Origin of the sequence: Pseudomonas sp. Irchel s3a12 (assembly GCF_900187485.1) — a bacterium.
Classification (GTDB): Bacteria; Pseudomonadota; Gammaproteobacteria; order Pseudomonadales; family Pseudomonadaceae; genus Aquipseudomonas; species Aquipseudomonas neuropathica.
The window spans coordinates 57672-112254 of sequence record NZ_FYDN01000001.1; the positions used below are offsets into that span (position 1 = coordinate 57672).

Here is a 54583-nt window from a genome sequence, read left to right on the forward strand (position 1 = left end):
GCTGGTCGAGCCGGGCAAAACTGCCGAGCTGACCTGGACCTTCAGCAAAGCGACGATCCTGGAATTTGCCTGCAATATTCCCGGGCATTATCAGGCGGGCATGGTCGGCAAACTGACGGTCAGTCAGTAAGCACTCAAAGGCGCGGGCAAAGACTGGTAGAATCCGCTGATTCTTCAGTCAGGTTTCCGCCATGCATCCCGCAGCCGAACATTCGCCGCTGGGCAAATCCAGCGAATACATCGCCACATACACGCCGTCCCTGCTGTTCCCGATTCCGCGCACCGCGAAATGGGCCGAACTGGGCCTGACCGCCGAAACCCTGCCGTATAAAGGTGTGGATTTCTGGAACTGCTTCGAGCTGTCGTGGCTGCTGCCGTCGGGCAAGCCGGTGGTGGCGATCGGCGAGTTCAGCATTCCGGCGGATTCGCCGAATATCATCGAATCGAAGTCGTTCAAGTTGTATTTGAACTCGCTGAACCAGACCGCGTTTGCCGACGTTGCGAGCCTGGAGGCGACACTGATCAAGGATTTGTCCGCCGCCGCCGGCAAACCGGTAGGGGTGCGGGTTCGCAGCCTGAAAGACGTTGAAGCGGAAGGCGTCGTGGCGTTGCCGGGCGTGTGCATCGACGATCTGGATATCAGTGTCAGCAACTATGAGCATCCGCGCCCGGAACTGCTACGTTGCGATGATTCGCGGATTGTGGAAGAGAGCGTGCACAGCCATCTGCTCAAATCCAATTGCCCAGTGACCAGTCAGCCGGACTGGGGCAGTGTGGTGGTGGAATATCGCGGCTCGGCGCTGGATCATGCGAGTTTGCTGGAATACATCGTCAGCTTCCGTCAGCATTCGGACTTCCATGAGCAGTGTGTGGAGCGGATTTTCCTCGATCTGCAGCGCTTGTTGAAACCCGAGAAATTAACGGTATTTGCACGTTACGTGCGTCGCGGCGGTCTGGATATCAACCCGTATCGCAGCACCGAAAGCGTACAGCTGCCGAACCACCGGCTCGTGCGTCAATAAAGATCCGGAATGCGCGATATCCAATGTGGGAGCGAGCCTGCTCGCGAATGCGTAGTGTCAGTCGACATCATCGTTGAATGATCCACCGTATTCGCGAGCAGGCTCGCTCCCACTAGGGACTGTATTTCAAGTCCGGAAATGAAAAAGCCCTGCCAGTGATGGCAGGGCTTTTTGCGTTACGGGGGAATCAGATCCCCATGCTACCCAGCGCATTGACTATATTGCGCAGGGTGCCGGCAATGGTCGGGTGTTCGACTTCGAAACGCTCCACTGCCAGATTCACACCATCGACGATGCTGGCGTCTTGAGTAGCCGCTTCCAGTTGGATTTCCGATTCAATCTGCGCCATCAACGCATGTAAGTCTTCACGCTCAACTTCCGTCAGCGGCGGATTCTGCTCCAGCTGCTCGCGCAGGGTCTCGAGCTGTTTTTGCAGTTCTTGGGCGGGCATGGTGTTTTCCTTTTATCAATAGGCACTGGCATTGACCGCAGCCGCGCGCCAAAGGTCTATGGCTGACCTTTAGATTAATCCACTCCCGGCAAACCTGCATGATCCCGATCAGGGCTTTTCGCCTTTGAGGCGGCGCAGGCTGATGTCTGCCAAACAAGTGTCGAGTTCGCCCAAATGATCGATCACCGAATGCACGCCCAGCCCGAATAACTGCACGGTCGCCTTGCCGCGCAAGTGTTCGCGTTCTTTCTGGCTCAAGGCTTGCCATTCGTGGGGTGCCAGGCCACACAGCGAGCCGCAGGAGGCGAGGCCGATGGTCCATAGCCCGGCGTTCAGGCCGGCCTGCAACAGGCGCGGCTCACCGCTGACCAATACGCAGCCGTCCAGACTGGCGACGTTCAAGTCCATCAAGGCTTGCCAGCAGGCGTTCGGCGCAGGCCACGGATTGATTGTTGCCGAATGTTGCGCAGGTTTGATTGACGCCGGGAGTAAGGCCGACAACGATTGGGCGAGCGCAGGGGGCAGTTCATCCAGCCAGGCGCAGGGAATCTGCTGGCGCTGCAAATTGTGCAGGCTGTCGAGCGCGCCCGGTGTTGCCTCGGCATGCTCGGGCAGGGCGATCGTCTGTTGCCGGGCACGAGCACCGAAATCCACCAGACAGCCGCTGAGTCCGAACAGTACGGCTGTCAGGCCCGGCGCGGCGAGGGGCAAGGTTTCGGCATGTGACATGGCAACGTCCCTGAAATAGCGATAAGGCTAGTCATTCCAGGTGACAGTTGCGTGACGGCTATGTGAAGCGCGACGTGGGAAGCGTCCTACAACTTTGCACAATTGGCCGACTGTCCAAACCGGCGTTTACGCTTATACTAGCGACCTTAATGCCCGGACTCCGATGTCCGCGACAGTACAAATCCAAGGAGTTTTTCTATGCGCTGGAGCTATCCGCTCGCTCAGCTAAGTGTATGTGCCGGCCTGTTGCTGGCGCCGTTCGCCACTCAGGCGGCAACGGAAGAAGACCCTTGGGAAAGCGTCAACCGCCCGATTTTCCAGTTCAACGACTTCGTTGACACTTACGCGCTGAAGCCATTGGCCCAGGGCTATGAGTTTGTCACGCCGCAGTTCCTTGAAGACGGCATCCACAACATGTTCCGCAACGTCGGTGACGTCACCAACCTTGCCAACAACATCCTGCAGGCCAAACCGGCTGCCGCTGGCGTCGACACGGCGCGCTTGATCTTCAACACCACGTTCGGTCTGCTCGGCTTCTTCGATGTCGGCACCAAAATGGGCCTGAACCGCAGCGACGAAGACTTCGGCCAGACCCTCGGTTACTGGGGCGTAGGTAGCGGTCCATACGTGATGCTGCCGCTGATGGGGCCGAGCACGTTGCGTGATGCGCCTTCCAAGTACGTCGACAGCTACACCGGTATGTACCGCTACATCGACCACGTGCCTACGCGTAACTCGATCTTCGGCCTGAACATCGTCGACACCCGCGCCAGCCTGCTGTCGAGCGAGAAGCTGATCAGCGGCGACAAGTACACCTTCATCCGCAACGCTTACTTGCAGAACCGCGAGTTCAAAGTGAAGGATGGCCAGGTCGAAGACGATTTTTAATCTCGACCGGTAAAAAGAAAGGCGACCTCAGGGTCGCCTTTTTTGTGTGTAGCTATTTCATTTTCAGAATGGTCAGGCCGAGCTTCTGGCCGCCGCCGTCCTGTGGCCTGATCCACACCACTTCGGTCTCGGCTTCAAGCCCACTTAACGCTGCGTGTTCAGAGTCGATCCGCACGCTCAAACGGTCACCGACCGCGAACTGGCGCGGCGCTTCGACCTGCATGCCACTGCTGGAGAGGTCGATGCACACCCCTGAAACTTCATCACCTTCATGAATCAACAAGACATCGGCATCGACCCGCATGCGGATGAAATCGCGCTTTTCGCTGTAGTCCCGACTGGTTTGACTCATAGGTTCGTCCTTCCATTGGGTTACGGTTTGAGCTGTTCTTATAACTCTCGGTGATTTGACAAGTAAAGTCGTCAAGCGACCATCGGCGCATGCTTGAAACGCTCTGCGGATGGGAGTACCGTCTGCGCCTTAGAAGGGCACCTCTGGTGCAACCGCGTTTGCAGTCAATGCTCGAAAGCGGTGCAGCAGAGAGGCTAGAAAGCGAATCCAGTAGTCTGCGCAGGGCCAGATGCCCCGCCAACTACGCCAACCTAATTCTGGCGCCGTTTGCCCACATGCCAAAAACCAGTGCCACGCTGCTGATAATCGATGATGACGAAGTAGTGCGCGCGAGCCTCGCGGCCTATTTGGAAGACAGTGGTTTCAGCGTCCTGCAGGCCAGCAACGGCCAACAGGGTCTTCAGGTATTCGAGCAAGACACGCCCGACCTGGTCATCTGCGATCTGCGCATGCCGCAGATGGGCGGTCTCGAACTGATCCGTCAGGTCACCGAGCGATCGCCGCAAACGCCGGTGATCGTGGTGTCGGGTGCCGGCGTGATGAACGACGCGGTCGAGGCCCTGCGCTTGGGCGCGGCGGATTACCTGATCAAGCCTCTCGAAGATCTGGCTGTGCTCGAGCACTCTGTGCGCCGGGCCCTCGATCGTGCGCGCCTGCTGGTGGAAAACCAGCGCTACCGCGAGAAGCTGGAAAAGGCCAACCGCGAGCTTGAAGCCAGCCTGAACCTGCTCCAGGAAGATCAGAACGCCGGTCGCCAGGTGCAGATGAACATGCTGCCGGAAAGCCCGTGGAGCATCGACGAGTTCAAGTTCGCGCACCAGATCATCCCGTCGTTGTACCTGTCGGGTGATTTTGTCGACTACTTCCGGGTCGACGAGCGCCGGGTCGCATTTTACCTGGCCGATGTATCCGGGCATGGCGCTTCTTCAGCCTTCGTCACCGTGCTGCTGAAGTTCATGACCACGCGCTTGCTGTTCGAATCCAAGCGCAACGGCACCTTGCCGGAATTCAAGCCTTCGGAAGTCCTTGGTCATATCAACCGGGGGCTGATCAGTTGTAAGCTGGGTAAACACGTCACAATGGTCGGTGGAGTCATCGACGAGGAGACCGGTTTGTTGACCTATAGCATCGGCGGCCATCTGCCGTTGCCTGTGTTGTACACGCCTGACAGTGTTCGTTATCTCGAAGGGCGTGGTCTGCCAGTGGGGCTTTTCAATGAAGCCACTTACGAAGATCACGTGCTTGAGCTGCCGCCGACGTTCAGCCTGACGCTGATGTCCGATGGCATTCTGGATCTTTTGCCAGAACCTACGCTCAAAGAAAAAGAAGCCGCTTTGCCTCAACGGGTGAAGTCGGCGGGCGGCAGCCTGGATGGTCTGCGGCAAGTGTTTGGATTGGCCACGCTAGGGGAGATGCCGGATGATATCGCCCTGTTGGTGTTGAGCAGGAATCTTTAATGAGTACCGGTAGAATCCAGTTCGCCGAGCAGGACGGCACCTTTGTCCTGAAGTTCGTCGGTGAAGTTCGCCTGACCCTGTGTTCGGCGTTGGATGCGACTATTGAGAAAATCTTCACCGCGCTGAATTTCAACGCGATCGTGATCGATTTGACCGAAACCCGCAGCATCGACAGCACAACGTTGGGCCTGCTGGCCAAACTGTCGATCCTGTCGCGGCAGAAGGTCGGCCTGCTGCCGACCGTCGTCACCACCCACGAAGACATCACCCGTCTGCTGCAATCGATGGGTTTCGAGCAGGTGTTCAACATCGTCAACCACCCGGTGCCATGTCCCGAGTGTCTGGACGACCTGCCTGATCAGGACCAGTCGGAAGAAGTGGTGCGGATCAAGGTGCTCGAAGCGCACAAGATCCTCATGGGCCTGAACGATTCCAACCGGGAAGCGTTTCATGACCTGGTGAATGCCCTCGAGCGGCATTAAGTGATGCCGACCGGAGGGGCCTCTTCGCGAGCAGGCTCGCTCCCACACTGACGTAGCGTCGATCACAAATCCCCCTGTGGGAGCGAGCCTGCTCGCGAAAGCGCCCGTAAGAACACCTACAATTTCCGGCAGCAACAAAAAAGGGCAAACCCTCACAGGTTCGCCCTTTTTGCATTTCGCTAACTCAAATCACAGCTTGGCCTGCAACAGCGCCTCAAGCTTCTCCTGGTCGCGAGCGAACTGACGGATGCCCTCAGCCAGTTTCTCGGTGGCCATTGCGTCCTCGTTGGACAACCAGCGGAATTGCGCTTCGTTGAGGCTCAGACGGGCTTCACCGGCGTTGCCCGGCGCCAGTTTGCGCTCCAGCTTGCCGGTATCGGCCGCCAGCTTGTCGATCAGGTCCGGGCTGATGGTCAGGCGGTCGCAGCCGGCCAGTTGCTCGATCTGATTGAGGTTGCGGAAGCTCGCGCCCATGACCACGGTCTTGTAGTCATTGGCCTTGTAGTAGTTGTAGATGCGGGTCACCGACTGTACGCCCGGATCATCAGCACCGGTGTAGTCGTTGCCGTTGGCCTTCTTGTACCAGTCGTAGATGCGGCCCACGAATGGCGAAATCAGGAACACACCCGCGTCGGCGCAAGCGGCGGCCTGGGCGAAGGAGAACAGCAGGGTCAGGTTGGTCTGGATGCCTTCCTTCTCCAGCACTTCGGCGGCGCGGATGCCTTCCCAGGTCGAGGCGATCTTGATCAATACGCGATCACGGCCAATGCCGGCCTTGTCGTACAGTTCGATCAGGCGATGTGCGCGCTTCAGTACCGCATCTTTATCAAACGACAGGCGCGCATCCACTTCGGTGGAAATACGGCCCGGGATCACTTTGAGAATTTCCTGACCCACCGCGACGCCGAAACGGTCGCTGGCCAGGCCGACATCGCCCTTGCAGTCGCTGACGCAGGCGTTCAGCAGCTCGGCGTAGGCCGGAATGGCCGCCGCTTTGAGCAGCAGGGAAGGGTTGGTGGTGGCGTCGACCGGTTTGACTCGGGCGATCGCTTCGAAGTCGCCGGTGTCGGCAACAACGGTGGTGAATTGTTTGAGTTGTTCCAGCTTGGAAGTCATGGGCGTGCTCTGTCCTATGGGTCTGATGACATTACCCGAGCGCTGACGGCCACTCAAGGGTAGGTGCGTGTATCGATGGCCCCTGCAGCAACAACCTGAAAACGATTGTTTGAAAGGCGGGACGCGGTATCGATGAATACGATGCCAAAACAGCCAACAGGTTCAAAGCAACCGACCTGCGTACAGGCCGGTTGTGCATGCGCTACTGGGCGTTCAACAGGGCTTCGACGGACATACGTGCCGGTTTCGGCTGACCGTCAGAGGTCAGCAGGCCAAAGTTCTTCTCGCGATCGTTGCTGCCCGAATCACTGTTCTTCCATTCATAAATGGACGTCAGCGAAATATTGAGTTTTTTAACATCGCCAATAAACGTGTTGATCTTGCTTGCTTGTCCTTCAGGCCCACCATTGGAGGCGAGTGCCGAGATCCCCCATTCACTGATGACTCCCGGCAGATGGAAGTTTTGCTGAATGAAGTTTTGCGCGTTGCTGATCTGCGTGGCGGTCATGCCGTAGGGGTGGTAGGACACGGCGCTCAGGCATTTGGGGTATTCGCTGACGATGCGGTTCAGCGCCACGGTTGCAGCCGAGCCTGCGCTAGGCGGGCGGGCGAAGCCGTAACCGATCACGGGTGTCGATAGCGGTTGCTCCTGCAGAGCCTTGCACACGCCGCTCATGAACGGCACAAACGTGGTGTCGAAATTGCGCGTCGGCCAGTAGGTTTCCAGGTCCGGCTCATTCCATAACTCGATCGCCACCAGTTGCGCGCTGTACGACTGTTGCAGCCCCGTCACGGCTTTGGCGAAGCCTTCACCGGCAGTGGTCACCTCGGCGCTCGAGGTGGCGGGCAACGCCTTGATCGCGCGGACCGTCAGCAACACCGGCAAGCCCGCAGACTGGGCTGCGGCAAAGGCATCGCTGACCTGTTTCTGATAAGCCTTGGCTGTCAGGCTGTCGCTCCACACACCGAAGCGGACAAAACCGAAGCCTGCCGATTTGATCTGCGCGGCGTCGGTGGCCGTGAAGTTCTGGATCTTCACCTGCACGCCGATGTTCTTGGCTGGAAGGTTGGGAAATAGGGCGCTGGCGTGAACCTGAGTCGTAGCCCCTGCCACCATCAACGCCAACGCGCCGAGTTTTTTGAGATGTGTTGGTTTCATGTCTGCTCTCCCGAAGAGAAGTGACAACTGCGAATAAATGATCTCGTTTCTCAATTTTCGAGTGAGGTGATGGCACTTAGTGCGCGAATGTTAGTTTTTGTCGGGAAACAATCATCTGAAAATCACAGTTATTTTTAGTCCGTTAATAGTGGTTGGGGAGCTTTTAAACGCTGTGGTACTTAATGCTTCGGTACTAACAGGGCGAATCTATTTCTGAGTGCAGGAAGATCTTGAGGGTTCATTCAATTGCTCTCGGATGTTGGCCGTTTGACATTACACAGGAAAGTAAAACCTTGTTCAGCAAGATCCTTGTCGTTTGCGTGGGCAATATATGCCGTAGTCCGACGGCAGAGCTGATGTTGCGTAACGCGCTGGCCCCCTCAGCGATCACCGTTTCCTCCGCAGGCCTGTCGGCGCGGGTGGGCGAGGGTGTAGAAGCGTCCGCGCGGCAAGTGCTCGAAGACCATGGCCATAACGCCGAAGGCTTCATGGCACGGCAACTGACCGCAGACATCGTCAATGAATCAGACCTGATTCTGGTCATGGAAAAACAGCATGTTAATCAAGTACTGAAGATTGCCTCTCATGCGAGGGGTAAAGTATTTCTGCTCGGCAAGTGGCAGAGCGAGCGTGAAATACAAGATCCGTATCGTCAAGGCAAGGCCGCTTTTATTCATGCCCATGCATTGATTGAAGATGCTGTTAGCTCATGGGCACAACGTCTCGCGCGTTGATGAATATTCTTCAGATCAATGAATGGTAAGAACAGACTTATGCAGTTACCGTCCGTCATCGGCACCCGCGACAATGATCAAGACAGTATTGATCTTCTCGGCATATTCGGCAGTTTGATCGACCAGAAATGGTTGATCGGCGCGCTCACCGGCGCCTTCATGGTCACCGGTGTCGCGTACGCGGTTTTGGCCACGCCCGTGTACCTGGCCAATGCGCTGGTGCAGGTCGAGCCGAAGAAGAACGACATGCTCGGGTTTTCCGACCTCAACAGCATGCTCGGTGGGCAATCGCCGTCGGTGACCGAAATCGGCATCATCAAATCCCGCGCGGTGATCGGCAAAACCGTCGACGACCTGCGGCTGGACATCGATGTCACCCCCAACACCTTCCCGATGATTGGCGGCTTTCTCGCCCGGCGTTATCGCGGCGAAACTGAAACCAGTGTCGCGGCGCCGCGTTTCGGTCTGAACAGTTACGCCTGGGGTGGTGAGCGTCTGGAGTTCGCCCGGCTCAATCTGCCGAAAGAACTGTTGGGCAAGAAACTTACCCTGATCGCCGGGGAACAGAAGCACTTCCAGTTACTCGATGACAACGACAACCTGCTGGTCGAAGGCGTCGCCGGTGAAGCCTTCGCGCAGGATGGCGTAGAAGGGCAAATCACCCAGTTGTTGGCGAATCCCGGTACGCGTTTCGAAGTGGTGCGCAATCCGCGAATCGTGACCATTCAGGGCTATCAGGACGCACTGGATATCTCCGAACAGGGCAAGGAATCGGGGATTATCAAACTGGCGCTGGCCAGCAGCGACGCCGCCGAAGCGGTGAAGATCCTCAACAAGATCGCCGCGCTGTACGTCGATCAGAACGTGCGCCGCACCTCGGCGGAAGCAGCGCAGAGTCTGGCTTTTCTGCAAAGCCAGTTGCCGCAGGTCAAGCGTGATCTGGCCAAGGCCAGCGATGCGCTGAACGCCTATCAGACCCACGGCAAGACCGTGAACATCTCGCTGGAAACCCAGTCGGTGCTCGGTCAGTCGGTAGCGCTGGAAACGCGGATCTCCGAGCTGAAAATGCAGCAGGCGGAGATGGATCGCAAGTTCACCAAACAGCACCCGGCCTATCGCGCGTTGATGAGCCAGATCGGCGAACTGACCCAGCAACAGAAGTCGCTGGAAGGCAAGGTTGGTGATCTGCCTGCCACGCAACAAGAGCTGCTCAACCTGACCCGCGATGTCGAAGTGGCCTCGCAGATCTACACGCAGTTGCTGAACAAATCCCAAGAGCTGGACATCGTCCGCGCCGGTGCCGTGGGTAACGTGCGTCTGGTCGACGCAGCGGATGTCGACCTGACCAGTCCGGTCAAACCGAAAAAAGCCCTGATCGTGCTGATCGCCACCTTCCTCGGCGCTTTTGTCGGCGTGGCGCTGGTGCTGCTGCGCAAATCCCTGAGCCGTGGTCTGGAAGGCCCGGAAGCCATCGAGCAACTCGGTTTGCCGGTGTACGCGTCGATTCCGTACAGCGCCTTGCAGGATGAAGAAGACAACAAAAAAGGCCGCGCCCGCGACGGTGTCGACAAACCGGCGTACCTGCTGGCCCTGCGTAATCCCACGGATCTGTCGATTGAATCGATCCGCAGCCTGCGCACCTGCCTACACTTTGCCGGGCTCGATTCGACCAACAACCGCATCATGATTTCCGGGCCGAGCCCACAGGTCGGCAAGACCTTCGTCTCGTCCAACCTCGCAGCGGTCATGGCGTTGAGCGGTCAGCGCGTGGTGCTGATCGATGCCGACATGCGCAAAGGTCACCTGCACAAAACCCTCAACACGCCGATCACCAACGGCTTGTCCGATCTGCTGGTCAAGCGCTGCAGCATCGATCAGGCAATCAACAAGGTCGAAATCGACAACCTGCACTTCATCAGCCGTGGCCAGGTGCCGCCGAATCCTTCCGAGCTGTTGATGCACGCCAACTTCCGCGAGCTGTTGGCGGAACTGAGCGAGCGCTACGATCTGGTGATCATCGATACGCCGCCGCTGCTGGCGGTGACCGATGCGGCCATCGTCGGCCGTGAAGCCGGGATCAGCCTGATCGTCACGCGCTTCGGGGTGAACCCGGCCAAAGAGATCGAACTGACCATTCGCCGCTTCGCGCAGAACGGCATCGAGTTGAAAGGCGCGGTGTTCAACGGCGTCGAGAAGCGTGCGGCCAGCTACTACGGCAATGGCGGTTACGGCTATTACAACTACGAATACGCGTCCGACAAATCCTGACTGTCAGCGACTGTTTTTTCCTGTTTGAAGTGGGTGATTTGTGAAGAAAATACTGCACGTGGCAGAGACGATCAAAGGTGGCGTCGCGACGGTGATCCGGACGATTTCGGCTTCGCCTGAAGGCGATGCGGCGAACTACGAGCTGGTGTATCTGGTCCCGGATGATCAGGCCAAAGAGTTGCACGGTATCGGCGCGCAGCAGATCCGCACCTTTCCCCGCACCGGGCGCAACGTGCCGTCGTTGCTGCGTTTCGCCTGGCGCCTGACCCAGGTAATGCTCAAGGAAAAACCCGATGTGGTGCATTTGCACAGCACCTTTTCCGGGGTGATCGGCCGGTGCGTATGTGTGCTGCTGCGACCGTGGCGCAAGCCGAAAATCGTCTACTGCCCGCACGCGTTTTCATTCTTGATGGAAAGCTCGCCGACCAAGCAGAAAGTCTATGCGTGGATCGAGCGGGTGCTGCAGAAAGTCACCGACGTGATCATTTGCGTCAGCCAGTACGAACTCGACAAAGCCGCGCGTTTCGGCATCGAGCGCAAGCGCATGAAGCTGATCTACAACGGCATTCACCGCAAGGATGACGCGCCAAAAGCGGCGAGTCCCGAGCCGATTCATCTGCTCTTCGTCGGTCGCCTCGATTATCAGAAAGGCTTCGACGTGCTGCTCAAGGCCTTCGCCAACGTGCAGCGCAAAGACTTGAAGCTGACCGTGGTCGGCAGTGCGGTGAACGAGGACGCGGTGGAGTGCCCGCCGATGGACTCTGTTGAATACCTGCCATGGGTCACGCCGAGCGAAGTGCAGGCGCTGTATCAGAAAGCCGATGCGCTGATTGTGCCGAGTCGCTGGGAAGGTTTCGCCATGGTGCCGCTGGAGGGCATGGCCATGGGTTTGCCGGTAATCGCCAGCAACTGCACCTCGCTACCGGAACTGGTCACCAATGAAGTCTCCGGTTATGTCTTCCCGTCCGGTGATCACCAGGCATTGGCCGACGTGCTGACGATTATCCAGAAGCCACGCTTGCTCGACCTCGGCAACGAAGGACGGAGCATTGTCCGCGAGCGTTTCAGCGCCGCGTTGATGATTCGCCAGACCTACGACCTGTATCGCGCTCCCACTTTTTAAGTAGAACTCAAGCATATGAACGTAACGATTTTGCATGGCTACAGTGCGTCCAACTCCGGTGACGGCTTGCTCGTCGATCTGGCCATTGCCCTGGTGCAGCGCAACTTTGGCGAAGACACCGCGATCAGTGTCGTGGCTTCCGATCCGGATTCTTTCAGCTATTTGCCGCACCCGCGTTTCGACGCGCCGGTGATGGCGGCCAAGGGTTTGGGCCGGGTCAAGCAAGCGGTGTTCCTCAACCAGTCCTACGCCGGGCTGGCGGATCTGTTGAAGAAAACCGACCTGATCGTCGGCGTCGGCGGCGGCTACATGCGCTCGAAAAGTGCTTTCGAACATATCAAGCTGAAACTCGGCCACGCCAAGCAACTGGAAACCGCGATCCTCAGCAAAGTGCCGTCGGTGTACCTGCCGCAAAGCATCGGCCCGTTCCATGGCGAAAGCAGCAAGATCGTCGAGCATTACGCCAGCGCCGACGCGGTATTCGTCCGTGACAACCGCTCTTCGGCCATTTTCGATGCCTGCGCAAACGTCTACCGCGCGCCGGATCTGGCCGTGCAATCGCTGGCGAGCAAAATCCTTCAGCAAGCAAAATTCACCCGCTGCGCGTCGTCGCCAGCCACAGTCTGCGTGGTGCTGCGCAAGCCGCCGGAGTGGAGCAAGGAAAAGAAAGTCGCTTACGTCGCCAATCTGAAGTTGCTGCTGCAGCGCCTGAAGAACAAAAGCAAAGTGGTCTGCGCCGTACAGAGCGCGGTACGCGGCAACGATGACGGCGCGTTCTATCGCGAGTTGGGCATCAGCGAAGACCTGTTGTCGTTGAAAGCAACGATTGCCAAATACCAGCCGGACCTGGTGATTTCCGTGCGCCTGCACGGCGCCATCGAGTCGCTGCTCTCCGGCGTGCCGGCGTACCACATCAGCTACGAACGCAAAGGCTTCGGCGCCTATCAGGACATGGGCGTGGAAGACTGGGTGATCAACGGCGGCGACATCAACGTCGACACCATCATCGACACGGTTTACGCGCCGAATGCGCTGTCTAACTTCGGCAAACGCCTGACAGATACCTGCCGTGAGATCGAGGCAAAAACCGTGGCCATGGACGAGATCATCAAAGGTGTCGTTCGATGATATTTCGGCTACTGCTTCGTGGCGGTGCATTGGGCGCGAAGTTTTTGCTGGTGTTGGCGATCACCCATTACCTCGGGTATGAAGCGCTGGGTTTTTACGGTGTGGTGGTCGCGGCGTCGCTGATTGCGTCGAAGTTCTACAGCGTCGGTTTCAGTTCCGAGATCAATCGGTTGATCAGCGTCGGCGGCAGTTCGCGCCGCGTGGTCGACAAGGTTCTGCTGCTGTATCTAGCGGTGGGGCTGGTGCTGTCGGTGGTGACGGTGCTGATTTATTCACTGTTCCAGACAGTTGAAGCGAGCGCCGCGCTGATTCTCTGCGTGACGCTGGTGTTGCTCACTGAGCACCTGTCGTTCGAGATCAACTCGTTCGTGTTTTCCGCGCAGAAAGCCACGGCCGGTGCGCTGTTGTTTTTCATCAAGACCGGCCTATGGGCGGTGTTGGCCGTTGGCGGGATGATGCTCGGTTGGGTCTCGGGAATCGCCAGTGTGTTGTGGCTGTGGGTGGTCGCCAACGTGCTGGTGATCATCGCCGGTTACCTGATCGTGGTGAACGTTCATCACGGCCGAGAAGCCGGGACGCTGGCCACTGCTACTGTGTGGAAAGCGGGATTACCGTTTTACCTCGGCACCGGGTTGATCGCGTTGAGTCAGTACGCCGAGCGGTTTCTGATCGCCGACCTCGAACCGTACGCCAAACTGGGTCAATACGTGTACGCGTGGTCAGCGGCCAACACCTTGCAGGCGCTGTCGTATGCGGTGGTGGCGGTGGTCGGCATTCCGGTGTTGGCCAAGCGTTTTCAGGCTGATCAGCAGGCATTCACGGTCAAGCAACTGTTCATCAACAAGTGGGTCATGCGCTCGCTTGTCGTGTCGGCTGCGGTGGCAGTGGCGATCTATGTGTTTTTCAACGTGGTGCTCGATTACGTCGCCACCAGCGTGCCGCGTCCGGACAATGCGATCCTCGGCGTGCTGATTTTTTCCTTCGCTTTGCGCGCGATTGGCGACATCGTCTGGGGCGGTCTGATTGCTTCGAAAAACAGCCGGGTGTCACTGGCCAGCGCTGCCATTTGTTTGTTGATTTCGGTGCCGGTCAGCTATGTGTTGATCAAGCACTATTCGATCTACGGCGCGGCGTGGGGCAACGTCTTCGCGATCATCGTACAACTGCTGGTGATTGCCGTGCTGACCCGCGCAACGGCCGGGAAAAAGGCTGCGTTGTCATGGGCCTGAAGCTGCCGTGCATCGAGTTTCGTGGCAAGCGACTCGATTCGTCGATCTCATTCCTGATCCTCTTCACCGGGCTGTTTCTCTCGGTGGCGATGCCGCTGTTGATCCCACGTGATCCTGGGCCGGATGCGATGACCTTGTGGTCGTCCTACGCGCGTGCCGACAACTGCAATTTCTGGAACCCGTTCTCGCCCGATCGCTCGTCCTACGAGTGTTCGGCATTCCTGCTGCGGCCCACCGGGATCAACCTGACCAATGCCTGGGCCTACGGCATGTTCTGCAATTTTTTCCTCACGGCGATTCCGGTGGTGGTGTTTCGGCGCATGCCGTTGGCGATCTTTGGCACCCTGTGTCTGTGGGGCATTGTGCGTTCGTTTTTCCTGGAGAACCTGACCAAGGAAATCATTGTGTCGGTGGCGGTGTTGAGCATTTTGCTCAGCTCGCTGACGCGAAAATATCGCGGCGGATTTTTCCTCTCGGCGGTGATCTACGGCGTGCTGATCCGGCCTTACTGGATTCTGTTTTCGCTGTCGTGGGTCGGCGTCTGTGTGATGAAAAAGTACGTGTCGCGCACGACGTTCTTCCTGATGCTGTTCTTGTTTTATCTGGCGGTGGCGATGTCGATCCAGCTCGCCCTGGGCTTTCCGGTGTCGTCGATCCGCGCCAGTAACAACGAGTTACGCACGGCGGGCGAGGAGGGCTCGAAATCGTTGATCGTGTCGTGGCTCAGCGGCAGCGACTTCGTTTCGCAGGCGCTGGACTCGATGATCATTTTCTTCCGCTTGTCATTCCCGGTGGAGCTGATTCTGCTGTCCGGCCCGGGTCAGGTGATCTTCGTCGCGTTGATGATCATGACCGCGTTGCTGTTGTTCAAAGTCATCACCTCGACCGACTACAAGGGCGCGCCGATCCAGACCAAACCCAAGGAACTGATCGCCATTCCGCTGGCGTTTCTGCTGGTGCAAGGCCTGTTCGAGCCGGACTTCGGCTCCTTCGCCCGGCACTTCTCGATGGTGGTGCCGGTGTTGTTCGTGGGGCTGGGCTTGATGCTGCGGGCGAACAAACCGGTGCAGGTTGAATCAAGAATTCTGAATTGAGGCAGGTGCTTTATGTCGAGCAAGAAAAAGTCCCTGGAGATCGAAACCCTGCGCGGCCTGGCGTGCCTGTTGCTGGTGCTCTATCACGTCATCGGCCCGCTGGGTGGCGGGTTGAAGATCGATATCGGCTCGCCGTTCCGGGTGCTCGCCGATTCGATGGTGTACGTGCGCATGCCGTTGTTCACCTTCATCTCCGGGTACATCTATTCGATCTACAAAATCCGCGGCAATGACTTTTCCGCGTTCTTCAGCGGCAAGGTGCGCCGCTTGATCGTGCCGCTGTTTTGCGTCGGTGTGCCGTTCTCGGTGTTGCAAGCGGTGGGGCCGGGGGTGAACAAGGATGTCGGTGTGATCGACGCGTTGTTGTCGTTCTGGGTGCCGATCAACCACTTCTGGTTCCTGCAGGCGGTGTTCATCATTTTCATGTTCGTCGGGCTGCTGGAGTGGCGCGGGATGTTGCGTTCGGCGACGCGCTTGTATGGGCTGTTTGCGTTTGCGGCAGTGTTGTTTCTGCTGCCGCCGTTCAAGTTCGATGCGTTCGGGATCAACGGTGCGATTTATCTGCTGCCGTTTTTTGTCGCGGGGATGATTGGCCAGGAAAATGTCGACGTGTTGAAGCAGCGCTTCAAGGTGATCGGGCCGCTGGTGTTTGTGCTGATCTCGCTGACGCTGTTGTATGTCGCGGCGATTGATCGTGAGTTGATTGTCGATCGTCGCAGTCTGATTGGTTTGACCGTGGGTTGCGTGTCTTGCATCGCCTTGCTGTCGAGTGATGTGCGGTCGAAGGCGCTGACGTGGCTCGGTGGTTATTCGTATGCGATTTTCTTGTTTCATGTGTTGTTTGCGGCGACGTCGCGGTTTGTGCTGGGACGGTTGGGAGTAAAGGATGAAAGCCTGCTGGTACTCGGTGGCTTGAGCTGTGGCTTGCTCGGGCCGGTGGTGTTGTCGATGGTTTTCAGTCGGTTCAATTTCACTTCGGTGCTGTTCCTTGGGGAGCGGGCGGCGAAGAAGAAATCTTTGACGCCCATCACTCCAGTGGTGCAAACCCACAGCAGCTAAGAGCTTCGCGAGCAGCGGATCTTTGTCGAACACAATCCCTGTAGGAGTGAGCCTGCTCGCGATTGCGGTCTGTCAGTCAGCATTTCATTACCTGACCCACCGCTATCGCGAGCAGGCTCACTCCTACAGTTGATCTGTGTACATCCCGGCATTCAGTGGGCCATTTCAGACTGAAGGAAATTTTGCATGTTGGCAGTAGATGACGCTCAACCCGTCGCGGCGTCGGTGGTTCAGGTCGGCGATGCCCGCGAGCGTTTTGCGCAGTGGCGTGAAGGCAAGGCTGGCGCGGTGTTGTCGGTCTCGGTGATCGGCGACAGCTACAGCGCCGGACAGGATTTTTACCTGAACAAACTGGTGCAGCGCGTGGCCGGGGAAGTGGGTTTTGCCGGGCCGGGTTACGTCGGTTTCAACCACGGCGCGGCGCTGGGCGGCACCCATTTCAAATACACCCGCAGCAGTGACAAGTACTTCGGCGGCGACTGGAAGGTTTCAGACCTGGGCCAGGCGAGTCCGGACAGTCGCACGGTGACAGGCCGTCCCGGTGCATGGTTGCAAGTGGATGCGAGTCCGACGCCGCGCATCGATACCGCTGTCACGCAGGCGAAACTGCTTTATCTGGGCAACGGCGAATCCAGCGAGATCCGCTACCGCTGGTCTCCCGCGCAAGACTGGCAACCCCTGAAGCTTGAAGGTTCGGGCGTGCAGGAAGTACCGCTGACAGGCCTCTCGGCAGCGAAAGACTGGTCCTTCAAACTGGAAGTGGTGAAAGGCGCGCCGACGTTGTTCGGCCTGTGGATGAGCAACGATCAGAATGGCGTGCGGGTCTCGAAGCTCGCGGCATCGGGTGCGGCTTCTGCGGATTTCTATCACCAGGATCCGCAGTGGCAGGTGCAGTGGAAAGCTGCCGTGTCGAAGATCCCCGCGGATGTTTACCTGATCATGCTCGGCGGCAATGACCAGGGTTTCGGCGTGAAGCCTGCGCAGTATCTGCAGAACGTTCAGGGGCTGGTGGGCATGCTGCGCGAGATTCAACCGCAGGCGAGCATCAACCTGATCATGCGTCAGGACACCACGCGCTCCAGCGCTTACCCGATGTCGGCGTATGCGCAGGTGCTTGAGCCGTGGGCGCGAGAGCAACGTCTGGGCTACGCCAATCTGCAATGCGCGTTCGGCCCCGACGTCAAGCGCTACGCGGCGGCGATGATTGGCCCGGACAAGATTCATCCGGTGCCGGCCACAGGCGGGAAGGTCATTGCCGATTATTTTTATGGCTGGATCACTGGCACCCAAAGCGGTTGCGAAGCTTCGCCACACTGATCGTTCCCACGCTCCGCGTGGGAATGCCGCCCGGGACGCTCCGCGTCCCTTCGCTGGGTGACGCAGAGCGTCACTGGATGCATTCCCACGCAGAGCGTGGGAACGATCAGGTGAGGGGAGTTATTCGAAGGCGTCTACTTGCTCGAGCAACTCCGCAATCTTCTGCGGCATCAACCGCGTATCGCACCGAGTCTCAACGTTGATGATGATCGCCGGGTCGTTGCAGCAAATTCGCACGCGAAAACGCCAGTCACCGAAGATCACCTTCAGCCCATCACGGTCATCCATTTCCAGCGCCTGCTCGCCATACAGCTTTTTCAGATGAGCAAGCAGGGGATAGGGATCACGCAGCGGCCGGCGGATATCACCGGACGCCGGAAACACGCCAATCCGCTCCACCAGCAGAATCGTGCCTAGCCAGGACTCGTTGGCGCTGGGCAACGGCTGATGGCGGGACAGCCAGCTCATCACCCCGAGGTTACCCACCTCGCGTTCAATCTCTACGGAATGTTGTGCAATGTTCATGGTGGCCTCGTTGGGTGAAGGGAGCCGTCTCAGCGGCCCTTGAGATAGACGTTTTCGTAGCAGAAATTGGTCGCCTGCAAGTAACCCTCGGCGTCACCGCAGTCAAAGCGCAGGCCTTTGAATTGGTAGGCCAGCACGCAACCGTTCTGCGCCTGTTTCATCAGTGCGTCGGTGATCTGGATTTCACCGCCCTTGCCCGGTTGGGTGTCGGCGATCAGATCGAAAATGTCCGGGGTTAGGATGTAGCGGCCAATGATTGCCAGGTTCGACGGCGCGTCTTGCGGGGCCGGTTTTTCCACCATGTTGTTGACGCGGTAGATGCCGTCGGACATCAGCTCGCCGGCGATCACCCCGTACTTGTGGGTCTGGTCGGCCGGGACTTCCTGGATGGCGACGATCGAGCAGCGGAATTTCTTGTACAGCTCAATCATCTGCGTAAGCACGCCGTCACCTTCGAGGTTCAGGCACAGGTCATCGGCCAGCACCACGGCAAACGGCTCATCGCCGATCAGCGGACGACCGCTGAGAATCGCGTGGCCCAGACCTTTCATTTCCACCTGACGGGTGTAGGAGAAGGTGCAGGTGTCGATCAGCTCGCGGGTGCCGGCGAGGAATTTCTCTTTCTCGGTGCCGCGAATCTGGTGTTCAAGTTCGTAGCTGATGTCGAAATGGTCTTCCAGCGCACGCTTGCCGCGACCGGTGACGATGGCCATGTGTTGCAGGCCGGCGTCCCGCGCTTCTTCAACGGCGTACTCGATCAACGGCTTGTTGACGATCGGCAGCATCTCTTTCGGCATGGCTTTGGTAGCCGGCAGGAAACGCGTGCCATAGCCGGCAGCGGGGAACAAACATTTACGAATCATAAAAGTATCCTGGACAGTCATGGAACACAGGCGACGGATGCGAGCCATAAACAATGGCTGCAAGTTTCAATATTGATTGAAGGCCTACTTTAATACCTGAGTCAGGTTGTTAATGGCAATTAGTTGGGCCGGTAAAACATGACAATGTTATGAGATGTCGGCGAATGCTTTATTAGTTATTTTTAGTCGGTATCTGTTGATAGTGATGAGCGCACAGGGAGTGCTAATAAGTAACGAGCAATACAGTGTGACCTGCAAAAATATTTATTGCCAGTCATTGAACTAGTTTTGTTTTCGGTTGTTGTCGCCTGTTTGTGTGGAGTGTGACACATCTTCAATAAAACAGGCTTGACACGCTACTTGTCACTCATCCAAAGACGGATAGCACTATGAAGATTCTGGTAACGGGTGGCGCCGGCTATATCGGCTCGCATACCACACTTGCATTGCTTGAAGCCGGTTATGAAGTTGTCGTACTGGATAACCTTTGCAACAGCAGCGAAGCCGCGTTGCACGCGGTTGAAGGCATTTGTGGCAAGAGTGCCTGGATGATCCGTGGCGATGTCTGTGACCGGGCACTGCTCGACCGGATATTCCGCGAGCACAACATCGAAGCGGTGCTGCATTTTGCCGGCCTGAAAGCGGTCGGCGAGAGCGTGCGCAAGCCGCTCGAGTACTACGAAACCAATGTCAGCGGCAGCATCAATCTGTGTCAGGCAATGGCGGCGGCGGGGGTGTTCCGCCTGGTGTTCAGCTCGTCGGCCACGGTGTATGGCGAGCCCGAGCAGATGCCGATCCGCGAGGATTTTCCCACCGGCAATCCGACCAATCCCTACGGCCAGTCCAAGCTGATCGTTGAAAACGTCCTGCGTGACTTGAGCCTGGCCGAGCCACGCTGGAGCATCGCCTTGCTGCGCTACTTCAACCCGATCGGCGCGCACCATAGCGGTCATATGGGCGAAGACCCCAACGGCATCCCGAATAATCTGGTGCCGTACATCAGTCAGGTGGCGGTCGGCAGCCTGCAAGAGCTGTCGATCTTCGGCAACGATTACCCGACAATCGATGGCACTGGCGTGCGCGATTACATCCACGTCGTCGATCTGGCGGACGGCCACTTGAAGGCGTTGCAGTCGATCTCCGAACGCAGCGGCATTCATACCTGGAACCTCGGCACCGGCGATGGCTACAGCGTGCTGCAGGTGCTCCACGCCTTCGAACAGGCCTGCGGGCAACCGGTGCCGTACCGGATGATGCCGCGCCGCTCCGGGGATATCGCCGAGAGTTGGGCCGACGCCTCCAAGGCGGCAAAAGAGCTGGGCTGGAAAGCTACGCGCAACTTGCAGGACATGGTCACTGATACTTGGCGCTGGCAATCGAATCATCCCAAGGGCTACTTGCGATGATGGCTATTTAGCTCAATGTTATTTTCAGTCAGGTTGTTAGATAACGTCGGGAAATTACACTGGTAATGCCTTTTGTAAATCCGTAGATATAAACCTGCCGTTCGACTTTTATCAGTTGGGTAAGACTGTGAAAGAACGACGGATCATGTTCGCGCTTTTTGCGGACTTGAACTCACCACCGCTAACTCAGGCCGGTTTTTTAACAGGTCGAATGTTAGAAAGGAGTTGATATGAAAAAAGTGATGGCAGTTGCCCTGTTGACGATGTTGAGCAACTGGGCTGCCGCCGCTGAAGCACCGTTGACAGCGGTAACCAATGTAGGTGGCAACGTGGCGGCTTCTCAAGCGCCCGCAGCCAGTACTGCAATGGTTGCCAGTGCTGTAGCGGCGTCTAACAGCGGTGGCAGTGCCAACGGCGGTACCACCGGTACGACGGGTACCACCGGTACAACCGGCACGCATAACTAACAGGAAGTTCTGTTAGTGCAGTACAAGGTCGCCCGACGCAAGTCGGGTGACTTTGTTTTTGGATTCGCCCTTGAATAGCGTAGTGCCATTATGACTCGTAGTGTTTATCTTTTAATGTTGGCAAGTCTCGCTTTGCAAGGTTGCATGTTTTCCCCCGGTCAATACCTCAGCACCAGTGACATCACCCGCCAGGGTGCCAGCGAAAGCAGCCGGGTCGAGCTGATTCCGATCACGCCGAAGCTGATTGCCATGAACCGCGCCACGCAGAAGCGTGAGTCGCTGCCGCCGGAGCTGTTGGCGACGCCGGCCGAATACCGCATCGGCAACAATGATGTTCTGTATATCACCGTGTGGGATCACCCTGAGCTGACGGCCCCGTCCGGCGCGCAACAACAGATCGATGCCAACGGCCGTCTGGTGCGCTCCGATGGCACGCTCTATTACCCGTTCATCAAGGAAGTCCAGGCCACTGGCCGGACGATCCAGCAACTGCGCTCGGACATTGAACAACGGCTGTCGGCGTTTATCGCCGAGCCGCAAGTAGATGTCGCGGTGTTGCGTTTCGCCAGCCAGAAAGTCGTGGTCACCGGCGCGGTGGCCAAGGCCGGCCCGCAAGCGATTTCCACCAATCCGCTGAGCGTGGTCGAAGCCCTCGGTTCGGCCGGCATCGACACCAACAACGCCGATTTGTCCGGGCTGTTGCTGACGCGTAAGGGCCGCACTTATCCGCTCAATCTCGACTCGCTCAATCAGCAGGATTCCGAGTTGCAGAACGTCTACCTCAAGGGTGGCGATCAGCTGTATCTGCCGTACAACGACAACAAGCGCATCTACGTGATGGGCGAGGTCAACCAACCGCGTGCACTGAGTTTCAAGACCGCGACGATGAACCTCACCGACGTGCTGGGTTCGGTTGGCGGCCTGGCTCAGACCACCTCCAATGGCAACGCTGTGTATGTCATTCGTGGCGTGGAAAACCTTGATGTCGAACCGGCGAAGATCTACCAGCTGGAAGCCGAATCGCCGACCGCCATGGCCCTCGCTTCGCACTTCGAAGTGCGCCCGCAAGACGTGGTGTATGTCGGGCCTGCGAACGTGACTCGCTGGAACCGTCTGATCAGCCAATTGGTGCCGTCGGCATCGATTGTCGGCACTGGCGCTTCCGCTGCGAAGAACTGGAGCGAATACAGTAACAACAGCAAATAAGGTCGCCGACTTTGAACATTTTGAAAGTTGGCCTGTGCCTGATGGCGGCCTCGTTGCTGTGCGGCTGTAACCCGCTGATGAGCGCTTCGTTAAATAACCTTAAAGCGGCGGTCGTCGGCCCGGATGAGGTCGACGTGTCGGCGGCCGAAGTGGCCGGGGTCAATTACCCGCAACTGAAACTGACCACGCCGTCCGGCTCCGGCGTGCTGGCGCTGGTGCGCGAACGGGAAGACCTGCAGTTCTGGGTCGCCTCCGGTAAACAAGTGTTACTGCTGCGCAATGGCCTCGCCGTACGCAGCATTGGCTTGGGTCTGGAAGGCGATCTCGATGGCACGCGGCTGGCCGATGACTCGCCGTTCAAACAGGGCCTGCATCACGTCGCTGACGGTTTCACCACGCGGCGCTGGATCGACCTCTACAAAGGTCAGGAAGTCGGGGTGATCGTCAACAGCCGCTTCTCCCGCCGTTCCGAACAGACCCTGCAGATTCTCGACAAGGAATACACCGTGCTGCGTGTCGATGAGCAGATTGACGCCCCGGCCATCGGCCTGAGCGCGACCAATCGTTACTGGGTCGACCCGCGTGACGGTTTCATCTTGCAGAGCGAGCAGCAGCTGACGTCGCAGTTGCGCGTCAAGGTCGTGCAACTGACCCCTGATCGCAGGCACCTGCCGTGATGCGCCTGAAAATGTTATCGGCGAGCTTGATGCTGGTCGCGAGTGTGAGTCAGGCGGCCGTCACGGTGTCGGGTGATGTCGCCAATCCCGGGCCGGTCGCGTTGCCACCGGGTGGGCGCTTGCTCGATGTGATCAGCGAAGCGGTGCCGAATGCCGAAGGCTATTGGCTGGCGGGCGGCTTGCTGCGGCAGTCGCTGATTGATGAGCAGACACGGCTCAAGGTCGGTGTGCTGTTTGATCTGGATGTGCTGCAACGCATGTCGATGCTGTTCGACCGGCCGAGTCGGGCGGCACTGGCGCAGCGCATTGCCGAACAAGTGCGGCAGATGCCGGTAACGGGGCGGCAGATCGCCGATCTCGATCCGGTGGCGTTGGAAGTCGGCTTCGCGCGCAACATTCGCCTCGATGACGGCGATCGTCTGATCTATCCGAAGCGCGTCGACGAAGTGCAAGTGCTCGGTGCCGTCGCCGAGCCGTGCCGCTTGCCGTATCAGCTGTTGCAGGAGGCCCGTGAGTATCTGCAAGGCTGTTCGATTCTGGCCGATGCCGAAGCCGATTACCTGTGGCTGATCCAGCCCAACGGCGCGTCGCAACGTGTCGGTATCGCCCACTGGAATCGCGAGTCCGGACACTTTCCCGTGGCCGGCAGCAAGATTCTGGTGCCGTTGAAAAATGATGATCTTGATCCGCCTCTTCCTGAGCTGAATCAGCAGTTGGCCGAATTCATTGCCACGCAGCTGGCCGAGGTGGTTCGTTGAAGTTACGTTTTGCAGCTGTGTTGTTATTGCCCTGCGGTCTGGCTCATGCCGAGCCGCGCATTACCCAGAATGACTTCGGTGGCACCGGTCTGCTGCAGACGCCGACCGCGCGCATGGCCCCGGCCGGCGAGTTGAGCGTCAACGCCAACCGCACCGAACCGTACAGCCGCTACAGCGTTTCGCTGCAGCCGCTGGACTGGCTCGAAGGCTCGTTCCGCTACACCGCGATCACCAACCGGCCGTACGGCTCGGAGGCCCTCAGCGGTAGTCAAAGCTATAAGGACAAGGCGGTCGACGTCAAAGTCCGGCTGTGGCAGGAAAGTCACTGGCTACCCGATGTGGCCCTGGGCTTCCGAGATATCGGTGGTACCGGTCTGTTCTCCAGTGAATTTTTCGTCGCCAACAAACGCTACGACAACTTTGATTTCAGCGCCGGGATTGCCTGGGGTTACCTCGGTAATCGCGGCGACATCGACAACCCGTTGGGCTATGTCAGCGATCGCTTCGATACCCGTCCGGCCCTCGAGGGCACCGGTGACGTCAACTCGGGTTCGTACTTCCGTGGCCGGCCGTCGTTCTTCGGTGGCGTGAGCTATCAGACGCCGTGGGATCGTCTCAGCCTGAAACTCGAATTCGAAGGCAACGACTACAAGCATGAGCCGAAGGACAACGAGATCAAACAGGACTCGCCGATCAACCTTGGCGCGGTATTCAAGGTGACCGATTCGGTCGATGTCAGCGCGGCGTGGGAGCGCGGTAATACGGCGATGTTCGGCGTGACCTTCCACACCAATTTCGTCAGCCGTAAAGCGCCGGCCAAGACCTACGACCCGACCCCGGAACCGCTGCCGGCGAAGGCACCGACCACGGCGATGGATCAGGTCAACTGGGCCAACGTCTCGCAGCGTTTGCAGCAGAATGCCGGCTACAAGGTCGAGCGCATTACGCAGCGTGATTCCGAGCTGATCGTCTATGGCGAGCAGCAGCGTTACTTCCATTCGTCCAAGGCTGTCGGGCGGGCGAGCCGGATTCTCGACAACAGCGTCAACGACGACATCGACTGGTTCACTGTGGTCAACAAGCGCTACGACTTGCCGCTGGAAGAAACCAGTTTGCCGCGCCAGACCTTCCGCGAGGTGATCAACAACGAAGAGCCGCTGCAGTCGCTGCACCGCACCACCGAGATCAACCCGGCGATGCCACACAACGAGAAGACCCTGTACACCGAAGCACCGCAGCATTTCAGCTATGGCGTGGGGCTGGGCTTCAAGCAGAACGTCGGCGGTCCGGATGGCTTGCTCTATCAATTGAGCGCCGATGCCGACGCTGAATACCGTTTCAACCGCAACACTTGGTGGAGCGGTTTGCTCAGTGCCAACCTGGCCAACAACTTCGATAAATTCACCTACGACGCGCCGAGCGGCTTGCCGCGTGTGCGCACGGATTTGCGTCAGTACCTGACCACGTCTAACACGACCATGCCGTTATTCCAGGTCAGCCATGCCGAGCAACTGGATAAAGACTGGTATGGGATGGTGTATGGCGGTTATCTGGAGTCGATGTTTGCCGGTGTCGGCGGTGAAGTGTTGTTCCGCCCGACCGGTGAGCGCTGGTCGGTGGGGGCGGATCTGAACTGGGTGCGTCAGCGCGATTTCGATCAGGGTTTTGCTTTGCGTGATTACTCGGTGGTGACCGGGCATGTCACGGCGTATACCGATTTGCCGTTCGATACGTTGGCGGCGGTTAGCGTCGGGCGTTATCTGGCCGGGGACTGGGGCGGTACGCTGGACATCTCGCGCGAATTCTTCAATGGCGTGCGTTTTGGTGCGTGGGCGACGATCACCACGGCGGGCAGTGCGGAGTATGGCGAAGGTAGTTTCGACAAAGGCATCTACCTGTCGATCCCGTTCGACGAAATGATGAGCATGTCGACCATGCGTCGCGCCAACCTGGTCTGGGCCCCGCTGACCCGTGACGGTGGCGCGCGACTGAGCCGCAGCTACCAATTGCACTCGATGACCGATAGCCGGGAAGGGGACATGTTTTATCGGAATTTCGAGAAGATCACGGAGTAAGCGCGGATATCCGAAGCACCTCTGAAACCTGTGGGAGCTGGCTTGCCAGCGATGAGGTCGACACATTCAATATTGATATTGGCTGACCCGCCGCCATCGCTGGCAAGCCAGCTCCCACAGGTTATGTGTCTAGTCACAAGGCTTGAGCCAACCACAAATCCCCTGTAGGCCTTCGCCTGCTCGCGATAGCGTCAAACCAGTCGACAATCCCTGTTGCCTGACCCACCGTCATCGCGAGCAGGCTCACTCCTACATTGGTTATTTGTCACGCCACAAATCCCGAGCCAATCCCGAATCCCTGTGGGAGCTGGCTTGCCAGCGATGAGGTCGGCACATTCAATATTGATATTGGCTGACCCACCGCCATCGCGAGCAGGCTCACTCCTACATTGGTTATTTGTCACGCCACAAATCCCGAGCCAATCCCGAATCCCTGTGGGAGCTGGCTTGCCAGCGATGAGGTCGGCACATTCAATATTGATATTGGCTGACCCACCGCATCGCGAGCAGGCTCACTCCTACATTGGTTATTTGTCACGCCACAAATCCCGAGCCAATCCCGAATCCCTGTGGGAGCTGGCTTGCCAGCGATGAGGTCGGCACATTCAATATTGATATTGGCTGACACACCGTCATCGCGAGCAGGCTCACTCCTACATTGGTTATTTGTCACGCCACAAATCCCGAGCCAATCCCGAATCCCTGTGGGAGCTGGCTTGCCAGCGATGAGGTCGGCACATTCAATATTGATATTGGCTGACCCACCGCCATCGCTGGCAAGCCAGCTCCCACAGGTTATGTGTCTAGCCACAAGGCGTGAGCCAAACACAAATCCCTGTGGGAGCAAGCTTGCTCGCGAAGGCGTCAGCACAGTCAGTATCATCATTGCCTGACCCGCCGCTTTCGCGAGCAGGCTCGCTCCCACAGTTTTTGCATCCATCCAAGATCCGATTCCATCCTCAAATCCCAGGCACAAAAAAGGGGACTTTCGTCCCCTTGCGGTATCCAGCTTCGAACCTCAGTAAATATCCTTCGACAGCAACGTAAACGGTGTCTTCACCAGGATCTTCAGATCCAGCCACAACGACCAGCTGTTGATGTACTGCAGGTCAATCTCGACACGCTTCTGCATCTTGTCGATGGTGTCCGTCTCACCCCGGCAGCCGCTGATCTGGGCCAGCCCGGTGATCCCTGGTTTAATCCGGTGACGCGCCATGTACGCGAGGATTTTCCCCGAGTAGTAGTTGTTGTGCGCGACGGCGTGCGGGCGTGGGCCGACCAGGGCCATATGTCCCTGCAATACGTTGAACAGTTGCGGCAGTTCATCCAGCGAAGTGCGGCGAATAAAGCGACCGACTGCGGTGATGCGCGAGTCATTACGGCTGGCCTGCTTCACGTCACGGTCATCGTGAACACGCATCGAGCGGAACTTCCAGACCTTGATCACCTTGCCGTTCCAGCCATGGCGGTCCTGTTTGAAAAACACCGGGCCTGGCGAGTTGATCTTCACCGCCAGCGCAATGATCAGCAGGATCGGGCTCAGCGCGATGATCGCCAGAAACGCCACGGTTTTTTCCACCAGACTCTTGCTCAAAGCAGCGGTAGGGCGACTGGTCAGCGGGCTTTCGTTCAAGTAGATCGCCGGCAGGCCGTCCACGACCTTCACCGAGTGATTGAGCAGCGTCAGACTGTTCAAGTCCGGCACCCACACCACGTCGACGTTGGCACCCAGCAAGTCACCATAAATCGCCTCGATTTTCGCGGCTTCACACAGCGGCAGGGTGATGTACAAGCGGCGGATGTCATGCGCCTCGATCAGCTCCAACAACTGTTCCTGATCGCCGACCACACGCGGTGCATCGGAACCCAGTGCAGACACATCGCCATTGCTGACCAAACCTACCAACGGCAGATTTTCCAGTTGGCTGAGCTTCTTTGCCAGACCCAGCGCCAGTTCGCCGGTGCCGACGATCAGCGTCTTGTGCTCGCTTTTACGCGACCGTTGGTAGTACTTGGAAAACGCATGCAGCGGAGCGTAGAGAAACGCCTGACCGAGGAAGCCATACACCGCCCAGCTCAGAATCACCTGCCGCGAAAACAGCTCATCGGCCTGGCAGACAAAGGCGATGCACGCCAGCGCCGCCATGGTCATCGACCAACCCATGAACAACCGACCGAGACCGGTCAGGTAGTTGTCACGCTTGCGATAAACACCGCTAAACGTATACGCCGGCACCGACGCCAGTACCGCCAGGGTTGCACACATCCGGTAGTAGAACGCGACCGTCCCGGTGTGCTGCTCGGCGAGTATGAACAACAGCGTCACGACAAAGCCTTGTGCCAGCGCCCATTGGCCCCAAAAGGTCAGTCCCTTGAGGCCTGTGCTTCGATTGATACTTAAAGAAAGATCCATACGGTATCCCCAAAAGACGTCCATTCAGGTTTCAACAGTTGAAATCCGAGTTGTTATGCAGACTTATTGTTTTTGTTTTAACGAGTGTCCTGAGGTAACAACATCGATATGCCGAACTGTCGTCAGTCAATAGACTAAGTTATTGGCTGGAATGGTGTCTGACGAGTTCTAACAAGATGGCACAGTGCCAACTTTTTAATAATTAAATAGAAGGGTGTTAGAAAAGGTCGTAGAGCGAGGGGTGAATAAAGTATGTTGTATTTGTTACTGTTGGAGGGTGGAGGCAGGGAATATTTACTTCAGGGAGGAAGATCAAGCCAAACAGAGTGCTCTTGTTGTTTTTGTAATCGCACTTTTTTCTGTTTGTTCTGTTCGTGGAGGTCTTGCGGGGTTACGCGACGACTTCCTGAATCAGGCAATAACCGCGGTTTCTGACAGCACGAAACAGTCGCTCACCATTACTGGCGCTTTTGAATTTGTCTTGCAGGCGACTCAGGCACATTTCCAGGCCGCGATATTGTTCCGGTTCTCGACCGATGCTGAGAATCAGCTCGTCACGACTGACAACACGCTCTTCATGGCTGAGCATTTTTCTGACCAGTGCTGTTTCCAGGCCAGTCAGGCTGATTTCGACATCTTCTTTGACCAGTGCACCCTGAGCGGGGTCGAGATGCCAGGTTTCATTGCCGGGCATATCACCTTCAACGGCAGGTGGCATGTTGCGGGATTCCCCGGTAATGACCGGGACATTCTGGAAAGGATTAGCCGATTGCGCGGCGCGCCATTCGGACTCGAGCGTGGCCACTATTCGCTGAGTATCGTGTTCGATACTGCGCGGGATATTTTTTCGACTGATGCCTGGATATGTGAACTCCATCACCATTGGAGCGGAAGAGGGCGAATCAACCCCTTCAAACGAATTGAAACGTTCACTGGACAGCATGCTCTCCAGTTCGCGTTGCGACGTTGTACTGTGAGTCACGACAACAAAATATTTCCTTGGGAGGGTTGTACTAGTTTCCATGTCTCTCTCCTGAATACATACCAAAATTGGCTAAAAGATAAATCGGCAGGCGAGCAATGACTTCCTCGGAAGTAATCGATAGGCAGGGTCTGGGCCCAAGATTGGCCCTCGATAAATTCCACTCGATCTGCTGCTATGTTATGGAGTTTTATTGTTATGGGGCGTGTTGTCGCGCTCATTCAATTGCTTGATTTCAAACAGGCGTGAAGCAGAACGGGAGCTATATGGTTGCATTAGACGATCCTTCGTACGTATGCAAATGGGATGGCTGCCCGAGAGTCAGGCAGTCGATATCAGACCCCGCAGCAGGCGATAGCCATAGCCGCGAATGCTCTGAATCGCGTTTGTACCATACATGTCCTTGATTTTTCCACGCAAGCGACTGATTGATTTCTCCAGCGCTCGAGGGTCGTAGAAATTGGTGTTGAGGCCCATGATGCTGGCGATTTCATCATGGCTCAGAATGTGATTACTGGTTTGCGCGAAGGCTTCGAGGATCTTCATTTCGGCAAACGAGATATCGAGTTTCTTGCTGGTGCCCATCAGGCAGATACGCGTCGGATCAAGCGTCAGATCGATATCGCGTTGCCATTCTTCGCTGTTGAAGAACTCGCCCAGCAACTCGGCGCCATCGTCGGAAAGGGTATTGAGCTTGATACAAACATCCGCGCCAGCCAGATAATATTTGATCTTGTTGAAGGCGCCGCGACCGGTGATGACCGCGCAAATGATCGGTTTCAAGTTGTCGCTGCGCAGGTTCTCGACCAGGGCAAGATTGTCTTCGAGGGCCTGAGGGCTGTCGATAACCAGGAAGATCGCTCGATACGAACCAGACTGTTCATTCAACTGATATGAACTAGTGTACGCGCTGGCTTCGAGCGCCATATCGGTACGTATATGCTGGGCGACTAGCGCTTTGAAATGTTCAGCCACGCCACGGGTACGACCCAGAGTAAGAACACCAGGTTCGTCGTTTGTCGGGCGCGGGCTTCTAGTCGCTAAGTTCGCTGAGAGCATCATGCATTGACTCGAATTAAGTGCTGACATCGGGATGTTAAAGCACCGGTTCTCATCTGTGACTGACAATTGGTAACATTCACGCGATTTTTAGACGTGGCTCCCGAGTTTTCTAACAATAATTAAGCTTTTCAAGCTTTTAGTTGATTTTCTCGGAGGGGTGAACTACTGCTTAGATGGTGGCGATATGCAATGGTGCCACTATTTTGAGCTTATTGCGATGGCTATCTCTATGTCTATCTGCCACTGTCTGGCCATCTCTGAATAATGTGATTTTGATCACACTTTATTGTCAGAGCAACTTTTTTTTGCAAAAGACCTAAATATTTTCTGCGTAGTTCGTCGGCCGACGATTATTAACATGGCTTGAGTGTGGCAATTCATAAGACCTATTCTTTGAGATCAAAAGATCGTCCGATCGCGGCCCGAACCTTCGGCAGCTCCTACAGGGGAATGCATTTCAAAATGTAGGAGCTGCCGAAGGCTGCGATCTTTTGATCTTCATATACGCCAATTGTGTAACTTCAGATACTCAACCCCTGAGTGTTATTACCCGGTCGCTCACCAAGAGCGCTCTGACGGAGGATTAATGGATTTCTGGACCCTTTTCCAGGTGTTGATATTAGGTGCGGTAGAAGGCCTGACCGAGTTCTTGCCGATCTCGAGTACCGGCCACCAGATCATCGTCGCCGACTTGCTGGAATTCGGCGGCGAACGCGCCATGGCCTTCAACATCATTATTCAACTGGGTGCCATTCTTGCCGTCGTCTGGGAGTTTCGACCGAAGATCTTCGACATCATCAAAGGCCTGCCCACCGAACGTAATGCACAACGCTTCACCCTCAACTTGCTGATCGCTTTTCTGCCCGCCGTGGTCTTGGGCGTATTGTTCGCCGACGCGATCCACGAATACCTGTTTAACCCGATCACCGTCGCCGTGGCACTGGTGGTCGGCGGCATCATCATGTTGTGGGCCGAACAGCGCAGCCATGTGATCAGCGTCGAACACGTCGACGATATGCACTGGTCCCACGCACTGAAAGTCGGATTCGTACAATGCCTGGCGATGATTCCCGGCACCTCGCGCTCCGGCTCGACCATCATCGGTGGCCTGCTCTTCGGCCTGTCGCGAAAAGCCGCCACCGAGTTCTCGTTCTTCCTCGCCATGCCCACCATGGTCGGCGCCGCCGTGTACTCCGGCTACAAATACCGCGATCTATTCCAGCCCAACGACCTGCCAGTCTTCGCCCTCGGCTTCGTCACCGCATTCATCTTCGCCATGATCGCCGTGCGCGGCTTGCTCAAGTTTATTGCCAACCACAGCTACGCCGCGTTCGCCTGGTACCGGATCGCGTTTGGTTTGTTGATTCTGGCAACGTGGCTGTTTGGCTGGGTCAACTGGACCGCCGCAGCGGCCGCCTGATCACTGAGCGCTGATCAACGCCGCAACGGCGAGATCGTTTAACGCCGAATCCGGCGACTCCTGTCGATAGCGCTGCAAGGCCGAGGTGAAATACGCGGCCTGCAGCATCCCGTCGCTGGCGAGATAGAGTCGCGCGTCTTCCTGTTCTTCAGCAGAGTAAACACGCTTGTGACTGTCGGTCGTTTCCTGGCTAGACGAAATAGGTGCAAGGATTAAAGACACCAAAGTGAAGCCGGAAAACTGCGTCACCTCCCACGGCGTATCGGTCCGGCCCATACAAAAGCCATCGCAGTGCGCATAAACATCGGTGGTGAAGCTGAACAAGGCGAGGAGGGTGAAACGCTTGAAAGCAGAAAAAGTAAACGCGGGCATAAACAAAAGACATCCTGTCAGTACAACAAAACGCCGGGCAACGCTCATGCGTTGCCCGCACACTCAAAACTTCAATCAACGACCTTCAAGCAACTCAGCCGCCTGATCCAGCAACGCCAGCGGATCCTTGGCCTTGTGAATATCCACCGACAACAACTGACGGAATTTCCGCGCCCCCGGGAACCCCGTGCCCAAGCCCAGCACATGCCGCGTGATGTGATGCATCGCCCCACCGGCGAGCAAATGCTCGGCTATATAAGGACGCAACTGCGCCAACGCCTCAGCCCGACTGATCACCGGCGCCGAACTGCCGAACAACTGCTGATCCACCTCCGCCAGCAAATACGGATTGTGATAAGCCTCACGCCCCAACATCACACCGTCGAACGTCTGCAAATGCTCATGGCAGGCCTCCATCGTCTTGATCCCGCCATTCAGCACAATCTCCAATTCCGGAAAATCCGCCTTCAGTTGCGCCGCCACGTCATAGCGCAATGGCGGAATGTCGCGATTCTCCTTCGGCGACAACCCCTCCAGAATCGCAATCCGCGCATGCACGGTGAAACTGGTGCACCCGGCATCGCGGACTGTGCCGACGAAATCACACAACTCCGCGTAACTGTCCCGACCGTTGATGCCGATGCGATGCTTCACCGTTACCGGAATCGACACCGCATCACGCATCGCCTTCACACAATCCGCCACCAGTTGCGGGTGACCCATCAGGCATGCGCCGATCATGTTGTTCTGCACACGATCGCTCGGGCAGCCGACGTTTAGGTTCACCTCGTCGTAACCGTGTTCCTGAGCCATGCGGGCGCAGGCGGCCAGATCCAATGGAACGCTACCGCCCAACTGCAACGCGAGAGGGTGCTCGGCTTCGTTGTGACGGAGGAAACGTTCGTGATCGCCGTTGAGGAGTGCGCCGGTGGTGACCATTTCGGTGTAGAGCAAGGCGTTCTTCGATAGGAGGCGTAGGAAGAAACGGCAATGGCGGTCGGTCCAATCCATCATGGGTGCAACACTAAAGCGCCGAGACAGCGTAGGCATTGGTTTTACTGGGCTAAAGCTCTGATTCTGTACCATTTTACTCAACGTGTTTTCGGCGTGTTTTAGGGCGTTTTCAGGCGTTTTTTGAGTCTCGGTGGTACGATGTACCACTTCAAAACCGACGCGTACCACTTTCGATATGGCAGCTATCAGGGCAAGAAAACTGGCGGATGGGTCTGTGAGCTACACGGCTCAGATCCGCATCAAGCGTGCTGGAGTGCAAGTCTACCAAGAGAGCCAGACCTTCGCCCGGAAACAGGCTGCGCAGGCGTGGGCGCGTAAGCGTGAATCGGAACTTGATGAGCCTGGTGCGATCGAGCGGGCGAGCCGCAAGGGCGCTACTGCTAAAGAGATGATTGATCAGTACCTGCGCGAAGTCGAAAAAGCGCGGCCGCTGGGCAAAACCAAAAAGGCGACGCTCACGGCCATCGGTGCCAGCTACTTCGGCAAACTCAACGATACCGACATCAACACGCAGTGCCTGGTGGACTTCGCCCTGTGGCGGATGAGTAGCGAAGGGGGAGGCGTCCAGGCGCAAACCGCCGGCAACGATCTCGCGCACCTCGGCGCCGTGCTTTCCATCGCCAGGGACGCATGGGGCTATCAGGTTGATCCGCTGGCCATGGCCGGAGCGCGGCGAGTGCTGCGCAAACTCGGCTACAACCTCAAGAGCCGCGAGCGGGACCGCCGTCCGACCTTGGATGAGTTGGGCAAGATCATGACCCACTATGAGGACATGCAGGCGCGTCGTCGAAGCGTCACCAACATGTTGAAGGTCGTAGGCTTCGCCCTGTTCTCAACCCGCCGTCTCGATGAAATCACCCGCATTCGCTGGGCGGACGTAGACGAGGCTGGCCAGCGAGTCCTGGTCCGGGACATGAAGAACCCCGGGCAGAAGATCGGCAACGACGTCTGGTGTTACTTGCCAGATGAGGCGTGGCAGATACTCCAAACGATGCCCAAGGCCGGCGACGACATTTTCCCGTACAGCCCCGAGTCTATTTCTACGTCCTGGGCGAAGGCCTGCAAGTTTTTGGGCATCGCCGACTTGCACTTTCACGACCTTCGCCACGAGGGTGTCAGCCGCCTGTTTGAAATGGACTGGGACATCCCGCGCGTGGCGAGTGTGTCGGGGCACAGGGACTGGAATTCGCTGCGACGCTACACCCACCTGCGCGGTAAGGGTGATCGATATGTGGGGTGGGAGTGGCACGAAAAGATATTGAGGGCGCCCGTCCAACTGGGCGCCGCATCAATGAAGTGGCTCAAAAGGCGGGTTTTAAGCCGTTGAGCTGATTGTTTTCTTTCACCGCGGCGGCGCGCTGGAGATCGAGGTAAGCCGCCAGGTCGCCGATGTGAATGCCCTTGGCGGACTTCTGGCTCGGCTCCAGCCGGGTGATCGGGATCTTGATCTGACCGCTCAACACCTTGCGCTGGAACATGTCGGGCGTCAGGTGTGTGAAGTAGTCACGGCACACCCGATCAAGCGGGATAATTGCCTGGCCGTTGTACTGAGCCATCAGAATGAAAGCTGTGTTCATGATGCTCCCCTCACATCCGAAACGATTGATGAATGAACCTCGGCCGGGCTATTTCTTCCGCCGGCTTTGCGTCGGCTGTCTGGATCTCGCAAACAAATCTGTGTCGCTTTCGGTTGGTAGCGGTCAGGGCTTTGGTCAGGCCGAGAACAGCATCGAGGCATTGCTCGTAAGCTGTATCTCCTATCCATTGTTGAGCCGGAAACACTTGGCAATCCGTCCGAGTCGCATCCGCGCACAAGTACAACAGCAGGAAAACAGTCATAGCCTGGCTCCCTGCTGCAAAACACTTGGTTCTATCCGTTTTGGCATTTGCATGGTGCTTTTCCTTTGCAGGCGATGGGGAGTTGCAGCTCCCCGTTGCTCGCTCTGTGATTCAGTTCAGCGCGCGTAACGCCGTGGTTTGTTCTTTCTCTCTTCCGCTCGTGCCGCCATCAGCTCAGCCCACTCGGTAGACTTGCGCTGCTGCCGGATCCGGCTACAGGTCTGATGCTTGCGAGTGGATCGGGCCTTGCCGCAAATATCACAGCAACTGGGAAGGTCCAGGCGATGGCTGGCCATGGTCGGGCGTGTGCGAGGAATAGGATCTGGGCTTAGGTTCATGGCGCCCTCACTTTGCCCGCGCCCGCGCCCGCGCCCACGCCAATCGCTGTCAGCCTCACCTCATCGAGAAATTTGCACATCTGCAACTGGGTCCGCTTTGTTCGGTTTCTCGGGTTTTCGCAGGTCTGCTTGACCGATTCCCTGAACTGTCTGAGTTGTTCCACCTCACGCAACAGCGTGTCGAAGTCAGCCAGTGTGACGAAGCGAAGCGTCGGGTTGAGGTTTGAATCGACTAGGCCGGCTACTTGATAGCTTTGTACGTCGTCCAGGCGGCGGGTGACGCCGATTTCCAGTGGGTTCGTGGTAGCCTCTGTGCCGCTGCCACTTGGGTTTTGTGCGTGCATGGTGCTTCTCCCTTTGGGTGGTCGGTGTCGAGGGATTGCAGTCCCTCGACACCACTTTTTTCCGGTAATAATTCGCTGGTCAGCCCGCTTGGCGTACCAGGTGAATCACCAAGCCTTTGAGCTGCTCGTTCCCAGCAGCCTCCTTCTGCCATTGCAAAACCTCATCGACCTGTCTGCTTGAGCAGTCATCGACAAGCAGCGTCCGCTCACCGCGCTCTAACCTGACTTCCATGATCCCCAGCAGGCCTTCATGCGAATACGCATCCGCATGAATGATCCCGGCCTGTTTGCCTTCGGCCAGTTGCCGGGCCTCGATCGATCTAAGTTTTGTCGTCTTGCCCGTGCCGGCGTCGCCGGTGATAACGTGTATTTGCATGGTGCTTCTCCATTGGAATGTGCCCAGCGTTGCAGCGCTGGTTGCGGTTTACGCGCTCTGAAAAATCCAGCAGCGCACAGTGGTGGGTTTGTTGAACATCGCGTTGCCGGCCGCTTGTGAGGCGCGCACGGCGCTATACACGGCCTTGTTGGATTCCAGCCACTTGTGGCTGCGGCTGTTGACCAGCAGCCCGCGCAAGGTTTTGAGGTCGGCGAGGTTCTGCCGATGCTCGCTGGCCTTTTCGGCGAACTCGTTGAGGTTGATCGCGATGAGTTTCGGGTCGGTGCTGTGGTTGACCTGCGGGCCTTCGCCCAGGCTTTCGAGGTATTCGTAGACTTCCCAGAACTCGGCAACCAGCGGGTGGTCGGCACTGATCGCGGCTTGCCGCTCCAGCGCCATGACCATCAGTGCCTGGTGCGTCGTGGCGACGTGGTTGTCATCGAGCGGGCACACCAGGCGCAGGCAATCGACCAGAGCCATCAACTGGCTGTGGTTCTTGATGATCCGTTCCACGCGGATTTCTTTGAGCTTGCGCAGCTGCTGCTCATGGACCAGCACGCGTTCGGAGAACTTGGCCATCACCTGCGCTTCAGCGCGCACGGCGAGCAGCAGGAAGTGGCTCAGTTGCTCGACCGGGATCAGGTTCAGGTTGTCAGCGGCGGCACGGCTTTCGGTGGTGACTTCCGGGCGCGCAAAGTGGGATTTGATAATCCGGGTCAGGATCGCTTCGGACGCGCTGACATCGGCGTTCTGGCTGATCGCAATCGCGCCCCGGAACGGTGGTTCATAGGTCTCGTTGCCGCTGGTCTTCATACCCTTGGTGCCGAGCGTGCCGCCGCCGTAGAAATCCTTCAGTTCGTCCCAGTCGAAGCCCTTGGCGTGTGCCTTATCCGGCTCGTTGCGGTCGCCTTCGATCAGCACGACCGGCATGTTGGAGACTTGGCCCATGGCGCGCTGTCGACCGGCACGGGTCGATTTCGACGGGTCAAAACCTTCATGCTCGCGGCCGAGCAGTTTCCACAGGAAAGTCAGCAGCGTGGTCTTGCCGGCGCCGGCTTCACCGGTGACCTCAAGGAACGGGAAGGACTTGTACTGCGCGCGGATCTGCTCGGCGAACAACGAGCCAAACCAGAATGCGAGGGCGACGATGCCCTTGGCGCCAAAGCACAGCCACAGCATCGGCAACCAGTCGGTGCGGTACTGCTTGCTGTCGCGCTGGATGTGCATGGCGATCGATTTTTGCAGCGTCTTCAGTCGCAGCTTGCCGAACTCGAAAAAGTCTTCCTTGTTCACCACACTAACGATGCCGCCGCGTACCGCGAGGTCGCCAAAGACGTAGCAGCCGTGCAGTTTGCTGTATCCGATGAAGTCGATTGTCTCGACCGTTTTCAGGCCGAACAGCTGATCCTTCATGATCTTGTCGAGCTGCTGCCCGCTGCCGGTGAATACGGCGCCGGCGGCCATGCTGAGCAGGCGTTTCTTGAACTCGCTGGCGGCCGCGACCTGGCCACCGGTGAAGGTGTTTTTGACACTGCCGCTGTCGTGCGGGAAATCGACGCGGAAGTAGTACCAGGATTCGTCGGTGACTTCGTTGCGCTGGAAGTACAGCGCCTGTGGGTAGCAGTTGGCGATTTCCACCACGCCACCACATTGGCGCAGGGCCTTTTCGCGACGCTGCTTTTCGTTGAGCAACTGGTCTTCGTGGCGCTCGGAGGACTCCAGCGCCTGCATGGCCTTGTTAAATTTCTCCAGGTCCATCTTGAACCAGTAGAGCCGGCTGTCGAATCCGAAGTGAAATTCGTGGCGCTCGCGCCATTCGTACATCAACACGCCTTTCTCAGACGCGCTTTCGGCGATCAGCAAGGAGCCGTGATAGCGAGCGGTGGCTAGGTCCTTGTCGATCTGCTCGGCACGCTCGCTCTCGCCATCAATAAATGCCCAGCGCTGATGCAGATCGTTCCAATCAACCTTGCGGCTGTCCGATTGCGGGATCTGTGCCGCTTCGCACTCGTAGCCCAGGGCGCGAGCCTGACGCACCCAACGCTTTGTGTATTTGTGCGCGCCGGGTTCGTTGTCCAATGCCCAAATGAGCTTGGGCAATTTACCGCCGCGTTGTTGGGCCAGCTCTTTCAGAGACTCCTCGGGGAAGAAGGCAGACGACATTGCCGACACGGCTGCAATGCCGTTATGCACCAGGGCGATGGCATCGAATATGCCCTCGACAACCCACAGCTCTTTGACGTCTAGCAGTTCGACGCACGGCGGGCACCACCAGAACCCACGCGGGCTGTCACCGGGCTTGAATCGCGCCTTCATCTTGCCGAAACGGTGCGGCCGGTCGATCAGGCGCTCCCAGTAGCCACCTTTCTCCAACGCAAAACGCACGGTCGCGCTGCCGGCATTCAGTTCGCCGGAGAAATACGTTTCCTGAGTAAACCAGCCCTGAATCAGATCGAGCCGAAAGCCTCGGGCAAATTCCAGATAGGCACGCGCGGTGGCGCTGGGGTGTTGCTCGCTGGCCGGGGCGCGCTTACTCCAGTCTTCGAACAGGTCTTCGTAGATTTCTTTAACGTGCCAGGTCTGGCCACATTTGCCCCGGCCGCAGCGGATCATCCACGGATCATCGTGGAAGGCGTACAGCTCTTTTTTCTTGCACGCCGGGCATTCGCCCTGGCGCATGTATTTGCCGGCTTTGTGTTTGAGTCCGTAGTCGGATTCAAGGCGTTGCAGGATGTCGGCGCGCAAATCGTGTTTCATGTTCATCGGGGCTTACTTCACTTCGCCGAGACTGTGTTTAAGGGCGCCAATCAGGCGTTTTTGCGCGGCCATCACCGGGAAGGCCGACAGCAGCGAGCCATGCCGTAAACCCTCGGGAATCATGCGGAACCGATCGTCATACCAGTACTCGTTGAACTGCATCGAGTACTGAGCGCGCAGTGCCTGGAGCAGGGCTTCGGCCTGCGCACGGGGCAGTTTTGCGTTGATGGCGATGTCGATTTCCATGATCCACCTCGGATTTCAGGCAAAGCTCACCCAAACCCAAGGGAAGCGGGGCAGGGCGGGTTGTTTAAAAAAGGAGTTACTGAGGGTGGTGCTTGTGCGCGGAGTCGCGCTGGGCGAGCAAGGTCTGCGGCAGCAGTCTCGCCGGTACCGGGAAGCGTAGATCGGCGCGGGTGTCGATCAAGTGCACGACTGTGCAACCGGGGCTGTTGCCCCAGTCCACTCCGATCCATTTGCGCTGGTTGATCACCTGCAATTCAGTCCAGGCGTTGTGCACCAAGCGCTCCGCCATGAAGACAGGTACCTCCAGCGACGTGGCCAAGTGGCGAACGCAGTTTTCATAGAGCAGGTCCGAGTCCACCAGGTACTGCGCTTCGTGCCGTTGCAGGTAAGCGAACGCGGCACGTTGCATGCTGCTGCGGTAGTCGTGGGTCAACTGATCGTGGTTCATTGCGCACACTCCATTTCCATTTGGTCGAGCAGGTCGGGTTGATCGTTGGCGGTCTTCATAGCGGCGCGGCGCAGGGCGATGTCTGCTATGGGCAAACGCACCGATGGGTTGGCCATGCCGCTGGGACTCATTTCGTGAGTCATCTCGAACTCAGCTCGCACCGACCAGCCGCAGGCCTCGTTGGTGCATTGCAGGTAGGCCACCCGCAGAAAAATGTGTGTACCTTCGCTGGTGCGGATGCGCATGCGGCCGAGGCAGTGCGGGCAGACAAGCTTGTAAGTACTCACCCGGCGAACCCCCGACCGTGCAATTGAATGGTGGCCAGCACTTCGGCGTAGCGGGCGGACATGTAGTGCACCAGGGCGTTGATGATCGCTTGGGCTTCGCAGGACTCAATGACACCGTCGTCGAGCGCTTTGGCAATAATTTGGTCAACCATGCCGCGCTTGGCGGCGGCTTTGACTGACCGGTTGTACAACTCGACGTTGTCCAGATCCGCCGATGCTGTCAGCGGGACGAACATGCCGCCGTATTTGGCTGCGATGTAGTCCGGCAGGAAGGTTGTGCCTGCTACCTGTTCGAGGCGATGAATGTGGTCGTCACTCAGCGGTCGGCTGCCGGCGTTTTCGTAAGCCTGGTTATCGAACTTTTTGAGTGACATGCCGAGATCGGCGGCAGCGTAAGTCCGGCCACCTTCGTATGCGCCGATCACTGCGCTGACGACATCCTTTCGGCTTGCTAGAACTGGGCGTTTCATCTTCTGGTTTCTCCTTGGCTTCGCCGGCCCTACAGTTGATCAACAGCCTCAGATTCATTTGGCTTTGCGTTCGGATCGACAAGGATGCCGGGTAGCACTTCTTTCCCTATCAATCGTGATATGTCTCTCAGGATGCTGAACGACAGCCGCCCGCGTGGCAGCGAATCTTGTCCAGCCCACCGCTGAACCACTTGAGTAACCGTGCGCGGTTCGTAGCCGTGGCTGATCGCGAACTGCCGGAAGTTGCTTCCGTTCTCAATCAACCGCGCCTGGATCTGGCGCTTTTCCATGGCTTGGCTCATGGTTGATGTGTTCCTACTTGGTTAAGATGTACCTGTTTGTTCGCAGTATACGCACCCAAACGAGTGCGTCAACCGGATCGTATGAAAAAATGAGTATAGCCACGCGCCTGCGCAGTGTTCTCGATCACAAAGGCTTGTCGATCAAGGAAGCCTCTGACCTTGTAGGAATTCCCTACAGGACGCTACAGAACTATCTTCTTGATGAGCGGGAACCCAATGCGAAAGCCATGGGTGCCCTTCGTACCCATTTGGGTATAAGTGTGGATTGGCTACTCACAGGTGAGGGTTCTATGTTTCACGGTGTGTCGATCGAGGGGGCAGGGCCTGAGTCGGCAAACATGCAGGAGAAGGCCATGCTTGAGCTGTTTCGCTCCCTGGGCGATGCAGGCAAGCGGGAGATACAAAGCGCTGCTGAGGAAAAGAAACGCTTAATGGATGTCGAGCAGCGCCTCAAGGATTTGACTGAAGCCCTTGCCGATACCAAACGGCCAGCATAATCTGTACCCATTAAGAACGGTCAGGCTGGCAGGGATGCAGCCAATCGCCGTCTGAGACAACTCAGTGATGCGTTACTAAAAGTTCACTTAGGCAACATAGGGATGTGTTCTGTGCTCAGTATTTTTTCCGCAAAAAATTCTTTTATCACATTGATTTCATAATGTTTTTCGTTGGCATTACAGCGGATAACAGCTTGTGGGTGAGTGAAAATAATAAAATCGGTCGACATTATTAGAGTTTTGAGCTTTGCTCAATAATATAAAAGGGTGGGGATATAAGTGGCTAAGCCAAAGGTTGTTCAGGAGAAATTTTCAGTTTCCTACGATGCAGACGATGGTGATTTCAAAAATCATGAAATAGACGCACTTGATTTGGCTAAGTCTATTCTTGGTGTATATAATGCTGTATCTGAAGCCAATGCACTGATGAATAAGGGAGCTGAGGTTGATTTGAAGGTCTCTTCTCCTGTTCGTGAAGGTTCGGTGATCGTCGACTTCCTGCTTTTAGCTTCTACTCCGGCGGCTCTTCAAGTTCTAAAGTATATCGGCTTTTCAGCTATCGGAGGCGCCGTCGCAGGTGGGTCGCTAATAGAAGTAGTAAAGAAGTTAAAGAGTCGAAGGATTGCGAAGGTAACCGTCGAAGCTGGATCAGATATTGCTACTATCGAAGTTGATGGTGAAGTGATTAAGTGCAATAAATACGTGGCTCAGCTTGCAGTGGACAAGAAAGTCAGGGACTCGCTACATAATGTTATTCAGGCTCCAATTGCGGGCAAGAAAAACGCGACGTTCAAAGTTTTGGATGAGCAAGAAGATGTCGTTCTATCCGTAAAAGAAAGTGCTGCTCATAATTTTTCCCCGTTACCTGTTGGCTCACTTGAGTCTGAAGAAACCTCTAAAGATAAGACTACAGCATATTTTGTACAGGTAAATTTCGAGTCTGGACGAGGATGGCGAGTGAAGCTTGCCGACGGTACTGAGCATGCTGTAGAAGTCGCAGACGAAAAATTTATGACTAAGGTTAATCAGAACAAACAAACGTTTTCAAAAGATGACTTGTTTGAAGTGGTTATTGAGACTAGGTCGGTGTACAGGCAGACAAGGGCTACACATTCGTACGTGGTTGTGGAAGTTACAAAGCATTTTGCAGATAAAGGTCGTCGACTAGTGTGAGGGATGCATTGTGAATGTAAACCCCAGTTTTGTAGAAGCGTTATTTTATATATCACTTATAATATTAGCGCCTGTTATTTTTAAGATGTCGCGAATTCTAGCTAGATATTTCCTCAATAGATATGTGGCCACGGATAAAGTGATTATTGTCTATAAGCGAGATGGTTTAATAGTTGGAAGGAAAACCATTGCTACGACTGGGTATGTTGTGGATCAACTAAAATCTGCAAATGGAGGTGCTTAATGGCGGACTTGCCTAAGGTTGCTCCTCAAGGTCTTCAAGCCTCTGTTACTGCTGGTTTGGGAACGTTCGCGACTGCAACTTGTATGAAATGGTTGCCGGCGGAAGATGCTCAGTATTGGGTCGGTGCAACCACGTTGATTGTTCCCGTGATTGGTTATTTCGTCGCTAAGTTTTTCTGCCGTATTGATGAGCCAGAGGGGCTTACACAATATAAGGCTAGGTTAAAGAAAGACTTGGCAAGTCAAAAAAAGATAATGAAAGATAAAAATATATCGGCAGAAGTTAAGGAAGGGATAAAAGAGAAGTACACGTCGACAATGTTAAGGCTGGCTTCCGCCAACCAAGATTATACTTCCCAAGGAGTTGTTGCCGATACGTGATTCCACAAGGCGAACGCTTGGGTGCTGGTTATTATGTTTCTGGTTTGGATGTCCTAATAACGTTCTAGAAGGGTAGAAAGATGGCAGATGTCGAAGAAATATGGGCTGACGATCTTATGGACCGTCAGCCGAGTGCGAAATTCTTAACATCGTATCTGCTTGCGAACCCTCATGTGAAGGTCTTGAATGTGAATTCCCCTTGGGGGGCTGGAAAGTCTTTTTTCTTGAGTCGTTGGAAAAATGAACTGGATAGTGATTACGTCTGTGTTTTTTTTAACGCGTGGGAAACTGATTATACTGCTGAACCTCTTATTGCACTGATTACGTGTATTGAACAGCAAACCAAAGATAATTTGGATCTAACGCTACATAGTGCAGGCAGGGCCGCAGTCGACGCGACTGCTTCAATAGTGAAGAAGGCAGCCCCGTTAATTGCTAAAGGATTAGTGAAAAAATACATCGGGGTAGAGCTGAAGGAGTTGCTGGGGGACGAGGGTGATCAAGAAGGAGCAGATTTTGCTAGCGATATTGTCAGTACGCTAATAGCAGATCAAGCAAAAACATTACAACATGTGGACGAGTTTAAGAAAGCCATATTGGAAAGGTTTTCTCAAGCTGCGGATAATAAAGGTCTCAGAAAGCCTGCATTTATTTTTATTGATGAATTAGATCGCTGTCGCCCGACATATGCAATAGAGCTGCTTGAGCGAATTAAACATTTTTTTGAGCTGGAAAACTGCCGTTTTGTTATTGCGTCCGACTCGCGCCAATTGGCTCACTCAATACGTGCGGTTTACGGGCAAGGATTTTCATCTGAACGATATCTGAATAGATTTTTTGATGCAGAGTTTAATCTGAATAACGCGGATATATATAGTTTGGTTCATCACAGTCTTCCTGAGATTGCCTCGGTCGCGTTAGAGTTGAATGTTACGGGTAAAAATATAGGATTCTTTTTTCCGGGTGATGCTGAGTATGTTTACCCAAGAAAAAATACTGCTATTAGTTTTATTCAGGGATATACTGAAAATGCAATAATCATAGTTGGATTGTGTAAGTACTTTAAGGTCGAGCTGCGGGAGTTGATGAACTACATTAAGCAGATTAAAAGCGCCTGCGATTCAATTGAAGGGGCAGTCCACTTTTTTTGGTTGGCATATCTAGTGTTTTTCAAAGCCACGAAGTCCGAACTTTATTCGGGGCTGTGGGTGACGGGGAAGTCGATGGAAGCAGTAAGTGCTTACGATGAGGCGGAAGCAGACCCAGTCACGTTTTCTTTCACAACGGAACTAGCATCGGTGAAAGAATTGGCGACTTATTATTTGGCACTGTTGGAGTCTGACCATCAAAGTCGTAACAACATGGCGCAAAACATAAGCTCTTGGAGGAGCCCGGTTTTTTTCGCTTTGTCTAGGGAGAGTGACATCCTAAAATTACAAAACTACAAAGACATCGTTGAGTTGGCTCACAGATTAAGTTGATGTTAAGTGATGCAGATAATCATAGCGTTAGAACTCGATCTGCATCCGCTCCCATTCACGTTCGACCGCCCGTTTCGCCGTTTTCTCGTTGGCGTATAGCCACTGCAATCGTCGCGGTTGAATTTGATTCCCTGCTGTCACTGACTTTTGTTTACCCACCCCGTTGTCGCGATAGTACGCAATGATACCTGTGTAATCGCCCTTGTTCTCTTCTGCCAGACCCTCAACAGTATCTTCCGGCAGCTTGCTCTCCAGCTCCAAGCTGATGGTATAGCCGTTGTCCGCACTAAGCGTGTGCTGCACATTCCCCCCATACCAGATGATTTCATCAATTTCCGGCTTAACCCCTTCGAGCGTATAGGTTAGCTCCGGGATCAGATCCGGCCGGCCCATGGCCAAGGTATAACTGAGCGTCGCACTCCCACGTTGCAATCGGTTGAATTCCGCTCGGGCGGCGCGCAGAGCAGACTGTCGATCGCTATAGGTATGCCGTAAATCCTTGAGATTTTCCCCGCCCCCGGCGATGGCTTCCTGTTTCTTGGCGCTGTTCACATCGTAGAAGTAGGCACGCACACCGTCGTAACTGTCGCGGTCTGCTTGCAGGTAGCGGTGCTGGTCGCCGTCGGCGCGGGTGAGAGTGATGTGGGGCAGCTCGGCGCCGCTGGCGGTCTTGCCACCGCCGGCGGGCAGGCACAGCAGGCAACCTGCTTTGACGGTGACTACGGCGTCAAACTCTTCGCCGACACGGCTGATCAGGTTGGCGTCGGACTCGTTGGCCTGGTCCAGTTGCAGGATAGGCAAACCGTCGAGCGCGCCGGCGATGGTGGCGGTCAGGCCATTGCCTAGGGCGATATCGCCCAGCACGTCGCCAAGCGTGGTGTTGCTCCAGCTTCGTTCGCGTTTGGTCTTCAAGCCTTTGCGCAGGTCGGCCGAGCGGGCGCGGATGCTCAGCACGTCGGGCGTGCCGGAGTGTTCTGTTTCGTCGACGGTGTAGGTGCCCTTGTCGACCAGTCCGGTATCACTCCAGCCCAGCCACAGCCGAATCACCGCACCCTTGGGAGGGATGGCGAGCAGTCCGTCGTGGTCGCTGAGAGTGATGCTCAGTTGATCGGCCTCGATGCCGCGATTGTCGGTCAGATCGAGGCTCATCAGGCGCGGGCTGATCAGTTGCGCGATGTCGTTGCCGTCCACGGTGATGCGAAACGCCGGCACCGGGTAGGCTGCTTCGCGCTTGTAGCGTTCGATGGTCTTGTCCAGAAAACCGGTGACGCGGGAGAGGGCGGCATCGATCACAGCAGCGCCCTCATGATGCTGACGCCAGCGCTGGTACCGGCGCCGATCAGGTCGATACGGTCGTCATCAATGCGCTTGAGGCTGAGGGCGAATTCGATTCGGCGCGGCGTGCCGTCGCGGAAGAAAATCGTCTTGGTTTCGCTCAGGCTTTCGATGATCCATAGGCCATAGATTCGGCCGCTGCCCTCGACCATTGGCCACGCCTTGCCGGTGTTGGCCATCAAGCGCAAGGCGTCGAGGCTCAGGGCGCTGCCGGCGAGTTCCGGCAGGATGATGCCGGGCAGGGTGATGGAGTCATCACCACGGCCAACGAACTGGCGGGCTGGCGCGGCGCCGACGCGGTTGCTGCTGGCGTGGCGCCATTCGGTTTGGCGTTGTAGTTCCTGGTAGGCGGCGGTGGAGAGGCTGAAAACGAACATGCCCAGGGCAAGCATCATGGCGGGTTACTCCAGGTCGGAAAGTTTGCTTCGCTGGCGGGCGCTCTTTTCGCTGGAGACGCGGGCCAGTTCGGCGCGCACCGCGCGGGCGATGGCGCGCTCATCCATGCCGGGCGTGGTGTGGATGTTGATTTCGTAGGTGTCGTGGCTGTCGTAGGCAGTGGCCGGCGCCGGGCTGATGGGCGCGCGATTGTCGATCGACACTGAAGATGATGCGGCGGCACCAGTTGGCAATTGCGGTAACCCGATGGCGCCGAGCGGGCCAGCCACGGCGCCGAGCGCACGTTGCCCGGCCGACACGACTTGTTTACCCATGTCAGTGATGGCGCCCAGCGGCCCATCCTGACCACCTTGCAGACCTTGGGTCAGACCGGCCATGGTGAAGCCGCCAAGCGCGGTGAACACGCGGGACGGACTGTGGATGCCGAGCTTTTCCTTGAACATGTTGATGGCCGAATCAGCCACTGAGCTGACGGCGTTTTTGATCTGCCCCAACCCCGCGAGCAGTCCGTTGACCAGGCCGTTGACCAGCATGTTGCCGAACTCGGTAAAGCGGCTCGGCAGATCTACGCCGAGGTAGCTCAGTACGCCAGCGAAGGCCTGGTAGATCAGGCCGATGGGGCTGAAGTTGGCGAGCGTGTTGAGGATTCCGCCGATACCGCCACTGAAGCCGGCTTTGATCTCAGTCCATGCGTTGCTGAAGTAGAGTTTCACCGCATCCCAGTTGCTGTAGATCAGGTAAGCCGCACCGGCGAGCACGGCAACGACGGCACCGATGGCCAGCGCCACCGGGTTGGTGGCGAGGCCCCAAAGTGCAATGCTGACGGTTCGCAGGGCGGTTACCAGCGCGCCGCTGAGTGTGCTGGCCAGCGTGCGAAAACCTTGGCCCAGCATCGGGAGGGCATTGCGGGCCAGACCGGTGATGGTGGGGGCGAGCTTTTGCATGATTCTCAGCGTGCCACCACCCTGCATGCCGAACATCGCCATGCCGTAACGGATCACGGCAAACGGGCCGAGCAGGCTGGCCATGCCGATGGCCAAGCCGCCGAACACGAACGACAGACCCGCGACCAGCGCCACGACTTTGACCAGGCCGCCGGCGAGCTTCGGGTTTTCCCGCGCCCAAGCGCCGACTTTATTGGCGACTTCACCAAGGGTGTTGATCAGCTCTTTCAGCTCCGGCGCGACGGCGGCGCCGAACTCGGCCATGGCGTTGGTGAAGCTGCCTTCAGCGGCTTCCATGACGTTGGTCAGCGTGCCGAGTTGTTCGTTGACACGCATGCGCAAGGTCGCTTGAGTTTGAAGCTTTTGCTGCACTTCCTGATAGCCCGCCAGCCCCTTGTTCATCATGGTGTTCAAGGTCGTCATCGTTTCCGCGTCATCACCGAACAGCTCTTTAGTGATCGTCGTGCGGTCTTCATCGTTGAAGGCCTTCAGCTTCTCGACTTGGGCGTAAAGGTTTTCCAGTCCGGCGAAATTTCCGTCGTCATCGGTAAATTTGAAGGAGACACCCTTGCCCGTGGATTTGGCGAGGTCATTGGCTTTGCCAACTTTGTCTTTGTTCAAGCCCGCTTGAAAGATTTTGCGGAACGCGTTACCAGCAGCGCCGCCTTCCATGCTTTGCTGATCCATCATGATCAGCAGCGGGGCCAGTTCCTTAGCGGCGTCGAGTCCGGACTTTTTGATGGTTTCCATCACCGGTGCAATTTTGCTGAAGCCCTGAAGCATGTTGCCGGGATCAACTCCCGCATAAACGCCGCGCTGGATGGTGTCCATCAGCGACATCATGTCTTTCTCGGATGTCTGGGTGGCGTCCTGCATTTTCGCCGCGAACTCGGCGGCTTCTTCGGCGGGCATCTTCAGCTGTACGCCTAGATATGCGGCGGCCTCACCCGTCCCGCCGAGGATGCTCTGCGCGCTGATGCCCTGACGTCGCAGCATCGTCATCATGTTCTGAAAGTCGGCCGTGGTGCCGGGCAAGCGGTCGCCCAGTTTGGTGGCGAGGTCGGTGATCTTCTGGAAGTCCTCGGCCACCTTGCCGGTGTTGTCCATCATCGACACTTTCAGTTGCGTGGCTGAGTCTTCGTTCGGTGCAAATGCGCCCACGGCTTTGGCCAGCGGGCGGCTCGCCGCGTAACCCACGCCCAGCCCGGCGGCACCGTTGACCGCCATGTCACTCGCAAGGCTTTGCGTCTTCGCCAGTTTGGCGCGTTCGGCGGCCATGCGTTTTTGCTGGGCATTCAGCGCGACCAGCCGTTTCCCTTGTTCGCTGATCGTGGTGTTGGTGGCTCCGATCTGCTCGCGCAGTTGGCGTTCGTGGGTGCCTAGGTCTTTGGTGCTGATTCCTGCGCTGTACAGCTTCGAACGCAGGGTCTGCAACTGTTCGGACTGCTGCTGGTGCTGTTCTTTGAGCCGCTGAGCCTCACGCACGGCGGTGCGAAAATCCTTGGCCAGGGCCTTGGTCGGAACGCCTGTGGCGGCAAACTGCTGACTGAGCGCGCGCACTTTGTCGCGGGCTGAGGTGAGGGCTGTTTCGGTCTGCTCAGCGGCGGCGCGCTGGGTCCGCCAGGCGCTGACGTCTTTCTGCTGGGCATTGAGTTCCTTGAGCCGGTCCCGCGCGTCCTTGAGTGCGCGGGCAGCGCCGATGCTGCCCTTGTCGATGGCCTTCAGGGGGCCGCTCGCCCGGTCAATCGCATTGAGCAGGACCTGAAGTTTTAGATCATTCGCCATCGGTGGAACTCCGCACCCTGGCGCGCTCGCGCCAGTCCATCAGTTCTTGCAGGCAGAGCTGATCCATGTCAGCCGGTGCCCAGTGAAAAACCACGGCCAGATCGGCCATGGCGTCCTCTACGCAACGAGGGAGGCGTCCGTCCTCACCGACTTCTGCAACAAAAAATGCGCGACCTTGTTGCCACAGGCCAGCAGATCGGCCGGGTCCATGCCGGCGGCTTCGGTCGCGGTGATGCTTGGCGAGGTGATACGCGGCAGCACCTTGAGCAGGGCGGCGACGTCGAGGTTCAGCAGGTCCACCAGGTGAACGCCGCGCAGCTCACCGGAACACGGCTTGCGCAGGGTGAGGCTGTCGATTTGATTCTTGCCGCGCAAGATCGCGGTATCGAGGACGACGGTATTGTCATCGACTGTCGGCAGGACTTCGGTATTGGTTTCTTCGGTGTTCATGTGCTGCTCCAGGTAATGGCTTTAGGGAGTGGTTCAAAGGCCGATGGCGGAGCGCTGTTTCTCCAGCATGTCCACGCCGTTGACCTTCTCGATGAAGTTGAGCAAGTCGATTTCGATGATGTCTTCGTTGTCGACGATCAGCTTGTAGTAGCTGCATGTGGTGGTGATGCTGTGTTCGGTGTCTTCACCAGGTGCCGCGTCGCCCATCTCGATGGTTTCGTGACGGCCGCGCACGATGATTTCCACGGCGCTGATTTCGCCGGTGTCGTCTTGCTGGAACGAGCCGGCGAAGCGCAGTTGAACACCGGACGCATTGACGCTGCCGAACTGCTTGAGCGCGATCAGATCCAGCCCGCCGGTTTTCCATTCGAACTGGATGCCGTCATCGGAGAAACCGAGATCGGCCTTGACCGGCCCGTTCATACCGCCGCCGCGATAGCTTTCCATCTTGCGTCCGAGCGGCGGCGGGGTGACGCTCTTGGCTACGCCCTGGTAGGTGTTGCCGTCGTTGAACAGGTTCATGTTTTTGAGTTTGCGAGGCATGGCCATGGCGTTGGTCTCCGGGGTACGGACTCCCCCGCAGGGGAGCGCCGATTCAGGCGTTCACTTTGCTGGCGAACTGGATCAGGTAGCGGTCGGTGATGCGCTGGCGAAGGGTCAGGTCTTCCAGCGGCGGCACGGGCGTATAGTCGTAATCGAGGTACAGCTTGCCGGCCTTGAGCGTGTCCTTGTCGTTGATGTCTTCCGGGTACCAGCAGTCGCCGCCGATCAGGTAGCCGCTGCCGACCATTTCGCGGAACTTGGCCTTGATACTCTCGATCATGTCGCGCACCAGGGACGGATGCATGGGCTTGTCTACGGCCCACATCTGCGCTTCGGCCATGGTGTCGGCGAGGATCTGCGCGGTGCGGGTGTAGTTCTCGAAAGCAAACAGCGGATCGTCGCTGCACGTGCGGCTACCCCAGAAGCGGAAGCCGCCCTCATTGATCAGGGTGGTGACTTCGTTGCCGTTGAGGTAATTGGCATCGGTGGCCGGGTTTTGCAGATCCCAGAACACGTCGGCGCTGATGCCGGTAACGCCGTTGACCGCGACGTTAGACAGGGTTTTATGCCAGCCTACTTCCTGATCGATCTTGGCGCGCAGACCGAGGGCACGGGCGACGGCCGAGGCTTTCACGGTGGTGCTGGTGACGGTGTCCCAGTTCTGGAAGTCTGGCCAGATCACCATGACTTCGCGGGCGCCGAAGTTCTCGCGATAGGCGACGGCTTCTTCCTTGGTTTTGCAGTCCCAAGCGCTGACATAACTGAAGGCGCGTAGTTGTTGGGCAATGCTCGCCAGAGCGGTGGCCACCGGTTGGCTGTCGAGGCCTGGCACGCCGAGGATGCGCGGCACCATGCCGACTTTTGCCTTAGCGGCGAGCAAAGCTTTCATGCCGGTGTATTTGCCATCGGCGGTGGTGGTGCCGATCAACGCGCTGGCCGTTTCCGCCTCGGTGGCGCCTGCTTTGACGCGCACGACGATGGTGTAGGGCTTGGTCTGGTCGGCGATGGCTCGCAGGCTGGCAGCGAGGGTGCCGGTGGTGCCGGCCTTGCCGACGGCGGTCTGCACGTTGGTGAGCAGCACCGGCGTATCCAGCGGGAAAACGGTAGCGTCGGCATCGTCGGCCGTGCAGACCATGCCGATGACGGCGGTGGGGATGGTGCGAATGGGGCGGGTGCCGTCGTTGAGTTCGAGCACCCGCACGCCGTGAAGATAATCGGCCATGGATTTGCCTGCGCAGTAAATGGGATGACAGTGCACAGGCTGCCGCGCGCGCGCCGGATGGGCGAGCGCGTGGACTTGTAGAGGGGGGTGCTACATGGATAAGCGCACTCGAACAGATATCACTGGATTACCTGGCTCAACCAATCCGGTGCTTGAGGGCGATGGTCAGCCAAAGGAAAGCTACCCGACTCTGGCCAATTGCGCAGCGCTCGGCGGTATGCCTGAAGCTCTGTGTATTGCTCTGCCGACAATGTGGTGTCGGTGCTTTCTTCCAGCTCATCACGATGACGGGTTACTACAGCATCTGTTTCAGATAGTTGCTGGTCTCGCCAGCTCCTTTCTATCGTTGCCAATTGCTCGTCACTGGGTGGCGGCAGCTCAGCCAGAACAGGCACACCATCATGAATCCAGACGATTACCTTGCCGGCGGATTGTCCAGCCAGCAGAGCTGCGTGGTATTCGGCGGAGATTTCAACCACGTCATCCGGCATTGTTGTATGAATGGATTCGTCGTAAAAACCGCGAGTAGATCTTGAGGCAAACATGGCTTTTCTCCTTATCGACCTATGGCAACGTAGTAGCAGTTCAACGCCACCCGGTTAGTCGATGAGGACCACGCTTGATAGGAAGCTCCAGCAGTAGACTGGCTCTCCAGCGTACCGAAAACGCCATTCGATCCGGGAGTAATTGCCACGCTCAATGTCAGGCTTAAAAGCACCGACGGAAAGGCCATGTAAAAGGAAAATGGAACTGGCCCGCTAGCACTTCCCATGACGGTCCCCCACTGCATAATCAACCCGCTCGCTAGCTTCTGGTAGCCATTGGTACTGATCGATGATCCGAATGCCGAAGAGTATTTAAGCTGTGCAGAACCACCCACGGCGTACCAGTTAGCACCGTCCGACTCGACCGTCAGGCTATCCCCAAGGCCGAGCGCAATGCTTGATAAGGTCTGACTCCCATTGAAATAAATCAACTGGCCCGGCTGTGTTGCGATAAAGCAGGGCTGACTGGCAAACATCACAATCGGTAATCTTGTGCCAGCTTTAACAGCCGCCGCAGAAGGCAACGTCACCGTGTAGTTTCCACCGGCACCGGCATAGATGAGTTTTCCAGCGTGCCCTGCATTGAGGGTGGTAACACCAACCAGAATGGCAAAGTCTGAATCATTCCCTAGCGCCCGCTGCACAAACTCAGTCGTGGGCAGCGACTTGCTGCTATCAAACTGCACTGGGGTTGGAGCGGTTGGATTATCCAAAAACGCTGGGGACTTGATCGGCGCGAAACCGTAAGTCACGTTCTGGAACATTAGTGGTGTTGTACCCAGGACGATTGCGCCGTCAGTAATCAACTGCCAACGGGTATCGGCCAGAGTGGTGCCCTGTTCGACAGACACCAGCAAAGCCGATGTCACTTTAGAGTCTGAATCCGCATCGGATGAACGAGTCCAGGCGCCTGCTGCCGCTACCCATATTCCGTTGTCTTTGGCGGTGTTCTGGTTCTTCACTAAAACTCGGTCACCGACCAACAATGGCACGCCGTCGATAGTCAGAAGTCCCGACAGTAAGATGTTTCCGGTGGTGGCGACCCGGACCGACTGTTTGTTATCCAGTTTGTAAAGTTCTTCCAGAATGCGTGTATCCACGTACTCGCGGGTCGCCAACACCACCGACGGGTCAATCTTCAACTGAATGTTTGATGTGCCGCTGGTGATGATGTGCATCCTCACCACCTGGTTGCGGCCCGATCCTTGGGTGAGCAATGGTTTGTAACTCGGCGCCACGTTGGACACTGCCGAGAACACGCCGTCCTTGTCCTCTAATGCCAATTCGCGAATCCACCAGCCGCCAACATCCGGCGGCAACACCAGTTCAGCGATGAGGACGTTATCGTCGGTCGGGGATACACGCAGCTGATTGAGCTGTGCGCGGTACCGCTGGTTAATCAGCCTGGTTTGTGACGGGCTGGGCACCGGGTCGGTGCCATTGGCGTCGCCGATCAGCATATAGCGCGGTTCCCACGGAATACCGAGGGCGTCGCAGTTGGTTTTCTTGGCGGCGCCCAACGTGGTCAGCATGCCGCCGAAAATAGAGTTCTGATCAACCATGGGGGTACACATCCAGTTCGTCGAGGGTGTAAAGGCTCACGCCGCTGTAGCCCCGGATCGGGACATCGATGTCCGGGTTGTCCCAGGGGTACACGTCAATTTCGTCGCCGTCGTAAACGGCGAAGCCAACGAAGGCGTCGAGCCGGGTTTCAAGAATAATGTCGAGGCCGGTGAGGTGTCGGGTGAGGGGCTTGGCGTCATCGATCAGCCAGACCAGTTCCTGGTACATCGCTTCGGTGATGCCGGAGTCTAGGACGCCGATGCGCAACGCGAAGGTGCCAGGTGTACCGGGAGGAACGGTCTGCCACCACTCGGCGACCTCAATCAGGTAGCCGAGCGGTTCTACTACCCGCCGCAAGGCGCCGATGGTGCCCTTGTGCGAGTGCACGTAATACGCGGCGCGGCAGGCGGCACGCTTGGCGGCTTCTGACCATTTGCTGTCCCAGCGATCGACCGAAAACGCCCAGGCCAGGTACGGCAGTAAGGGCAGGGGGCACAGGTCAGGGTTGTAGAGCGTGCGCAACGGAATCGGCACACGCTGGATTTCTGCCAAAGCTTGCGCGGCTTGGCGTTCCAGTGGTGTCGAGTTGCCGGGTAGCAGTGGCTGGTAGGTCATCACTCAACCCCCAATGTCAGTTCTACGCTTGTGCAATACGGCGCCTGATACTTGGTAGCGACGATGTCTTCCCAGTCTTCCAGCACGACTTTGCGCACGCCCTCGACGTGCAGCGCGGCATGCACGATGGACTCGGAAACCTCCAGTGCCAAGCGCCGACGCTGATGCACGAACTGGAGCAACTGGGCTTCGGCTGCTGCGAGGACCAATTCGGTTTCAGGGCCATTGCTCAACGGGAAGATCCGCGCCTTGATCTGATAGTTGATGATCTCGGCGCCCTGGACGGTGAGGCGATCCGCGACGGGGCGGCGGTCGTCATCGCTGAGGTAGGTTTTGACCTTGTCGAGCAGAGCCGGGGACGCTGTTCCATCGCCCAGCACGGATTGCACGGTAACAACGGCTTCGGCCGGCGCCGGGCTTTCGGCGGTGGCGTCTGCGACTTGTCCGTCAGCGGATCGGGCGTGAAAGATGTAGCTGTTGCGCGGGCCGGCGGTGCTGAGGCCTTCCCATGCCATTTGTGCACGCTCGCGCAAGCTGTCGTCGCTTTCCATCAGCTTGGGGAGAGGCGGCACGGCTGCCGGGTTTGCGGCTTGAATGACCAACCGCTTCACGTTGAAGTTGGCGGCGAGTTGTTCGAGGTCGGTACCCTTGGCCAACGCCAGCATGTTGGCGACAGATGCCTCGTTGACCCGCTGTCGCCAGACAGTTTCGCGGTAGGCGTTTTCCTCGAGTAATTTGGTCAGCGGCTCCGACTCCATGTTGAGGCGTGCAGCGATCTCGGCTTGTTCCTCCACAGGCCAAAGGCTGACGGCGTAGGCCTTGCGCGCGGCAAGGATCTGTTCGTAGTCGATCTGTTCGACGATCTGCGGCGCCGGCAGTTGGCCAAGGTCGATGGCGACAAAAGTGTTCATACGCTGCCACCCAGTTGCAGAGGCACGCTCAGGCTCAGCGGCTGGTTGTTGTCGACGATGGTGCCTTCGAACTCCAGCGACGCTTGGCCCTGAAGGTTCGCGCCGATGAACTGGATACGGCTGAGGCTGATGCGAGTTTCCCAGCGCATCAGGGCCATGACAGTGGCGGCGTAGACCTGCAAGCGGGTGAAGTCGTTGAACGGCTGATCCACCAGCTCGGGGAGCAGGCTGCCGTATTCGCGGC

The 54583-nt window shown here is 57.1% G+C and carries 59 protein-coding genes (2 of these 59 only partly in view); 25 read left to right on the forward strand and 34 right to left on the reverse strand.

What is annotated here, in order from left to right; genetic code table 11:
- Both CKW14_RS00240 and queF read left to right on the forward strand, forming a co-directional pair.
- On the forward strand, positions 1-130 hold the final stretch of the coding sequence (locus CKW14_RS00240) for a plastocyanin/azurin family copper-binding protein (RefSeq protein ID WP_095124327.1). The gene continues 404 nt to the left of window position 1, outside the view; the window shows 130 of its 534 coding nt (coding positions 405-534); its start codon lies beyond the left edge, outside the window; its stop codon occupies positions 128-130.
- Positions 131-191: 61 nt separating this feature from the next.
- The gene (queF, locus tag CKW14_RS00245; protein ID WP_095124328.1) at positions 192-1022 is read left to right on the forward strand and encodes an NADPH-dependent 7-cyano-7-deazaguanine reductase QueF; all 831 of its coding nucleotides are present in this window, start codon (positions 192-194) and stop codon (positions 1020-1022) included.
- A gap of 187 nt (positions 1023-1209) precedes the next feature.
- Here the strand turns inward: queF and CKW14_RS00250 are convergent, their stop codons facing one another.
- Together CKW14_RS00250 and CKW14_RS00255 are read right to left on the reverse strand one after the other, a co-directional pair.
- Positions 1210-1473: a DUF4404 family protein gene (locus CKW14_RS00250; RefSeq protein ID WP_095050478.1), complete on the reverse strand. Its 264-nt coding sequence runs from the start codon at positions 1471-1473 to the stop codon at positions 1210-1212.
- A gap of 108 nt (positions 1474-1581) precedes the next feature.
- Positions 1582-2202 carry a phosphatase gene (locus CKW14_RS00255; protein ID WP_095050479.1) on the reverse strand — a complete coding sequence of 207 codons (621 nt, stop codon included), beginning with the start codon at positions 2200-2202 and terminating at the stop codon, positions 1582-1584.
- Between the two features lie 198 nt (positions 2203-2400).
- Between CKW14_RS00255 and CKW14_RS00260 the strand changes: the two genes are divergently transcribed.
- The gene (locus CKW14_RS00260) at positions 2401-3090 is read left to right on the forward strand and encodes a VacJ family lipoprotein (protein ID WP_038362262.1); all 690 of its coding nucleotides are present in this window, start codon (positions 2401-2403) and stop codon (positions 3088-3090) included.
- Between the two features lie 52 nt (positions 3091-3142).
- Here the strand turns inward: CKW14_RS00260 and CKW14_RS00265 are convergent, their stop codons facing one another.
- On the reverse strand, positions 3143-3442 hold the full coding sequence (locus tag CKW14_RS00265; protein WP_095124329.1) for a PilZ domain-containing protein: 300 nt from the start codon (positions 3440-3442) through the stop codon (positions 3143-3145).
- Positions 3443-3717: 275 nt separating this feature from the next.
- Here CKW14_RS00265 and rssB point away from each other — a divergent pair, with 275 nt between their 5' ends.
- On the forward strand, positions 3718-4899 hold the full coding sequence (gene rssB, locus CKW14_RS00270; protein ID WP_095050481.1) for a two-component system response regulator RssB: 1182 nt from the start codon (positions 3718-3720) through the stop codon (positions 4897-4899).
- On the forward strand, positions 4899-5381 hold the full coding sequence (rssC, locus tag CKW14_RS00275) for an anti-sigma factor antagonist RssC (RefSeq protein WP_003226553.1): 483 nt from the start codon (positions 4899-4901) through the stop codon (positions 5379-5381). Before rssB ends, rssC begins: the two co-directional genes overlap by 1 nt.
- Positions 5382-5570: 189 nt before the next feature.
- Here the strand turns inward: rssC and tal are convergent, their stop codons facing one another.
- Complete coding sequence (tal, locus tag CKW14_RS00280; protein ID WP_016986723.1) at positions 5571-6497, reverse strand: transaldolase; 927 nt, start codon at positions 6495-6497, stop codon at positions 5571-5573.
- 202 nt (positions 6498-6699) lie between these two features.
- Entirely contained in the window at positions 6700-7656 is a 957-nt protein-coding gene (locus CKW14_RS00285) for a cellulase family glycosylhydrolase (RefSeq protein WP_095124330.1), read from the reverse strand.
- 293 nt (positions 7657-7949) lie between these two features.
- Here CKW14_RS00285 and CKW14_RS00290 point away from each other — a divergent pair, with 293 nt between their 5' ends.
- The 8 genes from CKW14_RS00290 to CKW14_RS00325 all read left to right on the forward strand — a co-directional run bounded on the left by CKW14_RS00290 (position 7950) and on the right by CKW14_RS00325 (position 17608).
- Positions 7950-8390, forward strand: a complete 441-nt coding sequence (locus tag CKW14_RS00290) for a low molecular weight protein-tyrosine-phosphatase (RefSeq protein ID WP_095124331.1) — start codon at positions 7950-7952, stop codon at positions 8388-8390.
- Positions 8391-8429: 39 nt separating this feature from the next.
- On the forward strand, positions 8430-10658 hold the full coding sequence (locus CKW14_RS00295) for a polysaccharide biosynthesis tyrosine autokinase (protein ID WP_095124332.1): 2229 nt from the start codon (positions 8430-8432) through the stop codon (positions 10656-10658).
- Between the two features lie 40 nt (positions 10659-10698).
- Positions 10699-11781 (forward strand): glycosyltransferase family 4 protein, encoded by a 1083-nt coding sequence (locus tag CKW14_RS00300; protein WP_095124333.1) that lies wholly within the window; start codon positions 10699-10701, stop codon positions 11779-11781.
- 15 nt (positions 11782-11796) lie between these two features.
- Entirely contained in the window at positions 11797-12909 is a 1113-nt protein-coding gene (locus CKW14_RS00305) for a polysaccharide pyruvyl transferase family protein (RefSeq protein WP_095124334.1), read from the forward strand.
- On the forward strand, positions 12906-14138 hold the full coding sequence (locus CKW14_RS00310; protein ID WP_095124335.1) for an oligosaccharide flippase family protein: 1233 nt from the start codon (positions 12906-12908) through the stop codon (positions 14136-14138). The genes CKW14_RS00305 and CKW14_RS00310 overlap by 4 nt, the downstream gene beginning before the upstream one ends.
- The gene (locus tag CKW14_RS00315; RefSeq protein WP_095050487.1) at positions 14129-15232 is read left to right on the forward strand and encodes a hypothetical protein; all 1104 of its coding nucleotides are present in this window, start codon (positions 14129-14131) and stop codon (positions 15230-15232) included. The genes CKW14_RS00310 and CKW14_RS00315 overlap by 10 nt, the downstream gene beginning before the upstream one ends.
- 12 nt (positions 15233-15244) lie before the next feature.
- Entirely contained in the window at positions 15245-16291 is a 1047-nt protein-coding gene (locus CKW14_RS00320) for an acyltransferase family protein (protein ID WP_095124336.1), read from the forward strand.
- 186 nt (positions 16292-16477) lie between these two features.
- Complete coding sequence (locus tag CKW14_RS00325) at positions 16478-17608, forward strand: GDSL-type esterase/lipase family protein (protein WP_095124337.1); 1131 nt, start codon at positions 16478-16480, stop codon at positions 17606-17608.
- Between the two features lie 120 nt (positions 17609-17728).
- Here CKW14_RS00325 and CKW14_RS00330 read toward each other — a convergent pair whose 3' ends face one another.
- Both CKW14_RS00330 and galU read right to left on the reverse strand, forming a co-directional pair.
- Positions 17729-18133, reverse strand: coding sequence for a mannose-1-phosphate guanylyltransferase (locus CKW14_RS00330; RefSeq protein WP_095050491.1), 405 nt, complete (start codon positions 18131-18133; stop codon positions 17729-17731).
- 29 nt (positions 18134-18162) lie between these two features.
- Positions 18163-18996 (reverse strand): UTP--glucose-1-phosphate uridylyltransferase GalU, encoded by an 834-nt coding sequence (galU, locus tag CKW14_RS00335; RefSeq protein WP_093433753.1) that lies wholly within the window; start codon positions 18994-18996, stop codon positions 18163-18165.
- Positions 18997-19385: 389 nt separating this feature from the next.
- On the opposite strand from galU, the gene galE reads away from it, so the two are divergent.
- The 6 genes from galE to CKW14_RS00365 all read left to right on the forward strand — a co-directional run bounded on the left by galE (position 19386) and on the right by CKW14_RS00365 (position 25585).
- Entirely contained in the window at positions 19386-20402 is a 1017-nt protein-coding gene (galE, locus tag CKW14_RS00340; protein ID WP_095124338.1) for a UDP-glucose 4-epimerase GalE, read from the forward strand.
- Positions 20403-20632: 230 nt separating this feature from the next.
- The gene (locus CKW14_RS00345) at positions 20633-20869 is read left to right on the forward strand and encodes a hypothetical protein (RefSeq protein WP_007910552.1); all 237 of its coding nucleotides are present in this window, start codon (positions 20633-20635) and stop codon (positions 20867-20869) included.
- 144 nt (positions 20870-21013) lie between these two features.
- Complete coding sequence (locus CKW14_RS00350) at positions 21014-22075, forward strand: polysaccharide biosynthesis/export family protein (protein ID WP_049802139.1); 1062 nt, start codon at positions 21014-21016, stop codon at positions 22073-22075.
- Between the two features lie 11 nt (positions 22076-22086).
- The gene (locus CKW14_RS00355; RefSeq protein ID WP_095050493.1) at positions 22087-22752 is read left to right on the forward strand and encodes a YjbF family lipoprotein; all 666 of its coding nucleotides are present in this window, start codon (positions 22087-22089) and stop codon (positions 22750-22752) included.
- Positions 22752-23510 carry a capsule biosynthesis GfcC family protein gene (locus tag CKW14_RS00360; protein WP_095124339.1) on the forward strand — a complete coding sequence of 253 codons (759 nt, stop codon included), beginning with the start codon at positions 22752-22754 and terminating at the stop codon, positions 23508-23510. The genes CKW14_RS00355 and CKW14_RS00360 overlap by 1 nt, the downstream gene beginning before the upstream one ends.
- Positions 23507-25585, forward strand: coding sequence for a YjbH domain-containing protein (locus tag CKW14_RS00365; RefSeq protein WP_095050495.1), 2079 nt, complete (start codon positions 23507-23509; stop codon positions 25583-25585). Before CKW14_RS00360 ends, CKW14_RS00365 begins: the two co-directional genes overlap by 4 nt.
- 1018 nt (positions 25586-26603) lie before the next feature.
- Here the strand turns inward: CKW14_RS00365 and CKW14_RS00385 are convergent.
- The 3 genes from CKW14_RS00385 to CKW14_RS00395 form a co-directional block, all read right to left on the reverse strand.
- Positions 26604-27998, reverse strand: coding sequence for an undecaprenyl-phosphate glucose phosphotransferase (locus CKW14_RS00385; protein WP_007950006.1), 1395 nt, complete (start codon positions 27996-27998; stop codon positions 26604-26606).
- 391 nt (positions 27999-28389) lie between these two features.
- A complete protein-coding gene (locus CKW14_RS00390; RefSeq protein WP_093433774.1) occupies positions 28390-29022 on the reverse strand; it encodes a winged helix-turn-helix domain-containing protein in 633 nt (210 codons plus the stop codon).
- 279 nt (positions 29023-29301) lie between these two features.
- Positions 29302-30042 (reverse strand): winged helix-turn-helix domain-containing protein, encoded by a 741-nt coding sequence (locus tag CKW14_RS00395; RefSeq protein ID WP_095124342.1) that lies wholly within the window; start codon positions 30040-30042, stop codon positions 29302-29304.
- Between the two features lie 586 nt (positions 30043-30628).
- On the opposite strand from CKW14_RS00395, the gene CKW14_RS00400 reads away from it, so the two are divergent.
- A complete protein-coding gene (locus CKW14_RS00400; protein WP_095050500.1) occupies positions 30629-31462 on the forward strand; it encodes an undecaprenyl-diphosphate phosphatase in 834 nt (277 codons plus the stop codon).
- On the opposite strand, the gene CKW14_RS00405 is transcribed toward CKW14_RS00400, so the two are convergent.
- Positions 31463-31834, reverse strand: a complete 372-nt coding sequence (locus CKW14_RS00405; protein WP_095124343.1) for a DUF2388 domain-containing protein — start codon at positions 31832-31834, stop codon at positions 31463-31465.
- A gap of 75 nt (positions 31835-31909) precedes the next feature.
- The gene (gene dusA, locus CKW14_RS00410) at positions 31910-32884 is read right to left on the reverse strand and encodes a tRNA dihydrouridine(20/20a) synthase DusA (protein WP_095124344.1); all 975 of its coding nucleotides are present in this window, start codon (positions 32882-32884) and stop codon (positions 31910-31912) included.
- A 139-nt stretch (positions 32885-33023) separates the two neighbouring features.
- Here dusA and CKW14_RS00415 point away from each other — a divergent pair, with 139 nt between their 5' ends.
- Positions 33024-34175 carry a site-specific integrase gene (locus CKW14_RS00415; RefSeq protein ID WP_095124345.1) on the forward strand — a complete coding sequence of 384 codons (1152 nt, stop codon included), beginning with the start codon at positions 33024-33026 and terminating at the stop codon, positions 34173-34175.
- Here CKW14_RS00415 and CKW14_RS00420 read toward each other — a convergent pair.
- The 10 genes from CKW14_RS00420 to CKW14_RS00470 all read right to left on the reverse strand — a co-directional run bounded on the left by CKW14_RS00420 (position 34150) and on the right by CKW14_RS00470 (position 40243).
- Positions 34150-34425: a pyocin activator PrtN family protein gene (locus CKW14_RS00420; protein ID WP_095124346.1), complete on the reverse strand. Its 276-nt coding sequence runs from the start codon at positions 34423-34425 to the stop codon at positions 34150-34152. The two genes, CKW14_RS00415 and CKW14_RS00420, sit on opposite strands and share 26 nt — an antisense overlap.
- Positions 34426-34803: 378 nt before the next feature.
- Positions 34804-35025, reverse strand: coding sequence for a hypothetical protein (locus CKW14_RS30120; protein ID WP_095124348.1), 222 nt, complete (start codon positions 35023-35025; stop codon positions 34804-34806).
- Entirely contained in the window at positions 35022-35369 is a 348-nt protein-coding gene (locus tag CKW14_RS00435; RefSeq protein ID WP_095124349.1) for a hypothetical protein, read from the reverse strand. Before CKW14_RS00435 ends, CKW14_RS30120 begins: the two co-directional genes overlap by 4 nt.
- A gap of 79 nt (positions 35370-35448) precedes the next feature.
- A complete protein-coding gene (locus tag CKW14_RS00440) occupies positions 35449-35745 on the reverse strand; it encodes a hypothetical protein (RefSeq protein ID WP_095124350.1) in 297 nt (98 codons plus the stop codon).
- A gap of 48 nt (positions 35746-35793) precedes the next feature.
- Positions 35794-38508 (reverse strand): toprim domain-containing protein, encoded by a 2715-nt coding sequence (locus tag CKW14_RS00445; protein WP_176471232.1) that lies wholly within the window; start codon positions 38506-38508, stop codon positions 35794-35796.
- Positions 38509-38514: 6 nt separating this feature from the next.
- Positions 38515-38748: a hypothetical protein gene (locus CKW14_RS00450; RefSeq protein ID WP_095124351.1), complete on the reverse strand. Its 234-nt coding sequence runs from the start codon at positions 38746-38748 to the stop codon at positions 38515-38517.
- Between the two features lie 76 nt (positions 38749-38824).
- A complete protein-coding gene (locus CKW14_RS00455) occupies positions 38825-39196 on the reverse strand; it encodes a hypothetical protein (protein ID WP_095124352.1) in 372 nt (123 codons plus the stop codon).
- Positions 39193-39483 carry an ogr/Delta-like zinc finger family protein gene (locus CKW14_RS00460; RefSeq protein WP_038979812.1) on the reverse strand — a complete coding sequence of 97 codons (291 nt, stop codon included), beginning with the start codon at positions 39481-39483 and terminating at the stop codon, positions 39193-39195. Before CKW14_RS00460 ends, CKW14_RS00455 begins: the two co-directional genes overlap by 4 nt.
- The gene (locus tag CKW14_RS00465; RefSeq protein WP_095124353.1) at positions 39480-39953 is read right to left on the reverse strand and encodes a YmfL family putative regulatory protein; all 474 of its coding nucleotides are present in this window, start codon (positions 39951-39953) and stop codon (positions 39480-39482) included. The genes CKW14_RS00460 and CKW14_RS00465 overlap by 4 nt, the downstream gene beginning before the upstream one ends.
- A gap of 29 nt (positions 39954-39982) precedes the next feature.
- A complete protein-coding gene (locus CKW14_RS00470; protein ID WP_095124696.1) occupies positions 39983-40243 on the reverse strand; it encodes a hypothetical protein in 261 nt (86 codons plus the stop codon).
- Between the two features lie 101 nt (positions 40244-40344).
- Between CKW14_RS00470 and CKW14_RS00475 the strand changes: the two genes are divergently transcribed.
- The 4 genes from CKW14_RS00475 (at position 40345) to CKW14_RS00490 (ending at position 44030) form a co-directional block, all read left to right on the forward strand.
- Positions 40345-40752, forward strand: a complete 408-nt coding sequence (locus CKW14_RS00475; RefSeq protein WP_256587170.1) for a helix-turn-helix domain-containing protein — start codon at positions 40345-40347, stop codon at positions 40750-40752.
- Between the two features lie 279 nt (positions 40753-41031).
- Entirely contained in the window at positions 41032-41925 is an 894-nt protein-coding gene (locus CKW14_RS00480) for a hypothetical protein (RefSeq protein WP_095124354.1), read from the forward strand.
- A gap of 243 nt (positions 41926-42168) precedes the next feature.
- A complete protein-coding gene (locus CKW14_RS00485) occupies positions 42169-42549 on the forward strand; it encodes a hypothetical protein (protein ID WP_095124355.1) in 381 nt (126 codons plus the stop codon).
- Positions 42550-42629: 80 nt separating this feature from the next.
- Positions 42630-44030 (forward strand): P-loop NTPase fold protein, encoded by a 1401-nt coding sequence (locus CKW14_RS00490; RefSeq protein ID WP_095124356.1) that lies wholly within the window; start codon positions 42630-42632, stop codon positions 44028-44030.
- A 27-nt stretch (positions 44031-44057) separates the two neighbouring features.
- Here CKW14_RS00490 and CKW14_RS00495 read toward each other — a convergent pair whose 3' ends face one another.
- From CKW14_RS00495 to CKW14_RS00550, 12 genes are all read right to left on the reverse strand, one after another.
- A complete protein-coding gene (locus tag CKW14_RS00495) occupies positions 44058-45323 on the reverse strand; it encodes a phage late control D family protein (protein WP_095124357.1) in 1266 nt (421 codons plus the stop codon).
- The gene (locus tag CKW14_RS00500; RefSeq protein ID WP_095124358.1) at positions 45320-45760 is read right to left on the reverse strand and encodes a phage tail protein; all 441 of its coding nucleotides are present in this window, start codon (positions 45758-45760) and stop codon (positions 45320-45322) included. Before CKW14_RS00500 ends, CKW14_RS00495 begins: the two co-directional genes overlap by 4 nt.
- Before the next feature lie 6 nt (positions 45761-45766).
- Complete coding sequence (locus tag CKW14_RS00505; protein WP_095124359.1) at positions 45767-48490, reverse strand: phage tail tape measure protein; 2724 nt, start codon at positions 48488-48490, stop codon at positions 45767-45769.
- On the reverse strand, positions 48480-48599 hold the full coding sequence (locus tag CKW14_RS00510; RefSeq protein ID WP_095124360.1) for a GpE family phage tail protein: 120 nt from the start codon (positions 48597-48599) through the stop codon (positions 48480-48482). Before CKW14_RS00510 ends, CKW14_RS00505 begins: the two co-directional genes overlap by 11 nt.
- 8 nt (positions 48600-48607) lie before the next feature.
- Positions 48608-48940, reverse strand: a complete 333-nt coding sequence (locus CKW14_RS00515) for a phage tail assembly protein (RefSeq protein WP_095124361.1) — start codon at positions 48938-48940, stop codon at positions 48608-48610.
- Positions 48941-48973: 33 nt separating this feature from the next.
- The gene (locus tag CKW14_RS00520) at positions 48974-49489 is read right to left on the reverse strand and encodes a phage major tail tube protein (protein ID WP_095124362.1); all 516 of its coding nucleotides are present in this window, start codon (positions 49487-49489) and stop codon (positions 48974-48976) included.
- A 46-nt stretch (positions 49490-49535) separates the two neighbouring features.
- Entirely contained in the window at positions 49536-50705 is a 1170-nt protein-coding gene (locus tag CKW14_RS00525; protein WP_095124363.1) for a phage tail sheath protein, read from the reverse strand.
- Positions 50706-50824: 119 nt separating this feature from the next.
- Positions 50825-51250, reverse strand: coding sequence for a phage tail assembly chaperone (locus CKW14_RS00530; protein WP_095124364.1), 426 nt, complete (start codon positions 51248-51250; stop codon positions 50825-50827).
- 11 nt (positions 51251-51261) lie between these two features.
- Positions 51262-52812: a phage tail protein gene (locus CKW14_RS00535; protein WP_095124365.1), complete on the reverse strand. Its 1551-nt coding sequence runs from the start codon at positions 52810-52812 to the stop codon at positions 51262-51264.
- Complete coding sequence (locus CKW14_RS00540; RefSeq protein ID WP_095124366.1) at positions 52805-53428, reverse strand: phage tail protein I; 624 nt, start codon at positions 53426-53428, stop codon at positions 52805-52807. The genes CKW14_RS00535 and CKW14_RS00540 overlap by 8 nt, the downstream gene beginning before the upstream one ends.
- Positions 53428-54339: a baseplate J/gp47 family protein gene (locus CKW14_RS00545; protein ID WP_095124367.1), complete on the reverse strand. Its 912-nt coding sequence runs from the start codon at positions 54337-54339 to the stop codon at positions 53428-53430. The genes CKW14_RS00540 and CKW14_RS00545 overlap by 1 nt, the downstream gene beginning before the upstream one ends.
- Positions 54336-54583, reverse strand: partial view of a GPW/gp25 family protein gene (locus CKW14_RS00550; RefSeq protein WP_095124368.1) — the 3' portion only. Its footprint extends 97 nt past the window's final position; 248 of the gene's 345 nt are visible here — the last part of the coding sequence; the start codon falls outside the window, past its right edge; its stop codon occupies positions 54336-54338. Before CKW14_RS00550 ends, CKW14_RS00545 begins: the two co-directional genes overlap by 4 nt.

Excerpts from the sequence above, each read along its gene's own strand:
- queF (WP_095124328.1), top strand. The coding sequence starts at position 192 with ATGCATCCCGCAGCCGAACATTCGCCGCTGGGCAAATCCAGCGAATAC.
- CKW14_RS00250 (WP_095050478.1), bottom strand. The coding sequence starts at position 1,473 with ATGCCCGCCCAAGAACTGCAAAAACAGCTCGAGACCCTGCGCGAGCAG.
- CKW14_RS00255 (WP_095050479.1), bottom strand. The coding sequence starts at position 2,202 with ATGTCACATGCCGAAACCTTGCCCCTCGCCGCGCCGGGCCTGACAGCC.
- CKW14_RS00260 (WP_038362262.1), top strand. The coding sequence starts at position 2,401 with ATGCGCTGGAGCTATCCGCTCGCTCAGCTAAGTGTATGTGCCGGCCTG.
- CKW14_RS00265 (WP_095124329.1), bottom strand. The coding sequence starts at position 3,442 with ATGAGTCAAACCAGTCGGGACTACAGCGAAAAGCGCGATTTCATCCGC.
- rssB (WP_095050481.1), top strand. The coding sequence starts at position 3,718 with ATGCCAAAAACCAGTGCCACGCTGCTGATAATCGATGATGACGAAGTA.
- rssC (WP_003226553.1), top strand. The coding sequence starts at position 4,899 with ATGAGTACCGGTAGAATCCAGTTCGCCGAGCAGGACGGCACCTTTGTC.
- tal (WP_016986723.1), bottom strand. The coding sequence starts at position 6,497 with ATGACTTCCAAGCTGGAACAACTCAAACAATTCACCACCGTTGTTGCC.
- CKW14_RS00285 (WP_095124330.1), bottom strand. The coding sequence starts at position 7,656 with ATGAAACCAACACATCTCAAAAAACTCGGCGCGTTGGCGTTGATGGTG.
- CKW14_RS00295 (WP_095124332.1), top strand. The coding sequence starts at position 8,430 with ATGCAGTTACCGTCCGTCATCGGCACCCGCGACAATGATCAAGACAGT.
- CKW14_RS00305 (WP_095124334.1), top strand. The coding sequence starts at position 11,797 with ATGAACGTAACGATTTTGCATGGCTACAGTGCGTCCAACTCCGGTGAC.
- CKW14_RS00310 (WP_095124335.1), top strand. The coding sequence starts at position 12,906 with ATGATATTTCGGCTACTGCTTCGTGGCGGTGCATTGGGCGCGAAGTTT.
- CKW14_RS00315 (WP_095050487.1), top strand. The coding sequence starts at position 14,129 with ATGGGCCTGAAGCTGCCGTGCATCGAGTTTCGTGGCAAGCGACTCGAT.
- CKW14_RS00320 (WP_095124336.1), top strand. The coding sequence starts at position 15,245 with ATGTCGAGCAAGAAAAAGTCCCTGGAGATCGAAACCCTGCGCGGCCTG.
- CKW14_RS00325 (WP_095124337.1), top strand. The coding sequence starts at position 16,478 with ATGTTGGCAGTAGATGACGCTCAACCCGTCGCGGCGTCGGTGGTTCAG.
- CKW14_RS00330 (WP_095050491.1), bottom strand. The coding sequence starts at position 18,133 with ATGAACATTGCACAACATTCCGTAGAGATTGAACGCGAGGTGGGTAAC.
- galU (WP_093433753.1), bottom strand. The coding sequence starts at position 18,996 with ATGATTCGTAAATGTTTGTTCCCCGCTGCCGGCTATGGCACGCGTTTC.
- galE (WP_095124338.1), top strand. The coding sequence starts at position 19,386 with ATGAAGATTCTGGTAACGGGTGGCGCCGGCTATATCGGCTCGCATACC.
- CKW14_RS00345 (WP_007910552.1), top strand. The coding sequence starts at position 20,633 with ATGAAAAAAGTGATGGCAGTTGCCCTGTTGACGATGTTGAGCAACTGG.
- CKW14_RS00350 (WP_049802139.1), top strand. The coding sequence starts at position 21,014 with ATGTTTTCCCCCGGTCAATACCTCAGCACCAGTGACATCACCCGCCAG.
- CKW14_RS00360 (WP_095124339.1), top strand. The coding sequence starts at position 22,752 with ATGCGCCTGAAAATGTTATCGGCGAGCTTGATGCTGGTCGCGAGTGTG.
- CKW14_RS00385 (WP_007950006.1), bottom strand. The coding sequence starts at position 27,998 with ATGGATCTTTCTTTAAGTATCAATCGAAGCACAGGCCTCAAGGGACTG.
- CKW14_RS00390 (WP_093433774.1), bottom strand. The coding sequence starts at position 29,022 with ATGGAAACTAGTACAACCCTCCCAAGGAAATATTTTGTTGTCGTGACT.
- CKW14_RS00395 (WP_095124342.1), bottom strand. The coding sequence starts at position 30,042 with ATGATGCTCTCAGCGAACTTAGCGACTAGAAGCCCGCGCCCGACAAAC.
- CKW14_RS00400 (WP_095050500.1), top strand. The coding sequence starts at position 30,629 with ATGGATTTCTGGACCCTTTTCCAGGTGTTGATATTAGGTGCGGTAGAA.
- CKW14_RS00405 (WP_095124343.1), bottom strand. The coding sequence starts at position 31,834 with ATGCCCGCGTTTACTTTTTCTGCTTTCAAGCGTTTCACCCTCCTCGCC.
- dusA (WP_095124344.1), bottom strand. The coding sequence starts at position 32,884 with ATGCCTACGCTGTCTCGGCGCTTTAGTGTTGCACCCATGATGGATTGG.
- CKW14_RS00415 (WP_095124345.1), top strand. The coding sequence starts at position 33,024 with ATGGCAGCTATCAGGGCAAGAAAACTGGCGGATGGGTCTGTGAGCTAC.
- CKW14_RS00420 (WP_095124346.1), bottom strand. The coding sequence starts at position 34,425 with ATGAACACAGCTTTCATTCTGATGGCTCAGTACAACGGCCAGGCAATT.
- CKW14_RS30120 (WP_095124348.1), bottom strand. The coding sequence starts at position 35,025 with ATGAACCTAAGCCCAGATCCTATTCCTCGCACACGCCCGACCATGGCC.
- CKW14_RS00435 (WP_095124349.1), bottom strand. The coding sequence starts at position 35,369 with ATGCACGCACAAAACCCAAGTGGCAGCGGCACAGAGGCTACCACGAAC.
- CKW14_RS00440 (WP_095124350.1), bottom strand. The coding sequence starts at position 35,745 with ATGCAAATACACGTTATCACCGGCGACGCCGGCACGGGCAAGACGACA.
- CKW14_RS00445 (WP_176471232.1), bottom strand. The coding sequence starts at position 38,508 with ATGAACATGAAACACGATTTGCGCGCCGACATCCTGCAACGCCTTGAA.
- CKW14_RS00450 (WP_095124351.1), bottom strand. The coding sequence starts at position 38,748 with ATGGAAATCGACATCGCCATCAACGCAAAACTGCCCCGTGCGCAGGCC.
- CKW14_RS00455 (WP_095124352.1), bottom strand. The coding sequence starts at position 39,196 with ATGAACCACGATCAGTTGACCCACGACTACCGCAGCAGCATGCAACGT.
- CKW14_RS00465 (WP_095124353.1), bottom strand. The coding sequence starts at position 39,953 with ATGAAACGCCCAGTTCTAGCAAGCCGAAAGGATGTCGTCAGCGCAGTG.
- CKW14_RS00470 (WP_095124696.1), bottom strand. The coding sequence starts at position 40,243 with ATGGAAAAGCGCCAGATCCAGGCGCGGTTGATTGAGAACGGAAGCAAC.
- CKW14_RS00475 (WP_256587170.1), top strand. The coding sequence starts at position 40,345 with ATGAGTATAGCCACGCGCCTGCGCAGTGTTCTCGATCACAAAGGCTTG.
- CKW14_RS00485 (WP_095124355.1), top strand. The coding sequence starts at position 42,169 with ATGGCGGACTTGCCTAAGGTTGCTCCTCAAGGTCTTCAAGCCTCTGTT.
- CKW14_RS00490 (WP_095124356.1), top strand. The coding sequence starts at position 42,630 with ATGGCAGATGTCGAAGAAATATGGGCTGACGATCTTATGGACCGTCAG.
- CKW14_RS00500 (WP_095124358.1), bottom strand. The coding sequence starts at position 45,760 with ATGATGCTTGCCCTGGGCATGTTCGTTTTCAGCCTCTCCACCGCCGCC.
- CKW14_RS00505 (WP_095124359.1), bottom strand. The coding sequence starts at position 48,490 with ATGGCGAATGATCTAAAACTTCAGGTCCTGCTCAATGCGATTGACCGG.
- CKW14_RS00510 (WP_095124360.1), bottom strand. The coding sequence starts at position 48,599 with ATGGCCGATCTGGCCGTGGTTTTTCACTGGGCACCGGCTGACATGGAT.
- CKW14_RS00515 (WP_095124361.1), bottom strand. The coding sequence starts at position 48,940 with ATGAACACCGAAGAAACCAATACCGAAGTCCTGCCGACAGTCGATGAC.
- CKW14_RS00520 (WP_095124362.1), bottom strand. The coding sequence starts at position 49,489 with ATGGCCATGCCTCGCAAACTCAAAAACATGAACCTGTTCAACGACGGC.
- CKW14_RS00525 (WP_095124363.1), bottom strand. The coding sequence starts at position 50,705 with ATGGCCGATTATCTTCACGGCGTGCGGGTGCTCGAACTCAACGACGGC.
- CKW14_RS00530 (WP_095124364.1), bottom strand. The coding sequence starts at position 51,250 with ATGTTTGCCTCAAGATCTACTCGCGGTTTTTACGACGAATCCATTCAT.
- CKW14_RS00535 (WP_095124365.1), bottom strand. The coding sequence starts at position 52,812 with ATGGTTGATCAGAACTCTATTTTCGGCGGCATGCTGACCACGTTGGGC.
- CKW14_RS00540 (WP_095124366.1), bottom strand. The coding sequence starts at position 53,428 with ATGACCTACCAGCCACTGCTACCCGGCAACTCGACACCACTGGAACGC.
- CKW14_RS00545 (WP_095124367.1), bottom strand. The coding sequence starts at position 54,339 with ATGAACACTTTTGTCGCCATCGACCTTGGCCAACTGCCGGCGCCGCAG.